62 protein-coding genes, 2 tRNA genes and 1 riboswitch (2 of these 65 running past the window's edge) are annotated in these 54,699 nt (G+C 74.7%); of the genes, 37 read left to right on the forward strand and 27 right to left on the reverse strand.

The features are described from left to right. The 3 genes in view from HH311_RS13680 to HH311_RS13690 are tightly spaced (at most 44 nt apart) and all read left to right on the forward strand, a layout consistent with a single transcriptional unit that may run on beyond the window. Positions 1–594, forward strand: the 3' portion of a protein-coding gene (locus HH311_RS13680) for a purine-nucleoside phosphorylase (RefSeq protein ID WP_169184199.1). 231 nt of this gene lie to the left of the window's left edge; the window shows 594 of its 825 coding nt (coding positions 232–825); its start codon lies off the left edge, out of view; the stop codon is at positions 592–594. Beyond that, on the forward strand, positions 591–1,055 hold the full coding sequence (locus tag HH311_RS13685; RefSeq protein ID WP_169184200.1) for an NAD(P)H-dependent oxidoreductase: 465 nt from the start codon (positions 591–593) through the stop codon (positions 1,053–1,055). The genes HH311_RS13680 and HH311_RS13685 overlap by 4 nt, the downstream gene beginning before the upstream one ends. Positions 1,056–1,099: 44 nt before the next feature. After that, entirely contained in the window at positions 1,100–2,032 is a 933-nt protein-coding gene (locus tag HH311_RS13690; RefSeq protein ID WP_169184201.1) for an NADP-dependent oxidoreductase, read from the forward strand. Here the strand turns inward: HH311_RS13690 and rsmI are convergent, their stop codons facing one another. Next, complete coding sequence (rsmI, locus tag HH311_RS13695; RefSeq protein WP_169184202.1) at positions 2,033–2,869, reverse strand: 16S rRNA (cytidine(1402)-2'-O)-methyltransferase; 837 nt, start codon at positions 2,867–2,869, stop codon at positions 2,033–2,035. A gap of 105 nt (positions 2,870–2,974) precedes the next feature. Between rsmI and HH311_RS13700 the strand changes: the two genes are divergently transcribed. Together HH311_RS13700 and HH311_RS13705 are read left to right on the forward strand one after the other, a co-directional pair. Continuing rightward, a complete protein-coding gene (locus HH311_RS13700) occupies positions 2,975–4,531 on the forward strand; it encodes a dolichyl-phosphate-mannose--protein mannosyltransferase (protein WP_396027442.1) in 1,557 nt (518 codons plus the stop codon). 95 nt (positions 4,532–4,626) lie between these two features. Next, the gene (locus HH311_RS13705) at positions 4,627–4,971 is read left to right on the forward strand and encodes a hypothetical protein (RefSeq protein ID WP_169184203.1); all 345 of its coding nucleotides are present in this window, start codon (positions 4,627–4,629) and stop codon (positions 4,969–4,971) included. Here HH311_RS13705 and HH311_RS13710 read toward each other — a convergent pair. Then, positions 4,958–6,082 carry a substrate-binding domain-containing protein gene (locus HH311_RS13710; RefSeq protein WP_169184204.1) on the reverse strand — a complete coding sequence of 375 codons (1,125 nt, stop codon included), beginning with the start codon at positions 6,080–6,082 and terminating at the stop codon, positions 4,958–4,960. The genes HH311_RS13705 and HH311_RS13710 overlap by 14 nt on opposite strands. A gap of 101 nt (positions 6,083–6,183) precedes the next feature. On the opposite strand from HH311_RS13710, the gene HH311_RS13715 reads away from it, so the two are divergent. The 11 genes from HH311_RS13715 to HH311_RS13765 all read left to right on the forward strand — a co-directional run bounded on the left by HH311_RS13715 (position 6,184) and on the right by HH311_RS13765 (position 15,356). After that, a complete protein-coding gene (locus tag HH311_RS13715) occupies positions 6,184–6,666 on the forward strand; it encodes a MarR family winged helix-turn-helix transcriptional regulator (protein ID WP_169184205.1) in 483 nt (160 codons plus the stop codon). A 127-nt stretch (positions 6,667–6,793) separates the two neighbouring features. Further along, positions 6,794–7,819 carry an aliphatic amidase gene (locus tag HH311_RS13720; RefSeq protein ID WP_169184206.1) on the forward strand — a complete coding sequence of 342 codons (1,026 nt, stop codon included), beginning with the start codon at positions 6,794–6,796 and terminating at the stop codon, positions 7,817–7,819. A gap of 118 nt (positions 7,820–7,937) precedes the next feature. Further along, positions 7,938–9,482: a tubulin-like doman-containing protein gene (locus tag HH311_RS13725; protein WP_169184207.1), complete on the forward strand. Its 1,545-nt coding sequence runs from the start codon at positions 7,938–7,940 to the stop codon at positions 9,480–9,482. An 11-nt stretch (positions 9,483–9,493) separates the two neighbouring features. Next, complete coding sequence (locus HH311_RS13730; protein WP_312030134.1) at positions 9,494–9,793, forward strand: hypothetical protein; 300 nt, start codon at positions 9,494–9,496, stop codon at positions 9,791–9,793. A 96-nt stretch (positions 9,794–9,889) separates the two neighbouring features. Then, positions 9,890–11,545: a tubulin-like doman-containing protein gene (locus HH311_RS13735; RefSeq protein ID WP_248292547.1), complete on the forward strand. Its 1,656-nt coding sequence runs from the start codon at positions 9,890–9,892 to the stop codon at positions 11,543–11,545. A 110-nt stretch (positions 11,546–11,655) separates the two neighbouring features. Beyond that, complete coding sequence (locus HH311_RS13740; protein ID WP_169184208.1) at positions 11,656–12,798, forward strand: HoxN/HupN/NixA family nickel/cobalt transporter; 1,143 nt, start codon at positions 11,656–11,658, stop codon at positions 12,796–12,798. Continuing rightward, positions 12,795–13,274: a peroxiredoxin gene (locus tag HH311_RS13745; RefSeq protein WP_169184209.1), complete on the forward strand. Its 480-nt coding sequence runs from the start codon at positions 12,795–12,797 to the stop codon at positions 13,272–13,274. The genes HH311_RS13740 and HH311_RS13745 overlap by 4 nt, the downstream gene beginning before the upstream one ends. A gap of 9 nt (positions 13,275–13,283) precedes the next feature. After that, the gene (locus tag HH311_RS13750; protein WP_169184210.1) at positions 13,284–13,760 is read left to right on the forward strand and encodes a hypothetical protein; all 477 of its coding nucleotides are present in this window, start codon (positions 13,284–13,286) and stop codon (positions 13,758–13,760) included. Between the two features lie 6 nt (positions 13,761–13,766). Beyond that, on the forward strand, positions 13,767–14,066 hold the full coding sequence (locus HH311_RS13755) for a hypothetical protein (RefSeq protein WP_169184211.1): 300 nt from the start codon (positions 13,767–13,769) through the stop codon (positions 14,064–14,066). Then, entirely contained in the window at positions 14,063–14,590 is a 528-nt protein-coding gene (locus HH311_RS13760) for a hypothetical protein (RefSeq protein ID WP_169184212.1), read from the forward strand. Before HH311_RS13755 ends, HH311_RS13760 begins: the two co-directional genes overlap by 4 nt. Positions 14,591–14,636: 46 nt before the next feature. Further along, complete coding sequence (locus HH311_RS13765; protein WP_169184213.1) at positions 14,637–15,356, forward strand: ZIP family metal transporter; 720 nt, start codon at positions 14,637–14,639, stop codon at positions 15,354–15,356. 70 nt (positions 15,357–15,426) lie between these two features. Here HH311_RS13765 and HH311_RS33305 read toward each other — a convergent pair whose 3' ends face one another. The 5 genes from HH311_RS33305 to glp all read right to left on the reverse strand — a co-directional run bounded on the left by HH311_RS33305 (position 15,427) and on the right by glp (position 19,796). Further along, positions 15,427–16,131 (reverse strand): VOC family protein, encoded by a 705-nt coding sequence (locus HH311_RS33305; RefSeq protein WP_169184214.1) that lies wholly within the window; start codon positions 16,129–16,131, stop codon positions 15,427–15,429. Positions 16,132–16,300: 169 nt separating this feature from the next. Further along, a tRNA-Ala gene (locus HH311_RS13775) sits at positions 16,301–16,373 on the reverse strand. A gap of 133 nt (positions 16,374–16,506) precedes the next feature. Then, on the reverse strand, positions 16,507–17,517 hold the full coding sequence (gene glpR, locus HH311_RS13780) for a gephyrin-like molybdotransferase receptor GlpR (RefSeq protein ID WP_169184215.1): 1,011 nt from the start codon (positions 17,515–17,517) through the stop codon (positions 16,507–16,509). Positions 17,518–17,837: 320 nt separating this feature from the next. Beyond that, positions 17,838–18,509 carry a GNAT family N-acetyltransferase gene (locus tag HH311_RS13785; RefSeq protein ID WP_169184216.1) on the reverse strand — a complete coding sequence of 224 codons (672 nt, stop codon included), beginning with the start codon at positions 18,507–18,509 and terminating at the stop codon, positions 17,838–17,840. Positions 18,510–18,563: 54 nt separating this feature from the next. Next, positions 18,564–19,796 carry a gephyrin-like molybdotransferase Glp gene (glp, locus tag HH311_RS13790; RefSeq protein WP_312030135.1) on the reverse strand — a complete coding sequence of 411 codons (1,233 nt, stop codon included), beginning with the start codon at positions 19,794–19,796 and terminating at the stop codon, positions 18,564–18,566. Positions 19,797–19,978: 182 nt separating this feature from the next. Here glp and HH311_RS13795 point away from each other — a divergent pair, with 182 nt between their 5' ends. The 3 genes from HH311_RS13795 (at position 19,979) to HH311_RS13805 (ending at position 22,586) form a co-directional block, all read left to right on the forward strand. Continuing rightward, complete coding sequence (locus HH311_RS13795; protein ID WP_169184218.1) at positions 19,979–21,358, forward strand: UTP--glucose-1-phosphate uridylyltransferase; 1,380 nt, start codon at positions 19,979–19,981, stop codon at positions 21,356–21,358. 98 nt (positions 21,359–21,456) lie between these two features. After that, a complete protein-coding gene (locus HH311_RS13800) occupies positions 21,457–22,110 on the forward strand; it encodes a 5-formyltetrahydrofolate cyclo-ligase (RefSeq protein ID WP_169184219.1) in 654 nt (217 codons plus the stop codon). Positions 22,111–22,196: 86 nt separating this feature from the next. After that, positions 22,197–22,586, forward strand: coding sequence for an FmdB family zinc ribbon protein (locus HH311_RS13805; RefSeq protein WP_169184220.1), 390 nt, complete (start codon positions 22,197–22,199; stop codon positions 22,584–22,586). 172 nt (positions 22,587–22,758) lie between these two features. On the opposite strand, the gene HH311_RS13810 is transcribed toward HH311_RS13805, so the two are convergent. Then, positions 22,759–23,673: a DMT family transporter gene (locus tag HH311_RS13810; RefSeq protein ID WP_169184221.1), complete on the reverse strand. Its 915-nt coding sequence runs from the start codon at positions 23,671–23,673 to the stop codon at positions 22,759–22,761. Positions 23,674–23,880: 207 nt separating this feature from the next. Between HH311_RS13810 and HH311_RS13815 the strand changes: the two genes are divergently transcribed. Then, entirely contained in the window at positions 23,881–24,510 is a 630-nt protein-coding gene (locus tag HH311_RS13815) for an SAF domain-containing protein (protein WP_169184222.1), read from the forward strand. A gap of 468 nt (positions 24,511–24,978) precedes the next feature. On the opposite strand, the gene HH311_RS13820 is transcribed toward HH311_RS13815, so the two are convergent. Then, complete coding sequence (locus tag HH311_RS13820; RefSeq protein ID WP_169184223.1) at positions 24,979–25,518, reverse strand: molybdenum cofactor biosynthesis protein B; 540 nt, start codon at positions 25,516–25,518, stop codon at positions 24,979–24,981. Positions 25,519–25,584: 66 nt separating this feature from the next. On the opposite strand from HH311_RS13820, the gene HH311_RS13825 reads away from it, so the two are divergent. Next, entirely contained in the window at positions 25,585–26,652 is a 1,068-nt protein-coding gene (locus HH311_RS13825) for an NAD-dependent epimerase/dehydratase family protein (protein ID WP_169184224.1), read from the forward strand. An 83-nt stretch (positions 26,653–26,735) separates the two neighbouring features. Here HH311_RS13825 and HH311_RS13830 read toward each other — a convergent pair whose 3' ends face one another. Beyond that, positions 26,736–28,187, reverse strand: coding sequence for a hypothetical protein (locus HH311_RS13830; RefSeq protein WP_312030136.1), 1,452 nt, complete (start codon positions 28,185–28,187; stop codon positions 26,736–26,738). Positions 28,188–28,357: 170 nt separating this feature from the next. On the opposite strand from HH311_RS13830, the gene HH311_RS13835 reads away from it, so the two are divergent. From HH311_RS13835 to HH311_RS13845, 3 genes are read left to right on the forward strand one after another with little or no spacing between them, the layout of a single operon-like run. Next, positions 28,358–29,041, forward strand: a complete 684-nt coding sequence (locus HH311_RS13835) for a glycosyltransferase family 2 protein (protein ID WP_312030142.1) — start codon at positions 28,358–28,360, stop codon at positions 29,039–29,041. Continuing rightward, positions 29,038–29,814, forward strand: a complete 777-nt coding sequence (locus HH311_RS13840; RefSeq protein WP_248292548.1) for a DUF2064 domain-containing protein — start codon at positions 29,038–29,040, stop codon at positions 29,812–29,814. The genes HH311_RS13835 and HH311_RS13840 overlap by 4 nt, the downstream gene beginning before the upstream one ends. Further along, positions 29,811–30,581 carry a class I SAM-dependent methyltransferase gene (locus tag HH311_RS13845; RefSeq protein ID WP_312030137.1) on the forward strand — a complete coding sequence of 257 codons (771 nt, stop codon included), beginning with the start codon at positions 29,811–29,813 and terminating at the stop codon, positions 30,579–30,581. The genes HH311_RS13840 and HH311_RS13845 overlap by 4 nt, the downstream gene beginning before the upstream one ends. A 54-nt stretch (positions 30,582–30,635) precedes the next feature. On the opposite strand, the gene HH311_RS13850 is transcribed toward HH311_RS13845, so the two are convergent. Next, positions 30,636–32,135, reverse strand: coding sequence for a S1C family serine protease (locus HH311_RS13850; protein ID WP_169184226.1), 1,500 nt, complete (start codon positions 32,133–32,135; stop codon positions 30,636–30,638). A 133-nt stretch (positions 32,136–32,268) separates the two neighbouring features. On the opposite strand from HH311_RS13850, the gene HH311_RS13855 reads away from it, so the two are divergent. Further along, a complete protein-coding gene (locus HH311_RS13855) occupies positions 32,269–33,741 on the forward strand; it encodes a HAMP domain-containing sensor histidine kinase (protein WP_169184227.1) in 1,473 nt (490 codons plus the stop codon). 328 nt (positions 33,742–34,069) lie between these two features. Further along, complete coding sequence (locus tag HH311_RS13860) at positions 34,070–34,897, forward strand: heparin lyase I family protein (protein ID WP_169184228.1); 828 nt, start codon at positions 34,070–34,072, stop codon at positions 34,895–34,897. On the opposite strand, the gene HH311_RS13865 is transcribed toward HH311_RS13860, so the two are convergent. From HH311_RS13865 to HH311_RS13885, 5 genes are all read right to left on the reverse strand, one after another. Then, complete coding sequence (locus HH311_RS13865; protein ID WP_169184229.1) at positions 34,894–36,213, reverse strand: HAMP domain-containing sensor histidine kinase; 1,320 nt, start codon at positions 36,211–36,213, stop codon at positions 34,894–34,896. The two genes, HH311_RS13860 and HH311_RS13865, sit on opposite strands and share 4 nt — an antisense overlap. Then, positions 36,210–36,878, reverse strand: a complete 669-nt coding sequence (locus tag HH311_RS13870; RefSeq protein WP_169184230.1) for a response regulator transcription factor — start codon at positions 36,876–36,878, stop codon at positions 36,210–36,212. Before HH311_RS13870 ends, HH311_RS13865 begins: the two co-directional genes overlap by 4 nt. Positions 36,879–36,886: 8 nt before the next feature. Then, complete coding sequence (locus tag HH311_RS13875; RefSeq protein ID WP_169184231.1) at positions 36,887–37,579, reverse strand: response regulator transcription factor; 693 nt, start codon at positions 37,577–37,579, stop codon at positions 36,887–36,889. Between the two features lie 108 nt (positions 37,580–37,687). Then, on the reverse strand, positions 37,688–38,254 hold the full coding sequence (locus HH311_RS13880) for a hypothetical protein (protein WP_169184232.1): 567 nt from the start codon (positions 38,252–38,254) through the stop codon (positions 37,688–37,690). A gap of 61 nt (positions 38,255–38,315) precedes the next feature. Then, positions 38,316–39,275, reverse strand: coding sequence for a YafY family protein (locus HH311_RS13885; RefSeq protein WP_169184233.1), 960 nt, complete (start codon positions 39,273–39,275; stop codon positions 38,316–38,318). A gap of 64 nt (positions 39,276–39,339) precedes the next feature. On the opposite strand from HH311_RS13885, the gene HH311_RS13890 reads away from it, so the two are divergent. Both HH311_RS13890 and HH311_RS13895 read left to right on the forward strand, forming a co-directional pair. Next, positions 39,340–40,320 (forward strand): DNA-3-methyladenine glycosylase 2 family protein, encoded by a 981-nt coding sequence (locus tag HH311_RS13890; protein ID WP_169184234.1) that lies wholly within the window; start codon positions 39,340–39,342, stop codon positions 40,318–40,320. Positions 40,321–40,352: 32 nt separating this feature from the next. Beyond that, positions 40,353–40,949 (forward strand): TIGR03086 family metal-binding protein, encoded by a 597-nt coding sequence (locus tag HH311_RS13895; RefSeq protein ID WP_169184235.1) that lies wholly within the window; start codon positions 40,353–40,355, stop codon positions 40,947–40,949. Here HH311_RS13895 and HH311_RS13900 read toward each other — a convergent pair. Continuing rightward, on the reverse strand, positions 40,933–42,003 hold the full coding sequence (locus HH311_RS13900) for a putative sulfate exporter family transporter (RefSeq protein ID WP_312030138.1): 1,071 nt from the start codon (positions 42,001–42,003) through the stop codon (positions 40,933–40,935). The two genes, HH311_RS13895 and HH311_RS13900, sit on opposite strands and share 17 nt — an antisense overlap. Positions 42,004–42,088: 85 nt before the next feature. Between HH311_RS13900 and HH311_RS13905 the strand changes: the two genes are divergently transcribed. Together HH311_RS13905 and HH311_RS13910 are read left to right on the forward strand one after the other, a co-directional pair. Further along, the gene (locus tag HH311_RS13905; protein ID WP_169184236.1) at positions 42,089–42,874 is read left to right on the forward strand and encodes a GntR family transcriptional regulator; all 786 of its coding nucleotides are present in this window, start codon (positions 42,089–42,091) and stop codon (positions 42,872–42,874) included. A gap of 26 nt (positions 42,875–42,900) precedes the next feature. After that, a complete protein-coding gene (locus HH311_RS13910) occupies positions 42,901–43,329 on the forward strand; it encodes a nuclear transport factor 2 family protein (protein ID WP_169184237.1) in 429 nt (142 codons plus the stop codon). A 34-nt stretch (positions 43,330–43,363) separates the two neighbouring features. Here HH311_RS13910 and HH311_RS13915 read toward each other — a convergent pair whose 3' ends face one another. From HH311_RS13915 to HH311_RS13925, 3 genes are all read right to left on the reverse strand, one after another. Then, positions 43,364–43,636 carry a hypothetical protein gene (locus HH311_RS13915; protein ID WP_169184238.1) on the reverse strand — a complete coding sequence of 91 codons (273 nt, stop codon included), beginning with the start codon at positions 43,634–43,636 and terminating at the stop codon, positions 43,364–43,366. Between the two features lie 86 nt (positions 43,637–43,722). Beyond that, a complete protein-coding gene (locus HH311_RS13920) occupies positions 43,723–43,956 on the reverse strand; it encodes a hypothetical protein (RefSeq protein WP_169184239.1) in 234 nt (77 codons plus the stop codon). Positions 43,957–44,079: 123 nt separating this feature from the next. Continuing rightward, on the reverse strand, positions 44,080–44,529 hold the full coding sequence (locus tag HH311_RS13925) for a hypothetical protein (RefSeq protein ID WP_169184240.1): 450 nt from the start codon (positions 44,527–44,529) through the stop codon (positions 44,080–44,082). A 138-nt stretch (positions 44,530–44,667) separates the two neighbouring features. Further along, positions 44,668–44,732: riboswitch (Fluoride riboswitch) on the forward strand. Positions 44,733–44,805: 73 nt separating this feature from the next. On the opposite strand from HH311_RS13925, the gene HH311_RS13930 reads away from it, so the two are divergent. Genes HH311_RS13930 through HH311_RS13940 form a run of 3 tightly spaced genes read left to right on the forward strand, consistent with a single transcriptional unit; the run spans position 44,806 to position 45,992 of the window. After that, complete coding sequence (locus tag HH311_RS13930; protein WP_169184241.1) at positions 44,806–45,150, forward strand: DUF3040 domain-containing protein; 345 nt, start codon at positions 44,806–44,808, stop codon at positions 45,148–45,150. After that, positions 45,147–45,758, forward strand: a complete 612-nt coding sequence (locus tag HH311_RS13935; RefSeq protein ID WP_169184242.1) for a hypothetical protein — start codon at positions 45,147–45,149, stop codon at positions 45,756–45,758. The genes HH311_RS13930 and HH311_RS13935 overlap by 4 nt, the downstream gene beginning before the upstream one ends. A gap of 54 nt (positions 45,759–45,812) precedes the next feature. Further along, entirely contained in the window at positions 45,813–45,992 is a 180-nt protein-coding gene (locus tag HH311_RS13940; RefSeq protein ID WP_169184243.1) for a hypothetical protein, read from the forward strand. On the opposite strand, the gene HH311_RS13945 is transcribed toward HH311_RS13940, so the two are convergent. Genes HH311_RS13945 through solA form a run of 4 tightly spaced genes read right to left on the reverse strand, consistent with a single transcriptional unit; the run spans position 45,967 to position 50,687 of the window. Beyond that, the gene (locus HH311_RS13945) at positions 45,967–47,070 is read right to left on the reverse strand and encodes a mandelate racemase/muconate lactonizing enzyme family protein (RefSeq protein WP_169184244.1); all 1,104 of its coding nucleotides are present in this window, start codon (positions 47,068–47,070) and stop codon (positions 45,967–45,969) included. The genes HH311_RS13940 and HH311_RS13945 overlap by 26 nt on opposite strands. Then, positions 47,071–48,003 carry a PDR/VanB family oxidoreductase gene (locus HH311_RS13950; RefSeq protein ID WP_312030139.1) on the reverse strand — a complete coding sequence of 311 codons (933 nt, stop codon included), beginning with the start codon at positions 48,001–48,003 and terminating at the stop codon, positions 47,071–47,073. It lies immediately after the preceding gene. A gap of 40 nt (positions 48,004–48,043) precedes the next feature. Further along, complete coding sequence (locus HH311_RS13955) at positions 48,044–49,510, reverse strand: aromatic ring-hydroxylating dioxygenase subunit alpha (RefSeq protein WP_248292549.1); 1,467 nt, start codon at positions 49,508–49,510, stop codon at positions 48,044–48,046. After that, positions 49,503–50,687 carry an N-methyl-L-tryptophan oxidase gene (solA, locus tag HH311_RS13960; protein WP_169184245.1) on the reverse strand — a complete coding sequence of 395 codons (1,185 nt, stop codon included), beginning with the start codon at positions 50,685–50,687 and terminating at the stop codon, positions 49,503–49,505. The genes HH311_RS13955 and solA overlap by 8 nt, the downstream gene beginning before the upstream one ends. A gap of 163 nt (positions 50,688–50,850) precedes the next feature. Here solA and HH311_RS13965 point away from each other — a divergent pair, with 163 nt between their 5' ends. Together HH311_RS13965 and HH311_RS13970 are read left to right on the forward strand one after the other, a co-directional pair. After that, positions 50,851–51,783 carry a LysR family transcriptional regulator gene (locus tag HH311_RS13965; protein WP_169184246.1) on the forward strand — a complete coding sequence of 311 codons (933 nt, stop codon included), beginning with the start codon at positions 50,851–50,853 and terminating at the stop codon, positions 51,781–51,783. Between the two features lie 117 nt (positions 51,784–51,900). Then, on the forward strand, positions 51,901–52,203 hold the full coding sequence (locus tag HH311_RS13970; RefSeq protein WP_312030143.1) for a tyrosine-type recombinase/integrase: 303 nt from the start codon (positions 51,901–51,903) through the stop codon (positions 52,201–52,203). A gap of 250 nt (positions 52,204–52,453) precedes the next feature. On the opposite strand, the gene HH311_RS13975 is transcribed toward HH311_RS13970, so the two are convergent. Beyond that, the gene (locus HH311_RS13975) at positions 52,454–52,744 is read right to left on the reverse strand and encodes a hypothetical protein (RefSeq protein WP_169184248.1); all 291 of its coding nucleotides are present in this window, start codon (positions 52,742–52,744) and stop codon (positions 52,454–52,456) included. A 126-nt stretch (positions 52,745–52,870) separates the two neighbouring features. Further along, positions 52,871–53,017, reverse strand: a complete 147-nt coding sequence (locus tag HH311_RS13980) for a hypothetical protein (protein WP_169184249.1) — start codon at positions 53,015–53,017, stop codon at positions 52,871–52,873. Positions 53,018–54,132: 1,115 nt separating this feature from the next. Between HH311_RS13980 and HH311_RS31000 the strand changes: the two genes are divergently transcribed. Further along, entirely contained in the window at positions 54,133–54,456 is a 324-nt protein-coding gene (locus tag HH311_RS31000; protein WP_312030144.1) for a tyrosine-type recombinase/integrase, read from the forward strand. Further along, positions 54,419–54,491, forward strand: a tRNA-Arg gene (locus HH311_RS13990). The genes HH311_RS31000 and HH311_RS13990 overlap by 38 nt, the downstream gene beginning before the upstream one ends. Before the next feature lie 153 nt (positions 54,492–54,644). Here HH311_RS13990 and HH311_RS13995 read toward each other — a convergent pair. After that, positions 54,645–54,699: the 3' portion of a universal stress protein gene (locus HH311_RS13995; protein WP_169184250.1), read on the reverse strand. It continues 305 nt past the right edge of the window; 55 of the gene's 360 nt are visible here — the last part of the coding sequence; its start codon lies beyond the right edge, outside the window; the stop codon is at positions 54,645–54,647.

Raw genomic sequence — 54,699 nt, forward strand, 5'->3', positions numbered from 1 at the left:
GTCATCGTCGACGGGCACCACGTCCTGGTGCTGCTGGGCCGGACCCACGTCTACGAGGGCCACGGCGAGGCGCAGGCCGTGCACGCGGTCCGGACGGCCTGCGCCGCGGGCGCGGGCACCGTCGTGCTCACCAACGCCGCCGGCGGCATCGACCCCTCCTACGCCGTCGGCCAGCCGGTGCTCATCAGCGACCACCTCAACCTCACCGGCCGCTCGCCGCTGGTCGGGCCGGCCTTCGTCGACCTCACCGACGCCTACGACCCCGCCCTGCGCGCCGCCGCGCGCGACCTCGACCCCTCCCTCGCCGAGGGCGTGTACGCGGGCCTGCCCGGTCCGCACTTCGAGACGCCCGCCGAGATCCGCATGCTGCGCACCCTGGGCGCCGACCTCGTCGGGATGTCGACGGTGCTGGAGACGATCGCGGCCCGCGCCGCCGGCGCCCGCGTCGCGGGGATCGCGCTGGTCAGCAACCCCGCCGCGGGCACCACCGACGAGCGCATCGACCACCTCGCGGTCCTCGAGGCGGTGCACGCCGCGGCGGCCCGCACCGGGGAGCTGCTGCGCGAGCTCGTGGCGGTGGCGGTCGCCGCGTGAGCCGGCTGCTCGTCGTCCACCACACCCCCTCGCCGTCGTGCCAGGCGCTGCTCGAGGCGGTCCTGGAGGGCGCGGGCACCGACGAGCTGCCCGGGCCGGTGGAGGTGACCACCCGCCCGGCGCTGAGCGCCGGACCCGCGGACGTGCTCGCCGCCGACGCGGTGGTGCTCGGCACCCCGGCGAACATCGGGACGATGTCCGGGGCGCTCAAGCACTTCTTCGACCAGATCTACTACCCGTGCCTGCAGGACACCCGCGCCCTCGCCTTCGGGCTGTACGTCCACGGCGGCGACGACGTGGCGGGAGCGGTCCGCGACGTCCTGCGGATCACCGGCGCGCTCGGCTGGGAGCAGGCGGCCGCCGTCGTCGAGGCCACCGGGTCGGTGGACGCCGCCGACCGGGAGGCGGCGTGGGAGCTCGGGGCGACGCTCGCCCTCCACGTGATCGAGGCCGATCCGTAGCCCGGCGGCGAAATCCCCGGGTGCGGGCCGGTGTTGGCGCCCACATGACATCGCGAGCCGTGCAGTACGCCCGCTACGGCGGGCCGGAGGTGCTGGAGATCGTGGAGCGCGAGGACCCGCAGCCGGGCCCGGGCCAGGTCCGCCTGGCCGTGCGCGCCGCGTCGGTCAACCCGATCGACTGGAAGCTGCGCTCCGGGGCCATGGCCTCCACCGACGCGCCGGGGAAGCCCGTGATCGGCGGGGTCGACGTCGCGGGCACCGTCGAGGCCGTCGGCGAGGGGGTGACGGCGTTCGCGGAGGGCGACGAGGTGCTCGGCCGCGCGAGCGGCGGCGCCTACGCCGAGAAGGCGCTCGCGGACGTCGACGGGCTGACCGCCAAGCCGGCCGGGGTGGCCTGGGAGGTCGCCGGCTCGCTGCCGGTCGTCGTCACCACCGCCTACCGCGGGCTGGCCCTGCTCGGGCTCGGCGCGGACGACGACACCGCCGGCAAGGTCCTCGTGGTCACCGGGGCCTCGGGCGGCGTCGGGGTCGTCGCCACCCAGCTCGCCGTGGCCCGCGGGGTGACCGTGATCGGGTCCGCGAGCGAGCGCCACCAGGACGACGTCAAGGCGCTCGGCGCCACGCCGGTCGTCTACGGCGAGGGCTTCGCCGACCGTGTGCGGGCCGTCACCGACCACGTCGACGCCGCGCTCGACACCGCGGGCAAGGGCGACCTCGGCGACCTCGTCGCGCTGACCGGGTCGGCCGACCGCGTGCTCACCATCGCCGACTACGCCGGCGCCCAGGAGCACGGTGTCCGGTTCAGCTCGGGCGGGGACGGCGAGGTCGAGGGCGCGCTCGCCGACTTCGTCGAGCACCTGGCCGCGGGCGACCACCGCGCGCCCGAGGTCGTCGTCTACCCGCTGGAGCAGGCCGCGCAGGCCCAGGAGGACAACCGCACGGGCGCGGTCAGCGGGAAGCTCGTCCTCACGCCGTAGTCACTGCTTCGCGCGCAGGGCCGCCTCGTAGAGGGCCTTCGTCGAGACCCCGCGCTCGGTCGCGACCCGGCGGGCGGCGTCCTTGAGACGCTGCCCGCCGGCGACCAGGGCGAGCACCTCGTCGGCGAGCTCGTCGGGCTCCGGGGCGACGACGACCGCGCCGCCGAGCACGACGGTCACCTCCCCCAGCACGTCGCGCTCCCCCGCCCACGCCGCGAGCTCGGCGAGCGTGCCCCGCACGACCTCCTCGTGGGTCTTGGTGAGCTCCCGGCACACCGCCGCCGGACGGTCGGCGCCCAGGACCTCGACGGCCACCGCCAGCAGCGACGCGAGCCGGCGGGGCGACTCGAAGAACACCGTGGTCCGCTGCTCGGTCGCGAGCGCGGCGAGCCACGAGCGCCGCTTGCCGTCGGGCCGCGGCGCGAACCCCTCGAAGCAGAATCGGTCGGTCGGCAGCCCCGACACGGCCAGCGCCGTGAGCACCGCCGAGGGGCCGGGCAGGCAGCGCACCGTGAGGTCCTCGGCGGCGCAGGCCGCGACGAGCCGGTAGCCGGGGTCGGACACCGCGGGCATCCCGGCGTCGGTGACCACCAGCACCGTCGCACCGCCGCGCACGTCGTCGACGAGCCGCGGGATCCGCACCCGCTCGACGTCCTCGTAGAAGCTCACGACGGTGCCCGCCACGGTCACCCCGAGGGCGGCCGCCAGGCGGCCGAGACGGCGGGTGTCCTCGGCGGCGACGACGTCGGCCGTGGCGAGCGCGGTGCGCAGGCGGACCGAGGCGTCGTCGGGGTCGCCGAGCGGGGTCGCCGCCAGGAGCAGCACACCGTCGGACACGGTGGAGAACCCTAGGGCGGCGTCGGCGATCGAGCGCGTCCGGACCTACGATCGGCGCCCGTGACCGCCACCTCGAACCTGGCTGGCAGCACCCTCGAGCGACCCGTGGCGCCCGCCGCGGACCCGCGCGGGGTGCTGGCGCCGGGCCCGCGGGGCGTGGAGAGCCTGCTCGGCCGCCCGATGCCGACCGACCGGCTGCGCAGCTGGGTCGTCACCGTGGTCCTCACGCTGATCGCCGGGGTCGTGCGGCTCTGGGACCTCGGCTGGCCCACCGACAACGGCACGCCGGTCTTCGACGAGAAGCACTACGTCCCGCAGACCTGGCAGGCCCTGCGCAACGGCGGGTACGAGGACAACCCGGGCTACGAGCTCGTGGTGCACCCGCCGCTGTCCAAGCAGCTCATGGCGCTCGGCCAGTGGGTGTTCGGGTACGACCCGGTCGGCTGGCGGGTGGTGTCGGCCCTCGCCGGCACGCTGTGCGTGCTGCTGGTCATCCGCATCGGGCGCCGGCTCACCCGCTCGACGCTGCTCGGTGCGCTCGCCGGCGTCATCCTCACCTGTGACGGGCTCTCGCAGGTCTCCAGCCGCGTCGGGATGATCGACATCTACCCGACGCTGTTCGTGCTCGCCGCCTTCGCCGCGATCCTGGTCGACCGGGACGACGTGCGGGGCCGGATGGCGGTCGTCGTCGCCGAGGGCCGGGTGCTGGACTCGCCGTTCGGGCCGCGTCTCGGGGTGCGCTGGTGGCGGTTCGTCGCCGGGGTCTGCATCGGGCTGTCGCTGGCCAGCAAGTGGTCGGGGCTCTACTACATCCTGTTCTTCGGCGCGCTGGTGCTCGGGTTCGACATCGCCGCGCGGCGGGCCGCGGGGGTGGCACGGCCGTGGGTCGGGGCCCTCGTGCGCGACGTCCTGCCGCTGGTGTGGGCGGCCCTCGTCGTCCCGATCCTGGTCTACCTGGCCAGCTGGCTGCCCTGGATCGCCTCCGAGACCGGCACCGACCGGCACGTCGCCGACGCCAAGGCCGACTCCGTCGCGCTCGTCGCGCTGCTGCCCGACTGGCTCCCGGACTGGCTGCGCGGCATGGCGTACTTCTCGTCGAAGGTGCTGGAGTTCCACGCCACGCTGTTCACCCCGCGGGGCAACCCGCACCCCTGGGAGTCCAAGCCCTGGACGTGGCCGATGGGGCTGCGCCCGATGCTCTACTACTACGAGTCCGGCGCGGGCGCGACCGGCTGCGGGTCGAACGACTGCGTGGGCGCGGTCATGGCGATCGGGACCCCGGCGCTGTGGTGGACCGCGTTCCCGGTGCTCGGCTGGGGCGTGTGGCGCTGGATCACCCGCCGCGACTGGCGCTACGCCGCCGTCCTCGTCGGCTACGGCGCGGGCATCCTGCCGTGGTTCACCGACATCGACCGGCAGATGTACTTCTTCTACATGACGCCGGTGATCCCGTTCCTGGTGCTCGCCGTCGTGCTCGTGCTCGGGGAGATCCTCGGGCGGCGCACCGCGGGCCCGGAACGGCGCTCGACGGGGCGGATGGTGGTCGCGCTCTACGTCGGGCTCGTGGTGGCGAACTTCGCGTGGCTGTGGCCGATCCTCGTCGGCGCCTCGATCACCGCCGCCCGGTGGAACGCCGAGCTCTGGCTGCCGTCCTGGCGGTAGCACGACCACGCCGAAACGCCGGCGACACGAGGATGTTCGCCGCCGTCACCCGGGGGACCTTGTCGCTGCCGGTCCCCCGCTGTCAGCGTGGGGGCATGAGCCGGCCCGGCGCCCTGGACTGGGAACGGGTGCGCGCCCGGTACGCCGACCGGCCGTCCCTCGCCTCGCTGGCCGGGTCCTCCCGGGTGCAGGTGCTGGAGGTCGACGACGAGCGCATCTGCCTGGGCCAGCGGCTCTGGCGCGACTGCGTGTCGCGCGACGACCTCGACGCGGCGCTGGTGCTGCTCCGGGAGGGCCGGCTCGCGGGCGGGCCGATGGCCGTCGCCGAGGGGCTGCGGGCGTACTACGCCTCCGGACCGCGGGTCGAGACCGGGTGCACCCGGGGACCGAACCTCGTCGCCGTGGTGCTCGCGGACCTCGGCTACCTCACGCCTCCCTGATCCCGGTCGACACCCGGGCGACGACCTCGAAGTGCACGTCGTGGGCACGGGCGATGTAGACGTCCTGCACGACGTGGGCCCCGCGCAGCACGGATTCCCCGCGCGCGCCCCCGAAGCGCACCTGCTCGCTCGCGGCGAGCACGTCCTCGCGGCGGATCGAGCCGGCGTCGCGGACCAGCTGGGCGTAGAGGTTCATCCCCTCGTAGCAGGACTCCCCGAGGCTCGAGGGCGCGGGCGCCGCCATCCCGAACCGGCTCGCGAAGCGGCCCGCGAACTCCAGCGCGTCGACCGTCGCCAGGTCCTCGAAGTAGCCGGCGGCCGAGTACAGCGACCGCGTCGCGGCCTCGCCGGACGCGAGCAGCATCGTCTCGTCCATGAGCGTGGACAGCCGGGTCTGGTGGAAGTCGAGCCCGGCTCCGGCGAACGCCCGGTTGAAGTGCACCGCGTCCTCACCGACCAGCAGCAGCAGGACGCCGTCGGCGTTGCTGCGCGCGAGGGTGCGCAGCACGGGGGTGAAGTCCCGGGTCCCGAGCGGGACGAAGACCTCGTCGACGATCGGGGTGCCCTGGGCGCGGGCCCACTGCGCCGCGGCGGCCGCCGACGCGCGCGGCCAGACGTAGTCGTCCCCGACGACGGCCCACCGGCGGACGCCGAGCTCGGTGCGCATCCACTCCAGCGCCGGCCCGAGCTGGTTCGCCGGGGTCTCGCCGGTCAGGAGCACCCCCGGGGTGCGCTCGCCGCCCTCGTAGAGGGCCGTGTAGACGTAGGGGACCTGGGCGGCGACGCGCGGGGCGAGGCGCCGACGGACCGCCGAGATGTGCCAGCCCACCACCGCGTCGACCTCCGCGGTGCGCACCATCCGCTGGACGTCGCGGGCGACCGCACCCGGGTCGGCACCACCGTCGACGTGGTGGAGCTCGACGGGCCGCCCGAGCAGCCCGCCCGCGAGGTTGATCTCGGAGACCGCGAGGTCCGAGCACATCCGGCACGAGAGCCCGAACATCCCCGCCGGCCCCTGCCACGGCGTGACCAGGGCGACCCGGACCGCCTCCTCCCGCGCCCCCGTCCCCTCGGGGGGCGCGAGCACGGCTCGGGCGTTCGGCACCGGCATCACCTCCGGGGCCTCGCCCCTCTGTCGCGAGTATGGCCACACCGGCGGGCGCGTGGGGAGCTTGTACTGTTTCGAGCAGGCAAACGTCGGGGAGGGCGGTCATGGACGGGCCACGCCGTGCTCCGGACGTCCGCGTGGTCGACCTGCTCGACCTGGCGGACCGCACCGTCGGGTCCTGCCTCGCGCGCGCCTCCGCCACCTCGGGCATCACCCGCGAGCAGTGGCGCACCCTGATGCTGCTCGACCAGGGCGTCGGCGACGAGGCGCGGGACGCGCCCGGGCACGCCATGGGCGAGATCGCGGTCCGGGCCGCGGTCCCGGCGCCGACGGCCACCCGGCTGGTCGACAGGCTGGTCGCCGAGGGGCTCGCCTACCGCCGCAGCGATGACTGGGACCGGCGCCGCGTGCACGTCCACATCTCCTCGGAGGGCCACGCCCTCGTGGCCCGGATCGCCGCCGAGCTCGACGCGGCCTTCGGGGCCGAGCTCGCCGACCTCGACCCCGCCGACCGGACGCGGCTCCTCGGGCTGCTCGCTCGCCTCGACGGGGCCTCGGCCGACCGGGCGGAGCCGTCGCGCCGCTGAGCGTCGTGTGACATCGCGCGCAATCGTGTTTCGCGTCCATTACTTCTGATCCGGAAATATTGCGCCGCCGCCGGAGGCTCGTACGGTCGGTCCACGACAGCACGGAGCACGAGGGACGGTGGGACCGATGCGGCACGGTGACATCAGCAGCAGCCACGACGGCGTGGGCGTCGCGGTCGTCAACTACACGATGCCGCGGCTCCACGACCAGGCCGGCATCCGGGAGAACTGCGAGAAGATCGCCGAGATGGTGGTCGGCATCAAGCAGGGGTTCCCCGGCATGGACCTCATCGTCTTCCCCGAGTACTCGACCCACGGGATCATGTACGACCGCGAGGAGATGTTCGCGAACGCCTCCCAGATCCCGGGGTTCGAGACCGAGATCTTCGGCGAGGCCTGCCGGCGGGCCGGGGTGTGGGGCGTGTTCTCCCTGACCGGCGAGCGCCACGAGGACCACCCCGACAAGAACCCCTACAACACGCTCGTCCTGATCGACGACCAGGGCGAGATCGTGAACAAGTACCGCAAGATCCTGCCGTGGGTCCCGATCGAGGGCTGGTACCCGGGCGAGCACACCACCGTCGTCGAGGGCCCCAAGGGCCTGAAGATCGCGCTGATCATCTGCGACGACGGTAACTACCCGGAGATCTGGCGCGACTGCTCGATGAAGGGCGCCGAGCTCGTCGTGCGGCCGCAGGGCTACATGTACCCGGCCAAGGAACAGCAGATCATGATGGCGAAGTCGATGGCGTGGGCGAACAACGTCTACGTCGCGGTCGCCAACGCGACCGGTTTCGACGGCGTCTACTCCTACTTCGGGCACTCCTCGGTCGTCGGCTTCGACGGCCGGACCCTCGGCGAGTGCGGCACCGAGGAGATGGGCGTCCAGTACGCCGAGCTCTCGCTGTCGCTGATCCGCGACGCCCGGAAGAACTGGCAGTCCCAGAACCACCTCTTCAAGCTGCTCCACCGCGGCTACACCGGCGTGGTGCAGTCCGGCGACGGTGACAAGGGCGTCGCCGAGTGCCCCTTCGACTTCTACAAGACCTGGGTCACCGACCCGGCACTCGCCCAGAAGCAGGTCGAGGAGATGACCCGCGAGTTCGTCGGCACCCCCGAGGCGCCGATCGAGGGCATCCCGAACGGGGCCTGACCACGCGCCGTGGGCACGGCGGACCGGGCGAGCGCTCCCCCGGTCCGCGGGTGGCGCGCGTCCCCGGCCGCCCCCGACACGCATCCGACGATCCGGACGATCCGCAGGAGGAACGGCCATGGCCGCCGAGCACGACCACGACCACAGCCACGACCACGGCGACGCCACGATGGCGCGCATCGAGGCGCTGCGCACCGAGGGCGTCCACCGGGCCGGGGACCACGAGGGCCCCTTCTCGCTGCACGTGCTCGGGCTCGGGAAGACCGGCGCGGACCTGATCACCTCGATCCTGACCCACCAGCCCGAGGGCTTCCTCTCGGAGCCGGGCACCCGGTTCTCCGCGCTCGCGGTCGACATCGGCGACGAGGACCTGGCCCAGGTCCGCGAGGCGGCCGGGGCGGTGCCCGCCGAGAAGTCCTTCGTGAAGACGGTGGCGATGCCCGTGCCCAGCCACGCGGATCTGTCGTACGCGCTCAACCGCTACCGCGAGTTCCTCAAGATGGAGTACCCGCGCTACTACTGGAACCCGAACTACGAGCCGTGGCTCCCGGCCGACGTCGCCATCGCGCCCTCGGACGGCCACCAGTCGCGGGCCGTCGCCAAGGCGATCTACGGCGCCGAGTACTACCAGGGCGGCGAGATCACCACCGCGCTCGACGCCTTCGCCGAGTCCGTGATGGCCAGCGAGGCCACCCCGCTGGTGGTGGTGGCGTTCAGCATGGCCGGCGGCGTCGGCAGCGGCATCGTCGTCGAGATCGCCCGGCACCTGTCGTCGATCAAGCTCGGGCGGCGCCCCTGGGTGGTCGGGCTCGGGATCCTGCCCAACGGCGCCGACCCGGCCGAGTACTCGGACGGCTCGTTCTTCCCGGTGGTCAACGAGCTCGACTGCATGATCGACACCGAGAAGAACAAGGGGGTCATGGCGGTCTGGGGGGACCTGTACAAGAACCCGTTCACCGGCGGCTTCTTCCTGGTCGACCAGAACGACGTCCAGGCGATGACCGGCGACCTCGCGGCCACCCACGAGTACGTGGACACCGGGGTCGGGTCCTTCCTCGCCCGCGACGCGAGCGTGCACCTCTACGAGACGCTCAAGGCGCTGAACTGGCTGGCCGTCCCCGCGGACGCGTGGCACCCGGCGATCCGGGGCGAGCAGGGCGAGCGCTGGATCAACGTGCTCTCGGTGCGCCGGCTCGCCGACATCGGCTCGCTGGGCTCCTCCGGCCTGGTCAAGGGCTTCACGACGGAGTACGTCGAGGCCCGCGCCTTCGCCGGGGACCTCGACGACGCCACGGCGGCCTCGATCGCGGAGGCGGTGTCGGCGGTGGCGACCGCCGAGGTCGACCCGGTGGTGCTGGCGCTGCCCGGTTCCGACGACCTCGTCAGCGTGGTGCTCCCGCGGGCGAGCAAGCTCGACCTCGCCGCGTTCGTCCCGGCCCGCGACTACTACGACACCCTCGAGTGGGACGACAAGCTGCTCATCCACTCCTGGCTGCTCGACCTCGGCGTCATGCTCTGCGAACCGTCGATCCGCTTCGACGGCATGGGCGGCGAGTGCATCTGGGGCTGCGCCTGCTGGGTGGTCGTCCCGCACGCCGCCATCCGGGGCGAGATCAGCTCACCGATCCAGGTCGAGGCCGCCGACGCCCTCACCGCGAGCTGAGGAGGACCGCGGTGGCCATCGCCTGGTCCGAGATCGTGGACCGATACAAGGACGGCGCGCAGCTGCCGTCGATGCCGGGCGCGCGCACGCTGCAGGTCACCGGGGCCGACGACGAGTACATCTACGTCACGCACCGGCTGTGGTCGGACAAGCTGACCCGGTCCTACCTCGAGAAGGCCATGGCGCTGCTCGACGAGGGCCGCATGACCCGCGACTACGCGTCGGTCATCGACCACTACCGCACCTTCATCGCCGACGAGCGCCCGACGACGGCCGCCACCGTCCTCAAGGACCTCGGCTACGTCGACTGAGGGCGATCCCGCCCCCGAGGCACCGATCCGCACGCCCCGGCGCCCCGCGCCACCCGGGGGCGCGATGCCGCGCGCCCGCAACAGGAAGGTTCCACCATGGGAATGTCGCTCTACCACTCCGCGACCGGCAGCCAGTCCCCCCACTGCATCCACGCGCTCGGCATCGGCAAGACCGGCGCCTACATGGTCGAGGCGCTGCTGCGCACGGGCGAGATCGAGGACATGCTCGACGACCCGCGCGCCCGCTTCACCGGGCTGGCCGTGGACATCGGCGAGCAGGACATGCACGAGCTCAAGGAGTACGCCGGGGGGTTCACCCAGCGGCTCGAGGAACGGGAGATCCCGACCGACCGCCACCAGGTGCGCACGGTGGCCCTGGAGACGCCCAGCTCCGAGGAGCTGCGGACCAGCCTCAACCGCTGGCGCGAGTACCTGAAGATGGAGTACCCGCGCTACTACTGGAACCCGAACTACGAGCCGTGGCTGCCGGCGGACATGGAGATGCCGAAGCCGGGCGAGAGCTGCCCGCGGGCGATCGCCAAGGCGATCTACGGGCACTACTACTACGGCGGGGACAAGACCCTGGAGAAGGAGCTCGACCTCTTCGTCGAGTCGATCAACAAGACCAAGCTGCCCTCGATGGTGCTCGTCTTCTTCTCCCTGGCCGGCGGGACCGGGTCGGGGATGGTCGTCGACATGGTCCGGCACCTGTCGAACGTCAAGCTCGGCCGCCGAATCCCGGTCATCGGCATCGGGGTCCTCCCGTTCTCCGGCGACGAGGAGCACGCCGGCGGCACGGCCGCGCTCTACCCCGTGATCAACGAGATCGACTGCATGCTCGACGACGAGAAGAACCAGGGCGTCATGGCGGTCTGGGGCGACCTGTACAAGAACCCCTTCACCGGCGGCTTCCTCGCGCTGCCCCAGGAGCACTCCTGGCAGCGGCTGTCGCAGTACACCAAGACCGGGGTCCCGACGATCCGCGACGGCCTCCGCAAGGGCGTCACCCGCAAGTTCGTCGACGACTCCTTCACCCGCTTCGTGGTGCAGGACTACGGCCGCCTGCTGTTCAAGATGCTGCGACCGGCCGGCTTCACCGGCGCCCCGCACGAGCGCAACATCTCCGGCGACCGCGCCTGGACGATCTACGACGTCGCGAAGTACACCCACCCCGGCGTCGAGGTGCTGCCCGGCGAGCCGCGGGGGAAGTGGCGCGAGGTGGTCGGCAAGTGGATCGGTTACATCCCGAAGTGGTCGGGCCTCAAGGAGGGCTTCAAGACCGACTACATCGAGGTCAACACCGTCGGCCCGCGCGAGATGTGGAACGACACGCTCCAGAAGAAGCTCGAGTCGGTGCTCGGGGAGTACCTGCTCGACGGCGACGACGGCACGCTCGTCACCACCAACGGCGAGTTCTTCGACGAGCTGACCTGCTACTCGAACATCGTCATCCCCGGTGTGGCCAAGACGGACCTGACCGCGTTCTACGCGGCCCGGGACGCCTACGACCAGATCGAGGACTGGGACACGAAGCTGATGATGCATTCCTGGCTGCTCGACCTCGGGGTGATCCTCTCCGAGCAGTCGATCCGCTTCGACGGCATGGCCGGCGAGTGCATCTGGGGCTGCGCGTGCTGGGTGGTCGTGCCGCACGCCGCCATCCGCGGCGACGCCCCCGGCTCGGCCGACATCACCGAGGTGCAGGGGGCGCACATCGCGCCCATGGTCCAGACGGTGGTCCCGACCCCGTGACTGGTCATCTCATGGTGTGCTGAGATGTCGACGCAACGGTGCCCCGAGGTCGACGACCCCGGGGCACCGTGCGCCGTGGACGCGCCCGCCCCCGCCCGTGAGAGGACGCGATGACCGCAATCGCCGCAGTACCCGGGACACGCTGGACCCGCAGCCAGCGCGTGCAGCTCTCGGTGATCGTCGCCGTGGTGTGCCTGCTGCACGTGGCCGGGTGGACGCTCTACCTCGCGCTGACCTCCGGGCCGTTGGGGGCGGGTGCGTTCGCCGGGGCCGGCGTGCTCGCCTACGTCCTGGGTGTCCGGCACGCCTTCGACGCCGACCACATCGCCGCGATCGACGACACCACCCGCCTGATGGTCCAGCGCGGGCGTCGCCCGGTCGGGGTCGGGTTCTTCTTCGCGATGGGCCACTCCTCGGTCGTGGTGATCCTCGGACTGGTCGTCGCGCTGGCCGCGGGGCTCGCGAGCTCGAGCGGCATCGACACCTTCCGCGAGGTCGGCGGAGCGGTGTCCACCGTGGTCGCCATGGTGTTCCTGGGCCTCGTCGCGATCCTCAACGCGATGGTGCTCGTCGGGATCGTCGGGTCCTGGCGGGCGCTGCGCCGCGGCCGGCTCGACGAGGCCGAGCTCGAGCGCCAGCTGCTCAACCGGGGGCTGGTCAACCGCATCCTCGGCGGGCGCGCCCGCGCCCTCATCCGGCACTCGTGGCACATGTACCCGCTCGGACTGCTGTTCGGGCTCGGCCTGGAGACCGCCTCCGAGGTCACCCTGCTGACCCTGTCGGCGTCGACGGCCTCCACCGCCGGCGGGACCGGCGGCGGAGCGGCGCTGCTGGCCGCGCTCACGCTGCCGCTGCTGTTCGCCGCGGGGATGAGCGCGTTCGACACCGCCGACGGGCTGCTGATGTCGATCGCCTACTCCTGGTCGAACCGCAGCCCCGCGCGGCGGCTGTTCTACAACATCGCGACGACCGCGGCGACGGTCACGGTGGCCGGGTTCATCGCCGCGGTCTACCTCGCCGGGGTCCTCGCCGACGACCTCGGGCTGAGCGCCCTCGCCGGCTTCGCCGGGCTCGCCGACGACTTCGAGCTGCTCGGCTACCTGATCGTCGGCTTCTTCGTGCTCGTCTGGGGTGGCGCCGCCCTGCTCTGGCGCCTCGGCGGCTTCGAACGACGTCACGAGGGCGCGGCCCTCGTGACCGCCGTGGGAGCGCCGGAGCAGGTTCCGACCACCACCGAGGAGACACCGCCGTGATCGCCGTGGGAGCACAGGTGCCGGACGTGGCGCTCAAGGCCGTCACGCCGTCGGGCACCGAGGACGTGCGGACCGGTCAGCTGCTGAGCACCGGGAAGGTCGTGCTGTTCGGGGTGCCGGGAGCCTTCACCCCGGTCTGCAGCGACTTCCACCTCCCGGGGTTCGTCCTGCGGACCGACGACATCAAGGCCAAGGGCGTCGACACCATCGCGTGCGTCTCGGTGAACGACGCCTTCGTCATGGCGGCCTGGGCGAGGACCGAGGACGCCGACGGCCTGGTGATGCTCGCCGACGACGCCGCCCGCTTCACCGCCGCGATGGGGCTCGACACCGACGCGTCGAGCTTCGGCCTCGGGACCCGCTCGCGGCGCTATGCCGCGATCATCTCCGACGGCGTGATCACCTCGCTCGAGGTGGAGCGGGAGTTCGTCGACCACGAGGTGTCCACCGCCGAGCACGTGCTCGCCGCGCTCTAGGGGCGCCCGGTGGACGCCGCGCTCCTCCCGGAGTACGCCCGGTGGCTCGACCGGCTGACCGCGACGTACGAGGCGATCGCCTACACCTGCCGGGTCCGCCTCGGTGACCGCGCGACCGCGGACGCCGTCGCCGTGCGGGTGGCGGCCGGGCTCGTCGCCCGTCCCGCGGTGTTCCGCCACTGGGGGCTCCCCTACTCGGGCCGCATCGCGCGGCTCGCCGAGGACGCCATCGCGGACGCGCGGGCAGGCCGTCTCGACCGGGGCGGGAGCTGGCCCGCCCTCCACCGGGCCCTGGCCGAGGTCCCGGTCGACATCCAGACCACGTTCGTCCTGACCTGCGTCGACGGCCTCCCCGACGAGGAGGTGGCGGCGCACTGCGGCTGTGACCCGGCGACGGCGGGGCGGCGGCGGACCGACGCGGTGGAGCACGTCCGCGCCGTCGCCGGCGAGCACGGCGCGGCGGGCACCCACCACGAGGAGAGGTGACGACCCGTGCCCCTGGACTGGGCGGGCCTGCAGCGCGAGTTCGGCGCCGGCGGCGAGATCCCGACGGTCGCCGGCGGCAAGACCCTGCGCATCACCGCCGTGGACGACCGGTACGTCCACATCGCGCACTCGCTGTGGCGTGACCAGCTCGCCCGCGAGCACCTGGAGAAGGCGGTCGCGCTGATCGAGGCCGACGCGATGACGCGCCACGCCGGACTGTTCGCCGAGGAGTACCGCACGATGGTCGCCGACGTCCGCGCGACGTCCGTCGCCCACGTGCTCAAGCATCTCGGCGTCCTGGAATGAGCGCGGCCGGGACCACCTACGAGCTCCACGGTGTGGTCGCCGCCCCGGACGTCCTCGAGCCGCTGTGCGACAGGTACCCGCACGCGCGCCCCGCGCTGCTCGACGGCGCCGAGCTCGCGCTGCTGCCGCTCTGCGAGCAGCTGCTCCACGACATCGACCTCGCCGGGGTCCCCATGGGCCCCGAGTGGGCGTTCGACCGCCTGTCCTCCGGCCTGGCCGCGGTGCTCACCGCGGCCTCCCGCCGCGGCACCGTCGTCTACCTGGAGGCGGACTACGCCGGCGGCCTCGGGCGGCAGTCCGCGGTGGCGTGGCTGGACTGCCACCTCGTGTACGGCCCGGAGGTCCTGCTCCCCGACGAGCCGTTCCCCGTGCCGACCCGCGACGCCACCGGCGGCGCCCCCGTCGTCGCGGCCCTGCGCTACCTCGGCGTCCAGGCGGTCGGAGCCCGGGACGAGTTCGTCGTGCTGGGCCTCGGACGCCACCGCAGCACCCGGGAGTGGTGCACCGCGGGGCTCCGGAGGTGACGCGTCCGTCGGCGGCGCGGACCCGGACCCTCGCTAGCGTGGCCCGGTGCTCGCCCGCGCGGTCCTCTTCTCCCTGATCCCCGTCCTCGCCGCCGGCGTCTCGGGGGTCGTGGCGGCGCTGCGCCCACCCGGGCGGCGGGTGACCAGCGGCATCCAGCACTTCGCCGCCGGCGTCGTGTTCGCCGCGGCCGCGATCGAGCTGCTGCCCGGGGTGCTGCGCCAGCAGCCGTGGGTGGCGATCGTCGGGTTCGCGGCCGGGATCGTGGTGATGTTCGCCTTCCGGGCGGTCTCCTCGTCGCTCGAACGGCGCCGGACCGCCGCCGGCCCGGCGCTGCCGGTCGGGCTGGCCGTCGCCACCGGCGTCGACTTCGCCGTCGACGGCCTCGTGCTCGGGGCGGGGTTCGCCGAGGCGCCGACCACCGGGGTGCTGCTCACGGTGGCCCTGGCCGTCGAGTACCTCTTCGTCGGGCTCTCGCTGTCGGCCTCCATGAGCCGCGGGGCGTCCCGCCGGCTGACCGCGGCGGCGCCGACCGCGCTCTCGCTGCTCACCGTCGCCGGGACCGCCGTCGGGGCCCTGTTGCTCGCCAACGCCTCGCCGGCCCTGCTCGGCGGGGTCCTCGCCTTCGGGGCGGTCGCGTTCATGTACCTCGCCACCGAGGAGCTGCTCGTCGAGGCGCACGAGCAGGGCGAGACCGCCCTCGGGTCGGTGGGCTTCTTCGTCGGCTTCCTGATCTACCTGCTGCTCGACGAGCTCATCGGTCGGTGATCCCCGGGAGCGAGCGAGGGGCACCGTCGCTCGGGTAGACCGGCGGTGGGCGCCCACCGCCGGAACCGGCTCAGCCGCGCTCGAGCACCGCGAACCGCGCGCCCGACGGGTCGGCGAGGACGGCCCGGCGACCGAAGGCACCCGTCGTCGGGACCTCGAGGACCTCGCCGCCGGCGTTCCCGACGGCGGCCGCGGCGGCCTCCACGTCGGGCACGCCGAAGTGCACCAGCCAGTGCGGCAGCGCGTCGCCGGCGAACACGACCGCGCCCAGGGCCGGGCCGTCGCGGTGCAGCGTCGTGGTGCCGGGCTCGTCGGTCGGCTCGTGGGTGTGGCCCAGGACGGTGCCGTAGAACGTCCTGGTCTGGCCCGGCTCGGCCGACGCCGCCTCGACCCACGCCGGGCCGTCGCCGGGGTCGTCGGCCTCCCACAGCCCGACGACGGCCCCGCCCGCATCAAGGGCGACGACGACGAGGCCGCCGCGCCCGTCGTCGTCGGGACCGTCCAGCAGCATCCCGCCGGCCTCCTCGAGACGCTCCGCGGCGTCGGCGGCGTCGTCGACGGCGAAGTAGAGCGTCCAGCCGGGCGGGCTCCCGTCGGGGGCGCCGAGGCCGGCGACGCGGCGGCCGTGGGCGGACGCCACCGCGACGTGGTGGTCGGCCGCGTCGTCGTCGGTGAACGACCAGCCGAGCACCGCGGCGTAGAACGCGATCACGCCGGGGGTGTCCCCGACGATCGCGAGGTCCGCCCAGCAGGGCCTGCCGTCCGTCGTCCCCACCCGGCGAGTGTGACGGCTCCCCCCGTCGGGGCGCTCGTCGTCGGTGTGCGTTTCCTGACGCTGGATGTCTGCGATGCGACACCGCTGACGTCACCGGTCCGGCCCGATGACCCCGGACACACGACGACCCCCGCCGCGGGAGCTGGCGGGGGTCGTGGAGATCGTGGAGTGGAGCTGAGGGGAATCGAACCCCTGACCTACTCGATGCGAACGAGTCGCGCTACCAACTGCGCCACAGCCCCAACGCGGAGAACACTACCAACCGCACGCACCGAGCCCGCTGCCGGGTGGTCGCCCGCGGAACCCGTCGGGGGAGGCAGGTTCCGTGGACGGCCACCCGGCAGCGGGCCCGGGCGGCACACGTGGAGTGCGGGGTCAGGCGCCGGCGGCGATCCGCCGGTAGGCCGGGACGCGGGAGTCGGACAGGTCGTGGAAGGCCGGGTCCTCGTCGGTGTCGGCGACGAGCTCCATGCCCTCGGGCACCTCGGGGGCCGGGCTGCGCGGGGCGATCCAGCGCGGGGCGGGGACGTCGACGTCGTCGTCGGGGTCCTCGTCGTCGGAGGCGTCCGCGTCGTCGGCGGGGTGGTCGTACCCGTCGTCGTCGAGGTCGTCCGCCGAGCCCCAGCGGTCGACGTCGGCCAGCCGCGCCTCGTGCTCGACCTGGCGCTCGTGGCGGGCCTCGAGCGCCCGGCGCTCGCCGGTGAGCCGGGCCAGGCGGCGACGGCGGACCTCGTCCTCGATCCGCGTCTGGCGGCGCAGGAAGACGAGGTAGCCGACCAGCCCGATGTCGGTGACGACGTGCAGCCACCACAGCACGGGCGAGACGACCAGCGCCGCGAGCAGGGAGAGCACCGCGATCGCGATGAGCCCGAGCGCCACCCGCTGGCGGAAGGAGTAGCGGGCGTGCGCGGCGGCGGCCGCGGCGTCGGCGTCGAACCCGCCGCGGCCGGGGCGGTAGGCCCGCGGCCGGTACCCGGCGTCGTCGTATCCGTCGTACCCGGCGTCGTCGTACCCGTCGTCGTGGTGCGCGGTCGCGAGGCGGCCCTCGTCGTCGTGGTCGTCCATGCCCTCGTCCTCCCCGGCGTCGTCCCGGACCGGCCCGCGGGGGCGCCGGCGCTCGAGCACGCGGCCCTGCGGCGCGTCACCCGTCCTGCCCGTCGTGTCCCCGGTGTCGTCCGGGGCGGTGTCGGTGTCCGTCTCCGGCTCCGGCTCGGCGGTGGTCGCCGTGGCCGTCGTCGTGGTGGAGCGCTCCGGCCGGGCGAGCACGCGGGAGCTCAGGTGCGCCTCGGCGGGCCGCGGCACCATCTGGCGCCGGCGGGCGACCACCGGCACCAGGACGGCCAGCCACGCCACCACGAGCGCGGCGAACACCAGCGAGCTCGGCACGTCCGCCCTCCCCGACCCGGACCTGACCCGACACGGGGACCCGCTCCTCCGTGAGGAGCAAGCCCCTCGGTCCGGTGCCCGAAGGTCCGTGACCGACGCTCGCCACGCTAGTCACACGAGTCCCATGCGCCCCGCAGCCGACACGGCGTGTCGTGCGCGAACCGTGACCGTCACCCTCCAGTGAGGGAAACCCACGCACGCCGCCGGCGGCTGATACCACTCGATGGGCTGGCGGTCGAGAGTTCCACGCTGGGCCGTGTGGGTGGTCCAGGACGGGTTGAGGCCCGGGTGGAGCATCGAGGGTGCCGGAGGAGCGCGGCTCAGGCCCGCGCGACGCGCCCGGAACGCAGCAGGCGCCCGACGAGGCCGTCGGGCAGCACGTCCTCGGCGGTCACGGCGAGCACGATGTGGTCGCGCCAGTCGCCGTCGACCTCGAGGTAGCGCTTGAGCAGCCCCTCCTCGCGGAAGCCGAGCTTCTCGAGCACCCGCAGGCTCGCGGCGTTCTCGGGCCGGACGGTGGCCTCCACGCGGTGCAGGCCCACCCGGGAGAAGCAGTGGTCGACGGCGAGGGCCACGGCCGCCGTCGTCACCCCCTTCCCGGCGTGCTCGGCGGAGACCCAGTAGCCGACGTAGGCCGAGAGCAGCGGCTCGCGCACGATGTTGCCGACGACGACCTGGCCGCAGAACCGGCCGTCGATCGTCAGCGCGTAGGGCAGGGCGGTCCCGGCGCGGCCCATCGCCCGCAACGTCCCCCACCGGCCGGGCCACTCGACGAGGGCGTTGTGGTCGGACCAGCGCCCGGGCGGCATCGGCTCCCAGGGGGTGAGGTAGGCCTCGTCGCGCAGCCGCAGGCGCGACCACTCGCGGCCGTCACGGAAGCGCACCGGGCGCAGCGACACGACTCCGGCGGGGGTGCGCAGCGAGCGCAGGTGGTCCGGCCAGCCGGGGTGGCGGCCCGTGGGTCGCGTCCCTCCCCAGATCGGCACGGCCATCCCGCCGTTCTAGCAGAGGCCCCGGTGCCTCCGGCCGGCGAGCACGGAGCGCACCTACCGAGGAGCCAGGAACGCCACCTTCACCGGCTGGTCGAGGCCGGCCTCCGTGGTGTCCTCGTCGATGACGATCAGCGCGTTCGCCTCGGCGAGCGAGGAGAGCAGGTGCGAGCCGGCCGTGCCGAGCGGCTGGGCGAGGTAGTCGCCGGTGGTGCGGTCGCGCAGCAGCTGGCCCCGCACGTAGCTGCGCCGCCCGGGCCGCGACGCCACCGGCGAGAGCAGCCGCGCGGTCACCTCGCGGCGGTGCAGCTCCGGGCGGCCCAGCGCGAGCCGGACGAGCGGGCGCACCAGGACCTCGAAGACGATCAGCGCCGAGGTCGGGTTCGCGGGCAGCAGGAACGTCGGGATCTCGTCGTTGCCCAGGCGCGCGAACGACTGCACCGAGCCCGGGTGCATGGCCACCCGCGAGGTGTCCACCGGGCCGAGCTCGGCCAGCGCCGTCGCGACCGCCTCGCCGTGCTCGCCGCCGACCGCCCCGGCGACGAGCACCACCTCGGCCAGCCCGAGCCGCGCCTCCACGGCCTCGCGCACCAGCGCAGGGTCGCTCCCGACGATGCCGATGCGCGTCACCTCGGCGCCGGCGTCGCGCGCCGCGGCGGACAGCGCGTAGGAGTTGACGTCGACGATCTGCCCCGCGCCGGGGGTGCGGTCGACGTCGACGAGCTCGTCGCCCACCGCGATGACCGACACGCGCGGCTTCGGGTGCACCAGCACCTTCGTCCGGCCCACCGCCGCCAGCAGCCCGACCTGCGCGGGCCCGACGACGACGCCGCGGCGCACCGCCACGTCCCCGGGCGCCACGTCCTCCCCGGTGCGCCGCACGAACGCGGCGGACGGCACGGGGGTCTTGACGGTGACGCGGGCGCGGCTGGAGGGCACGGCGTCGTCGGTGTGGTCGTGCGGGGCGACGGCGTCGGCGAGCGTCGGCAGCGGGGCCCCGGTGGCCACGCGGACCGCCTGCTGGGGGCTGAGCCGGTGGGCCTGGCGGGATCCGGCGGCGACCTCGCCGACCACCGGCAGCTCCACCGGCTCGACGTCGGCCTCGCGCACGTCGACCGCGCGCACCGCGAACCCGTCGACGGCGGCCTGGTCGAACCCCGGCAGCGCCCGGTCGGCCACCACCTCCTCGGCGCACAGCAGCCCCTGCGCCTCGGAGATGGGCACGCGCACCGGCGCCGGCCGCACCGCGGCGTCGAGCACCCGCCGCAGCTGGGCTTCCACGGTCCTCACGGCTTCATCGTGCCCCGACACGCCGCGCGGACCAGGGAGCGACGCGCCCGCGTGTGCACCCCACCGGGGCACGGGCACCCGTCGTCGTCGGGCGGCTTCGCTAATCTCGCCCAGGTCCCGACGCCGAGCGGGTCCGGCCCGGGCCCCCGGCCCTCCCGCGAGCGAAGGCAGCGCCGAACACCATGGTCGACCAGGCACCCGAGAGCGCCGACCACCCCGCCGTCACCAAGCTGGAGAAGGCGGGCGCGCACCCGATGGAGCTCGCCGCGTTCCGGCGGCGGCTGGCCCAGCTGGCCGACCCGGGGGCGGGCACGCTGCCCGGCGACGAGCTGTCGCCGGTGGAGCCGCTCCCCCGCCTCGACGACCTCCCCGAGCCCGACGAGGCGACCACCCGGGACGTCCTGGACCGCCTCGCCGTCGTGAAGCTCAACGGCGGGCTGGGCACCAGCATGGGGCTCGACGGGCCGAAGTCGACGCTGGAGATCAAGCCGGGGCACAGCTTCCTCGACGTCATCGCGGTCCAGACCCTCGCGATGCGCCGGGCCACCGGGGCGCGGCTGCCGCTGCTGCTCATGGACTCGCCGACCACCCGCCCGCCGTCGCTTGAGCGGCTGCGCGCCCACCAGGGTCTCGACGACCAGCCGCTGCCGCTGGACTTCCTGCAGGGCATCGAGCCCAAGCTCGACGCGGAGACCCACGAGCCCGTGGAGTGGCCGGCCGACCCGCAGCTGGAGTGGTGCCCGCCCGGGCACGGCGACATCTACACCGCGCTCGCGGCCAGCGGCATCGCCGCCACGCTGCTCGAGGCCGGGGTGCGCTGGTGCTTCGTGTCCAACGCCGACAACCTCGGCGCCCGCCCCGACCCGCGGATCGCCGCCTGGCTGGCCGAGCACGAGGTGCCGTTCCTGCTCGAGGTGGTGCGCGGCACCGAGTCCGACCGCAAGGGCGGCCACCTCGCGATGCGCGACGGCAAGCTCGTGCTGCGGGAGTCCGCGCAGGTGCCCGAGGGCGACTCCTCGTTCGGCGACCTCGACCGCTGGCACTACTTCAACACCAACAACATCTGGTTCGACCTGCGGGCGATCACCGCGCTGCAGGAGGCCGACCCGGCGGCGCCGGAGCTGCCGCTGATCGTCAACCGCAAGACCGTCGACCCGACGGACAAGTCGTCGACGAAGGTCCTGCAGCTGGAGACGGCGATGGGCGCGGCGGTCTCGACGATCGACGGTGCGGCCGCGCTGGAGGTGCCGCGGACCCGGTTCGCGCCGGTGAAGACCACCGACGACCTGCTGGTGGCCCGCTCGGACCTCTGGGAGCTGCGCGACGACGGCGCGATGGTGCCCCACTTCGACGGCGTGCCCCCGGTGGTCTCGCTCGACAAGGCGCACTTCGGGATGCTGCGCGACTTCGAGGCCCGCTTCCCCGGCGGCGCGCCCTCGCTGGTGGACGCGCAGCGGCTGGAGGTGCGCGGCGACGTCACGTTCATCGGGCCGGTGACGGTGCGGGGGTCGGTGACGGTGGAGGGTCCGCGCGAGGTCGACGGCGGCACCCTGGAGGGGTGAGCCCCGGCCGCCCTGCCGACCGCCCCGGTCCGCGCGAGGGGAACCCTCGTGCGGGTAGAGCGACCGGATCCTCCCCTCGTGTGCGGGATGCTGGGCCGGTGACGGAGACGGAGCGCAGCGGAGCTCGACCGTCGGGCAAGGACGAGGTGCGGCGCGAGCTGCTCGCCCGGCGTCGGGAACGCCCCGACGACGCCCGCCGGCACGACGCGTCCGCGCTCGCCGCCGGCCTGCCGTGGGTGCTCGACGAGCTCGGCGCCGACCCGCGCCGGCCGGTGTGCCTGCACGTGCCCGTGCGACGCGAGCCGGGGGCGGCCCCCGACGGCGCGGTCCCGCTGCTCGACGCGGCCGTGGCGCTGGGACGGCGGGTGCTGCTGCCCGTGACGGTGGGCGACGCGCCGCTGGACTGGGCGCCCTTCGGTGGGCGCGAGGACCTCGTCCCGGGCCCGCACGGCCTGCTCGAGCCCGGCCGGCCGCGGCTCGGGCCGACGGCGATCGGGGAGGCGGCGGTCGTCGTCGTGCCCGCGTTGGCCGCGACGGCGGACGGGGTGCGGCTCGGGCGCGGCGGCGGGCACTACGACCGCAGCCTCCCGCTGCGCTCGCCCACGACGGTCGTCGTCGCCCTGGTCGGCGACGACGAGCTCCTCGCGGAGCTCCCGGCCGAGCCGCACGACGTGCGGGTGGACGCGGTGTGGCGCCCGCACGCGGGCCTGCTGCGGACCGCGGGGGCCGATGCGTCGCCAGGAACACCGTGACGCCCGCCCGTGTTGGCACTCGAGTGGGGGGAGTGCCAGTACACTCCCCCGTCGGAGAGTCCCCGCGGGTGACGACAGGAGCGAGCGTGCCCACCTACCCCTACGCCTGCACCGAGTGCGACCACCGCTTCGAGCAGGTCCAGGCGTTCACCGACCCGTCGCTGACCGAGTGCCCGGTGTGCGGCGGCCGGCTGCGCAAGGTGTTCTCGTCGGTCGGGATCGTCTTCAAGGGCAGCGGCTTCTACCGCAACGACAGCCGGTCCGGGTCCTCGAGCTCGCCGGCGGCGTCGTCCTCGGAGTCCTCGGGCTCGGGTGACTCGGGCTCGTCGTCCTCGGAGTCGAGCGCCAAGGAGTCCTCGTCGAACGGCTCGGCGAAGGAGTCGTCGTCGAACGGCTCCTCGTCGAGCGGGTCGTCCTCGAGCTCGTCGAGCAACGGGTCGTCCGGGTCGAGCACCACGGCGGCGAAGAGCGCCTGACGGAGTGGTCCGGGTCGGCGACCCCGAGTCGCCGACCCGGACCGTCACGGTGCCCGACCCGCTCCCCAGCGGTCGGTCGCTCCGTGCCTCGTACAACGAGAGACGTGCCCGTTCGTCGCGCGTTGCCCTGGAACAGGTTTGGTCTCGTGGATCACCCGTTCGGCGCAGCTCGTCAGCGCGTTCGGCGACGGTTGGCGCCCGCGTTCTGTCGCCCGACGGTGGACGTGTCCCGCGGATTCCCTTCCTGGGCCGCCAGCACCGGTGACCGTGCGAGCAGGAAGACGCCCACGGTGAGCAGCGCGGCCCCGACGATCCCGCCCCAGATCCAGGCTCCGCCGGCGACCTCCTCACCGAGGAGTCCGGTCCCCCAGAGGAACGCCAGCAGCGGGTTGCCGAGGGTCAGACCGGGCTGGGAGGCGAGGAGCCGGCCGGCCCGCAGCGCGCTCTGCAACGTCCAGAAGGCCACCGGGCCGACGACGATGAGCAGGTAGCTCTGCCAGGTCGTCAGGACCTCGCCGAGCCCGCCGACCGCGAGCGCGTCCGTCATGGCCTTGACGATCACCGCGACGAAGCCCGACCCGATCCCGGCCGCGATCCCGAAGAAGGCGGCCTTCCCCACGGCGCGCGACCCCCGCGCGATCGCGACGGTGACGCCGAGGACGACGAGGGTGACCAGCGTCCCGAGGATCCAGCGGACGTTCCCGGCGGCGAGCGCGTCCCCGTCGTGCGGGCGCAGGCACGCCAGCAGCACCACGAGGCCGACGCTCATCGTGCCGACCGCGCCCCACTCGTAGGGCCGCAGCGCTCCGCCGAGGATCCACCACCCGACGAGCAGCGTGAACGGCAGCTCCATCACCAGCACCGGCTGCACCAGGGAGACCGAGCCCAGGCGCAGCGCGCAGACCTGGCAGACGACCGCGAGCGCGAAGATCAGGGTCCCGAAGAGCCACGGCGGTCGGCGGACCATGTCGCGGAGCGAGCCCGCCGACCGGCCGCGCTGCCGGGCGCTGTCCTGGGCGGCCTTGCGTTGCAGGGTGAGCGCGAGGGCGTTGCCCAGGCACGCCAGGAGCACCAGCACCACGGCCATTCGGGTGCGCCTCTCCTCGCGGGCGGACGTTCTCCCGACTCCCGGCCGTCCACCGGTCGCCGGGTTCCCCTCAATTGTCCACAAGCGTTCGTCGGGGTCGTGTGGGGGTCTGTTCCGGTCCCTAGTGTCCGGTTCGTGGGGAGTGCGGGGCAGGGTCCGTCAGGTCGGCGTCCGGCTGTTCGTCGTCCTGCGGATCGTCGTCCTGCGGTGCGGCGCCCGCGGTGGGCGCGGCTGCCGCGGGGGTGGCGGCGTGCGGTGGCGCTGCGCCGGTTGGCGGCCGCGGTGCTCGTGGTCGTGGCGGTGGTGCTCGCGGTGGTCGGCGCCGCGGCGCCCGCGGTGAGCGGGGTGCCGGTCCTGCGCGCGCGGCACGACCTCGCGCCCGGCGCGGCGGTGGGCCCCGACGACGTCGAGGTCGTCGCCCGACCGCCCGACGCGGTGCCGGCCGGCGCGCTGCGGGCCGTCGACGACGTCGTCGGGCGGCACCTGGTCGGGCCGGTGCGCCCGGGCGAGGTGCTCACCGACGTCCGGCTCGTCGGGCCGGAGGCCGCGCGGGAGGCGGTCGGCATGGCCGACGCGGCCGGGGTGCCGCTGCGCCTGGCCGACCCGGCGGTGGCGGCGCTGGTGCGGGCGGGGGCGCTGGTGGACGTCGTCGGGGGCGCGGGGGTCGGCGGCGGTGGCGGGGTGGTCCTCGCCCGGGGCGCCCGGGTGCTGACGGTGCTGCCCGGCGAGGAGCGCTCGGCGTCACCCCCGCTCGTGCTCGTGGCGCTGCCGGGGCCGGAGGCGGCGCGGGTGGCGGCGGCGACGGTGGGTCAGGACGTGACGCTGACGCTGCGGTGAGGGCCCGCCCAGGCCGAGCGGGACCCCTTGATCACGGGTACACCAGACATCCGCCGGACGTGTCGGAGCTGCCCCACGTGCCCCTCGACGGGGACCGGGCCGGACCCCGTTGATCACGGGCACCCCAGACATCCCCGGGCCGCGCCGGAGCTGCGCAGCGTGCCCCTCGACGGGGACCAGCCCGTGGGCCGGGCCGGACCCCCTTGATCACCAGCACCCCAGGCATCCGCCGGCCGCGCCGGAGCTGCCCCACGTGCCCCTCGCCCAGGGCGCGTCATCCGTGGTGCGGCGGACGCTGCTCGTCGTACCAGCCCCGGTCCCGCTCGCCCTCGTCGCCGCGGGCACGGTCGGCATCGTCGCGCTCGTCGGCGCTCGCCCGCGGCCCCTCCCCGAACAACGCCTCGCGCGCCCGGCGGCGGGCCGCGGCGGCCCGGGCCTCGTCGTCGGCCGGCGGTTCGCCGGCCGACGTCAGTTCTCCTCCAGCCCGGAGAGCTCGGCGATCACGTGGGAGATGAGCGGGGTGAGGGTGGCCATGCCGTCGCGCACCGCGGCGCGGGAGGCGGCGAGGTTGACCACCATCGTCGAGCCGGACACGCCCACCAGGCCGCGGGAGAGCCCGGCGTCGACGGCGCCCGCCGCCAGGCCGGAGGCGCGGATGGCCTCGGCGATGCCGGGGATGGGGCGGTCGAGCACGCCGGCGGTGGCGTCCGCGGTGACGGCGCGCGGGGAGACGCCGGTGCCGCCGACGGTGACGACGAGGTCGACCCCGCCGATCACCGCGGTGTTGAGCGCGTTGCGGATGGCGACCGACTCGCCGGGCACCACGATCGTGCCGTCGACGACGAGCCCCGCTTCGCCGAGGAGCTCGGTGACCAGCGGGCCGATGGTGTCGGCGACCTCGCCGGTCGAGACGCGGTCGTCGACGATGACGATCAGCGCCCGGCCGAGCAGGCCGTCGTCACCACCGAGCGCGTCGTCCTGCATCGCCGTGGCCCGCGGGTGCTCCATGCCTGCAGACCCTAGCGAGCCCACCGGGGAGCCCGCCGCCGGATCACCCGCCGTTACGGTGGCGCGGTGCGCGTCCTGTTGACCGGCGGGGCCGGGTTCATCGGCTCCGCGATCGCCGACCAGCTCGCCGACCGCGGCCACACCCCCGTCCTCCTCGACGCCCTGCTCCCCCAGGCGCACGCCGAGGGCAAGGCGCCGGAGTGGACCGACCGCTACGAGCTGGTCCGCGGTGACGTCCGCGACGCGGACCTGCTCGACCGGCTGCTCCCCGACGTCGACGCCGTCTGCCACCAGGCCGCGATGGTCGGGCACGGCGTCGACCCGAACGACGCCCCGGCCTACGCCGAGAACAACGACGTGGCCACCGCCGTCCTGCTCGCCGCGATGTACCGGACGCGGCACACGCGGCTCGTCATGGCCAGCTCGATGGTCGTCTACGGCGAGGGCCGCTACTCATGCCCGGAGCACGGCGTCCAGCCGCCGCCGGCCCGCACCCAGGCCGACGTCGACGCGGGCCGCTACGACCTGCCGTGCCCGGTGTGCGGCCGCGACCTAGCCGGCGAGCTGGTGCCCGAGGACGCGCCCCTGGAGCCCCGGTCGACCTACGCGGCGACCAAGCTCGCCCAGGAGCACCTCGCCGTGGCGTGGGCCCGCGCGACGGGCGGCCGGGTGTTCGCGATGCGCTACCACAACGTCTACGGCCCGCGGATGCCGCAGAACACGCCGTACGCGGGCGTGGCGTCGATCTTCCGCTCGGCGCTGGAGCGCGGCGAGGCGCCCCGGGTGATGGAGGACGGGCGGCAGCGGCGGGACTTCGTGCACGTCAGCGACGTCGCCGGGATCAACGTCGCGGCCCTGGAGGCCTCGGCGGACACGACGCCGCCCGGGACCTGCACGCCGCTCAACGTCTGCTCGGGCGAGGTCCGCACGATCGCCGACCTCGCCGGCCAGCTCGCCGCCGCGATGGACGGGCCGGAGCCGGTGGTCGTCGGGGGCGCGCGGCCGGGCGACGTCCGGCACGTCACCGCCGACCCGGCCCGGGCGGCCGAGGTCCTCGGCTTCCGCGCGCGGGTCCCGTTCGCCGAGGGCATCACGCGGTTCGCGACCGACCCGCTGCGCGCCGCCGTCCGCTGAGACCGGGTCCCGACAATGCTTCGAGCACGCCGATAGGGGGTGCCGCGTCGGCACCCGTCGTCGGGACCCGTCGTCGGGACCCCTCACCACACCGTGGCGAGCAGGCTGTTGAGCGCGATCGCCAGCACCGCCTGCGCCAGCAGCCACCAGCGGGCCGAGCGCGGCGGGAGCAGGGCGCAGGCGAGGACCGCCCACGTCCCGAACGGCAGCCAGATCCGCTCCACCTCGGCCTTGGACAGGCCCGAGACGTCGGCGACGGCGACCGCGACCAGCACGGCGCCGACCAGCAGCGTCACCGCGAGGGGCACCCGGCGCGGCCACCACGCGAGCCGTCGCAGCCCGGCCACCACCGCCGGACCGAGCGTGAGCGCGAACGCCGCGAGGTTCGCCCACACCCAGTACGAGTAGGGCCGCAGCACGCCGTACTCGCCGAACTGGTAGTAGCGCACCTGGACCTGCTCGTACCCGTCGAGCCACCAGAAGCCGCCCGCCGCGAACAGCACGACGACGGCGGCGGCGCCGACCGCGCCCGCGGCCAGCGGCGCCCAGCGCCGCACCAGCACCGCCACCGCGATCGGCACGAGGCCGCCGGTCACGAGGCCGTAGGACAGGAAGAGCGCCGCGCCGAGCACCACGCCGCCGAGCAGGCACAGGGCCGCGCCCGCGACACCGCGGCGGACCGCACCGAGCGCGAGGAACGCGACGCCCCACGCGAAGACCGCCGCGAACATCCCGTCCGCCGACACCCCGACCCACACCGCGCCGGGGAAGAGCACCCCGAACGGCAGGTAGCGCCGCGCGAGGTCGCGGCCCGCCGCCCGCGTCTCCGGGGCGAGCGGCAGCTCCACCGGACCCCACCGCAGCCCGCCGAGCGACCCGACGGTCACCGCCACGGCCACCGAGGCCGACGCGCCCAGCAGCAGCGTCGCGAGCCCGGCCGGCTCCCCGCCGGGGCCGAACACGTCGCCGACCCAGACGTAGAAGAGCGTCGCCAGCGGCGGGTGTCCGGACGAGTGGGTGGCGAGGGTGTCGGGCGTCGTGCCGGCGATGCGGTCGGCGAAGGTCGCCAGGAACGCCCCGAGGCCCGGGTAGCGCCGCACCTCGGTCAGGTACTCGGTCGGCGTCGTCAGGCGGTCGCCGATCCCGACCTGGTAGGTGTCGATCAGCGCGAGCCCGAACGTCCAGGCCGCGGACGCGACGTAGGCGAGGACGAGCAGCGCCCCCCAGCGCAGGCGCGCGGCCACGGCCGGCCCGGCGAGGACGACGAGCAGGGCCACGACGACGGCCGTCGTCCCGCCGGGCGAGAAGTGCGGCAGCCACGCCGCCAGCAGCGGGGGCCAGCCGACGAGGATCGGCACCCCGCGGTGGACCGCGGCCCAGCCGTACAGGGCCGCGCCCGCGACGAGGGCCGCGACGAGCACGACGGCGACCAGGTCACCGCGCAGCCGCGGGAACCGGCGCCCGTCCCGGGCACCGGGGGTGACGGCACCGCCGTCGTCGTCGCGGGAGCGCAGCGCCCCGAGCACGGTCGACACGGCCACGGAGAGTACGAAGCGGACGTAGCGGCGTCGTGAGGCGGGCCCACCCGGTCGTGGGAGGTCCGCCACTCGGACGACGTGATCGGCCCCTCACGAGGGCATGATCCGGCGCCCCGGTTGCGCGCGACCGACGCCGACCGCATAGCGTGACCACGGTGAGCGACCGCGTGGATGTCGTGCTCCCGTGTCTCGACGAGGTCGACGCGCTCCCGATCGTTCTCGACGCGCTTCCCGACGGGTTCGACGCAGTGGTGGCCGACAACGGCTCCACCGACGGCACCCCGGAGCTCGCCGCGGCGCGGGGGGCGCTGGTGGTCCACGAGGCCCGCAAGGGCTACGGCGCCGCGGTGCACGCGGGACTGGAGGCCACGCGGACCGAGGTCGTCGCGGTGATCGACGCCGACGGGTCGCTCGACCCGGCGGCGCTGCCCGCGATGGTGACGCTGCTGCGCGACACCGGGGTCGACCTCGTCGTCGGGCGGCGGGTGCCGGCGGCGCGCGGGGTGTGGCCGTGGCACGCGCGCCTCTCGAACCTGGTGCTCTCCGGGCTCATGCGGATCCGCGGGGTCGGGGTCCGCGACATCGCGCCGGTGCGCGTGGCCCGCCGCGAGGCGCTGCTCGAGCTCGGGATCACCGACCGGGCCTTCGGGTATCCGCTCGAGCTGCTCATCCGCGCCGGCGCCGCCGGCTGGCGCATCCGCGAGGTCGACGTGGCCTACCGGCCGCGGGCAGGGGGGCGGTCGAAGGTGTCCGGCTCGGTGCGCGGCACGTTCCGCGCGGTCCGCGACATGACCCGGGCGCTGGCCCGGACCCCCCACACCGGTCCGGCCCCGGAGGCGCCGAACCGATGAGCACCCCCGGCACGAACGCGCGGATCATGCAGGTCGACCAGGCAGGTCCGCGGAGCCCCGGGGACGACGAGGCGTCGGGCGACGTCCGCCGCGTCGTCGTGGTGCTCGCGAAGGCGCCCGTCCCCGGCCGGGCCAAGACGCGGCTGACCCCGCCCGCGACCCCCGAGGGCGCGGCCGGTGTGGCGGCCGCCGCCCTGCTCGACACGCTCGACGCGGCCGCGGCGACGCCCGGCGCGCGGGTGGTCGTCGCGTTCGAGGGCTCGACGGCGGACGCGGTCCGGGGCGACGAGATCGCCGCGGCCCTCGCGCCGCACGTCGTCGTCCCCCAGCGCGGCGCCTCGCTCGGCGAGCGCATCGCCGCCGCCCACGCCGACGTGGCCGCGCGGTTCCCCGCCGCGGTGACGGTGCAGGTCGGGATGGACACCCCACAGCTCGACGCCGGCCTGCTCGACGCGGCGCTGGCCCACGTCGAGAACGGCTCCGGTGCGGCCCTCGGGCTCGCCGTCGACGGCGGCTGGTGGGCGGTCGCGCTGGCGCGGCCCCGCACGGCCGACGTCGTCCGCGACGTCCCGACCTCGACCGACGAGACCGGCCGCCTCACCCTCGCCGCGCTCCGGGCGGCGCTCGGTCACGATGCCGTGGCCGACCTGCCCGTCCTCTCCGACGTGGACACCGCCGACGACGCCGTCCGCGTGTCGGAGCTCGTTCCCCACGGTCGCTTCGCCCGCGCGGTCGGCGACCTCCTCCCGGTCCCCGGAGGTGTCAGCCCGTGACGTCCCTGTCGCCGATGACCCAGCCGTTCGCCGTCGTCGACGCGGCCCGCGAGCGCGGGGGCTCCGCGTCGGCCCTCGTCGCGCTCGAACGCGAGGCGGCGGCGCGCGAGGGCGTCCGGGGCGGGCCCACCGTCTTCGACGCCGCGCTGGCCGGGCGCAGCGACCGCCTGGTGCGGGCGGACGGGGTGGTGCTGCCGCTGGCCGTGCAGCGCTGGCAGGACGACGCCGACGACGACGACGCCTGGCTGCTGGAGCGCTGCCACGGCGCCACCCTCGACCTGGGCTGCGGGCCGGGACGGCTCGTCGTCGCGCTCGCCGACCGCGGCGTGCCCGTGCTCGGCGTCGACGTGTCCCCGCAGGCGATCGAGCGATGTCTCCAGCGCGGCGCGGCCGTGCTGCACCAGGACGCCTTCGAGCGGCTCCCCGGCGAGGGACGCTGGGAGCACGTCGTGCTGGCCGACGGGAACATCGGGATCGGCGGCGACCCGGCCGCGCTGCTGCGCCGCTGCCGCGACCTGCTCGCCCGGGACGGCACCGTGCTGCTCGAGCTCACCCCCGGCGCCGGGCTGTGGCAGGGCGCCGCGCGGCTCGTCGGCGGTTCCGCGGCCGACGAGCTCGCCGGCACCTGGTTCCCCTGGGCGGTGCTGGGCCCCGACGCGCTCGACGAGGTCGCAGCCGCCGCCGGGCTGGTGGTCACCGAGCGCTCGGCGCCCGAGGAGGTCGCGGCGACGGGGCGGGCGTTCGCCAGGTGCGCTTCGCGCACGTGAGCACTAAAGGTCGGTATAGCGACATTTAGTGCTCACGAGGCCGGAGGCCACCTCCTATCGGCCCCCGATCACCCGGCTCCCCAGCGTCACCGGCACGGGACGCGGGCCCTGACCGGCACTGACCACGGTCAGCGTCACCACCTGGTTCGGCGGGCTCGACTGGATCGCGGCGACGAGCGCGTTGGCGTCCTCGATGACGCGGTTGTCGACCTTCGTCACGAGGTCGCCCGGCGCGATGCCCGCCGCCGCGGCGGGCGAGCCGGGGGTGACGGCGGCGACGGTCGCCCCGCGGGGCCCGCCGCTGGCGAGCTGCACCCCGATGATCGCCTGCGTCGCGCGACCGGTCTGCACCAGCTCGGTCGCGATCCGGCGGGCCTGGTTGATCGGGATCGCGAACCCCAGCCCGATCGAGCCGCCCTCCTGCCCGGCGGAGCCGCCGCCGGAGGGCACGCTCGCGATCGCGGTGTTGACGCCGATCACGTGACCGGCCGAGTCGGCGAGCGGGCCGCCGGAGTTGCCCGGGTTGATCGCCGCGTCGGTCTGGATGGCGTCGAGCGTGCTGTCCTGGCCCGAGCTCGACCCGCCGGCCGCGACCGGGCGCTGCAGCGCCGACACGATCCCCGTGGTCACCGTCCCCGACAGCCCGAGCGGTGACCCGACGGCGACGACGGCCTGCCCCTGGCGCAGCTGGTCCGAGTCGCCGAGGGTGGCGGGCTGCAGGCCGGTGACGCCGGTCGCGCGGACGACGGCGATGTCGGCGGCCGGGGCCGTGCCGACCACCGAGACCGGGGCGGCCCGGCCGTCGGAGAAGACCGCCTGCAGCGCCCCGCCGCGCCCGGCCGCGAGCACGTGGTTGTTGGTCATGATGAGGCCGTCCGGCGAGATGATCACCCCGGATCCCTCGCCGGCCGCCCCGAGGATCTGCACCGTGCTCGGCAGGACCGCGGACGCGACCGCCTCGACCGAGCCCGCCGGGGCCGGGGGCAGCGGGTCCCCCGCCGAGTCGGTGGACGCGAGCGAGGTCCCCGCCGCGGACCCGCCCGCCGCGAGCGAGCCCGCGATCGCCCCACCCACCAGGCCGGCGACCAGCGCGACGAGCGCCACGAGGATCAGCCCGGTCCTCCCGACGGCGGCCGTCCCGTCCCGGCCGCGCTCCCGCAGCCGGGCGACGAGCCCGGGGCGCGCCCCGGACCCGTCGTCGGGGTCGGCGTGGCCCTCGGCGCCGGGGTCCTGCGGTGCCCCGTACCACCCGTGGTCGGGGTCGGCGGGGAACCCGCCGGACGGCGTCGCCGGCGCGTGACCGGCCCGGTCCCCCGGGGAGGACGGGGAGGACGGGGAGGACGGCGAGGACGGGGCCGACGCGCCGAAGGGCGCGCCCGACCACGAGCGTGGCGCCTCCGCGGGGCCGCCGTCGGCCCAGCGCACGCCCTGCTGGCGGTAGCCGGTGCCGAGGCCGGGCGGCCCGGTCTCGCCGGAACGCTCGGTCGTCGTCGGCGGCTCCTCGCCCTCCGGCGGGCCGTCCCGCCGGGCCGGACGGGGGTCGCTCTCGCTCATGCGTGCAGCCTCCCGCATGTGCGCCGTCCCGCGCCCGGTGGGAACCCCGTCGTCGCAGCGCGCACCCCCGTCCGGCTCAGCGGCCCCGGGAACCGACCCGCGGACCACCCCACATCCGGGAGGATCGGGGGCGATGAGCACGACCACGCGACCGACGGGGACCTCCGGACCCGCGCCGGACCCGGGCGAGGGGACCGCCGCGCCGTCGGGCTGGCACGTGCTGCTCGAGATCCCGCTGCGGCGCCGCGTCGCGATCCTGGTGTCGGTCGGGGCCGGCCTGCTCGTGGCCCTGATCTCGGTGGCCGTGTTCCTCACCGCCTACCGCGCGCTGTACGACCAGCTCGACCAGAGCCTCGTCGAGCGCGCGACCGCCGCGTCCTCCAGCGACCTCGCCGACCCCAGCCTGATCTACCGCGTCGTCTCCTCCGACGCGCTCGCCGCGGGCGACTTCCGCGTCGCCATCGTCTACGCCGACGGGCGGGCGCTGTTCATCCAGGGTGAGCAGCCCCCGGTCGGCGACCCCGAGATCGACGTCGCCCGCGGGACCCCGGAGGCGCCGCGCACCGGGTTCGTCGGCGGGACCGCGTACCGCGTGGTCGCCGTCCAGGCCGGGACCGGCCGCGCGCTCGTGCTCGCCCAGGAGCTCGACCCCACCCGCCGGACGCTCTCCCGGCTGGCGATCGTGCTCGTCGTCGTGGGCGGCCTCGGCGTCGTGCTCGCCGCGGTGGTCGGCGTCGCGATCGCGCGCGCCGGGCTGCGGCCGGTGGAGCGGTTGATCTCGGCGACCGAGCGGGTCGCGCGCACCGGCGACCTGCAGCCCATCACCGTCACCGGCGGCGACGAGATCGCCCGGCTCACCCGCAGCTTCAACGCCATGCTCGCGGCGCTGGCGTCCTCGATCGACCGCCAGCGCCGGCTGGTCGCCGACGCCGGGCACGAGCTGCGGACCCCGCTCACCTCGCTGCGGACGAACCTGGAGCTGCTGGTCGCGGCCGAGGAAGGCGCGGCGTCCGGCCGCCCCGACGCGCCGCGGCTGTCCGACGAGGACCGCGCCGAGCTGACCGCCGACCTGCGCGCCCAGATCGACGAGCTTGCGACGCTGGTCGGCGACGTCGTCGAGCTCGCCCGCGACGACCCGCCCGAGGTCGCCGCCGAGCACCTCGACCTGTCCGAGGTGGTCGAGCGGGCCCTGGACCGGGCGCGCCCGCGGGCCCCCGGAATCCACGTCGAGGCGGACCTGACGCCGTGCGAGGTGGTCGGGGACGCCAGCGCCCTCGAGCGGGCGGTGCTCAACCTGCTCGACAACGCGACCAAGTGGAGCCCGCCGGGCGGCACGGTGCGGGTGGTGCTGCGCGAGGGCGTGGCACCGGAGCGCCCGGGGACCGCGGTGCTCGAGGTCGCCGACAGCGGGCCGGGCATCGCGCCGGAGGAGCGGGCCCTGGTGTTCGACCGGTTCTTCCGCTCCGCCGACGCCCGCACCATGCCCGGCTCCGGGCTGGGGCTCTCGATCGTCGCCCAGACCGCCGCCCGCCACCACGGCGGCGTCTCGGCCCACGAGGCGCCGGGCGGCGGGGCGCTGCTGCGGTTCTGGATCCCCCGCGCCTGAGCACCGGACCTGGGTGGCGCGCACCAGCCGGGACGCGGTGTCGCGGGCCACGGTGTGTGGTCGAGGTGTCCGGGAATCCCGCTGTACGACGGATGAGAGGCTTCACCCGTCCGTGGTGCCGACCACCACGACGATCACACCTCACACCGACGCACCCCGCCGCGAGGGACCATCGTTGAGCCGGACGAGGGCACGCCACCGTGCACGGAGGTACGACGATGAGCTGGGGGCGCCCGTGACGACAGCCGTCCGCGACCGTCCCCCGTCACCCGGCGGTGGATCTCCCGGTGGGCCCGGGCCGTCGCGCCTGCGGATGATCCTCGCCGCCGTGCTCGCCGGGGCCGTGATCGTGCTGCCGCTGGTGCTGCTCGGCGGGAAGGGCTCGTCGCCGTCGGACCCGCCGCCGCTCGCGACCGCCTCCGCCACCGCCGCCGGCGGCAGCGCCGCCCCGACCACCACGGCCACCGTCGACCCCCTCGCCGCCGCGAAGGCGCTCGCCGCCAAGCCCGCGACGGGGCCCGGGGTCTTCGACACCTCGGTGGGCGACTTCGCGAGCCACTTCGTCGGCAACGGCGACTCCGGGCAGGTCGACGGCGGCGCCGTCCCGCAGATCACGAACGGCGGCAAGGCCCTGACGTTCGCCATACCCGGCGGCGGCGAGCGCTCCGAGTCGGTGCCCCGGCTGCCGGAGTACCACGAGGGCGACGACGTCTGGGTCCACGACGTCAGCACGCTGCACGACCTGCCGGTCGGCACCAGCACCTGGCAGCTCGTGCTGCAGTGGCACCAGAACGGCGACAACGGGTCGCCGCCGATCGCGATCCAGGCCGGCGGCGGGCGGCTGCGACTCGCCAACGTGGGCACCGACTTCCAGGACCTCGGGGCGGTCGGCCCGGACGACACCATCGACCTCGTCCTGCACATCCACTTCTCGCGGAGCTCGGGCGCGGCGGAGATCGACGTCTGGCGCGACGGGGTGCCGAAGGTGACGAACTACCACCCGCCGCGGGGCACGCTCCTCGACACCGGCGACTACATGAAGATCGGCCTCTACCGTGACCCGTCGATCACCCAGGACTCGTCGATGACCACGACCCGCCTCGTGGTCGGCCCCACCGACGCCTCCATCAACGCCACGGGGATCACGCCGCGCTAGCCGTCCGCCGGCAGCGTCAGCACGAACTCCGCCCCGGGCCCGCTGTCGTCGGGCGCCCGGCACACCAGGTCGCCCCCGTGCGCCCGCGCCGCCTCCCGCGCGATCGCGAGCCCCAGCCCGGCGCCCCCGCCCCGACCCCCCGACCCGCCCCGGGCCTCGTCGAGCCGCACCATCCGGTCGAACACCCGCTCGCGCTCCTCCTGCGGCACGCCGGGCCCGTGGTCGCGCACCGCCACCCGCGCCGCCCCGCCGTCGCGACCCACCGACACCGTCACCGCCCCACCCCCGTGACGCCGGGCGTTGGTCACCAGGTTGGTCAGTGCCTGCCCGAGCAGCTCGGGATCGACGGACACCGGCACGGGGGCGCCTCCCTCGAGCTCCGCCGGGTCGTCGGGGTGCAGCACCGCGTCGCGGTCGGTCTCCACGCGGGCCAGCTCCACCAGGTCGACCCGGGAGCGCTCCGGGCGCAGGCCCGCGTCGTACCGGGCCAGGGTGAGCAGGTCGTCGACGAGGCGCCCGGCCCGGCGGGCGTCGCGCACGAGCAGCGTCGCGAGCCGTTCCCGGGCCTCGGGGTCGAGGCCCGGCGCCGTCCCCGCCTCCGCCGTCGCCGCGATCCCGGCCAGCGGCGTGCGCAGCTCGTGCGCCGCGTCCGCGACGAACCGCCGGGTGCTCGCCTCCGACGCCCGCGCGTGGGCCTCGGCGCCCTCGAGCGCGTCGAGCATCTCGTCGAACGCGGCGGCCGCCCGCCCCAGCTCGGTGTCCCGGCGCTCCGGCGCCAGCCGCTCCCCCCGGCGGCCGCCCGCGATCGAGCGCGCGAGCGTCGTCATCGCGTCGAGCGGCGCGAGCGCCAGCCGCGTCGTCAGCAGCAGCGCCCCGGCCGCCGCGACGATCGCGATCCCCCCGACGATCAGCAGCACCCGCCGCAACCGCCGCTCCGCCGCCCCCTCGAGCCCGGGGTCGGCGGTCAACGACACCGTGTCCCCCGACGCGAGCCGCCGGCTGACGGTCCGGCGCGACGACGGCGGGTCCCCGGCGCGGTTCGCCGCCAGCACCGCCCCGTCCGGCCCCCGGACGACGACCACGATCCCGCCCCCGATCTCGACCCGCCGCACGATCTGGTCCGGGGAGAGCCCCTGGTCGGCGAGCTGCACGGCCTGCAACGCCCGCCCGTTCAGCGTCGTCAGCGCCTCGGACCGGGACTGGGCCGCGAACAGCAGGTCCGACACCACGGCCACCACGACCACGACGACCGCCACCACGACCACCGAGGTGACCGTCACCCGCCGTCGCAGGGACGCCCCGCCCCAGCGGGTCACGTCCGGGACGCCCGCGCGACGTACCCCTGCCCGCGCACGGTGTGGATGACCCGCGGCTCGCCGAGCTTGCGGCGCAGCGCCGAGACGTGGACCTCGACGACGTTGAGGTCGTAGGACTCCCAGCCCCACACCGCGCCGAGCAGCTGCGACTTCGACCGCACCCGGCCGCGGTGCGCGACGAGGTCGTGCAGCAGCCGCAGCTCCGTCGCCGTCACCGGGACCTCGCGGCCGCCGCGGGTGACGCGCCCGGCGTCGGGGTCGACGACGACGTCGTCCACCTCCACCGCGTCGCCCACCCCGCCGGAGCGCCGCAGCAGCGCCTCGACCCGGGCGAGGAGCTCGGCGAGCGCGAACGGCTTGACCAGGTAGTCGTCGGCGCCGGCGCGCAGCCCGCGGACGCGGTCGGCGACCCCGCTGCGCGCGGTCAGCAGGATGACCCCGGCGCTCGTCGCGTGGACCGCGGGCAGCAGCGCGTAGCCGTCGCGGCCGGGGAGCATGAGGTCGAGGACGACCACGTCGGGTGCGAAGGCGGCGAGGTCGTCCTCCAGCCGCGCGCCGTCCGGCCGGGCGAGCACCTCGTGCCCGACCCCGGTCAGCGCCGTCGTCACCGACGCGAGGATGGGTTCGGAGTCCTCGACGACGAGGACCCGCGCCGCCCGGTCCACCGCCGGCGTCAGGCGTCGGCGCGCAGGACGTACCCGACCCCGCGGACCGTGTGGATCAGCCGCGACTCGCCCTCGGCCTCGGTCTTGCGACGCAGGTAGCCGATGTACACCTCGAGGGCGTTGCCCGTCGTCGGGAAGTCGTAGCCCCAGACCTCCTCGAGGATGCGGCTGCGGGTGAGCACCCGGCGGGGGTTGGCGATCAGCAGCTCGAGCAGCGAGAACTCGGTGCGGGTGAGCTGGATCGGGCGGTCGCCGCGCCGGACCTCGCGGGTGACGGGGTCCAGCGACAGGTCCGCGAACGTGAGCGGCTCGGGGTGGTCGTCGCGGTCGCGGTCCTCGGGCGAGGTCCGCCGCAGCAGCGCCCGCAACCGCGCGAGGAGCTCCTCGAGGGCGAAGGGCTTGGCGAGGTAGTCGTCGGCGCCCGCGTCCAGCCCGGCGACCCGGTCGGAGACCGCCTCGCGGGCGGTGAGGACGAGGACGGGCAGGTCGTCGCCCGCGCTGCGCAGCCGCCGGCAGACCTCGAGGCCGTCGAGGCGGGGCATCATCACGTCGAGGACGAGGGCGTCGGGCCGCTCCTTCTCGATGGTGTCCAGCGCCTGCTGGCCGTCCGTCGCGAGCTCGACCTGGTACCCGTTGAACGCCAGGGACCGGCGCAGCGAGTCGCGCACGGCCCGGTCGTCGTCGACGACGAGGATCCGCATGGGCACAGTCTGGACGCGCGTCCTGAGAGGTACCTGAGGTGGCCTTCGGCCTTGTGAGCACTAACTGTCGCTATACCGACAGTTAGTGCTCACGAGCGCGAAGCGCACCTAGAACTCGACCCGCATCAGGCCCACGACCTCGGTGCGCCACTCGGCGTAGGCGCGCCCGATGCCCTCCTCGTCGTCGGTCGGCGTCCGCGACTCCCCCGGGTCCCCGGTGACCTTCGCGGCGATCTGCTCGCCGGTCCACGAGCGGTCGGCGACGCGGACGGTCAGCCGCTCGGGCGCCCGCTCGGCGCGCAGGGCGTGGGCGAGCACCCGCAGCATCGCCGCGCGCGCGTCGGCGTCGTCCGGGGCGTCGACGTCGACGTTGGTCTGCCCGCCGACGAGCATGACGTTCGCGTTCGGCGCGAGCGTCGGCAGCACCGTCGCGGCCGCCCGGAAGCGCGACAGCATGCCCTGGGTGAGGAACTGCTCGACCTTCGCGACGACGCTGCCCTCGCCCGGCGTCATCGCGACCGGCAGCTGCACGTAGGCGTCGAAGGTCTTCCCGTCGACGGCCTCGCCGAGCCGGTCGGGGTTGTCGACGACGACGACCTCCGCCCCCGTCGCCTTCACCGCCGACGAGACCTCGTCGAGCCGCTCGCCACCACCGGTCACCAACACGGTCGTCATGCCGCCGAACCCTAGTTCGCCGGGTCGGGACTCGGCAGCGGCGAACGGGGAGAAGATCGGTTCAGCGGTACAGCGCGACCACCTCGGCCGCCCGTGACGCCATCAGCGCCCGCACCTCCGGCGGCCCGAGGACCTCCGCGACGGCGCCGAACCCCAGCAGGACCCCGACGGCGGCCCCCGCCGCGCGGAAGGGCAGGTGCACGACGTCGGGTCGGTCCGGGTCCGGCGACGGCGGCCCCACCAGCTGCGCCGCCACCACCCGCTCGACCATCGCCCGCCGCCCCGCCCCGACGCGCACCGCCACCGTCACCGCCTCCGGCGCGTCCTCCAGCCGGTCCCGCAGCTCGACCCACACGGCCTCGAGGTCGCGGTCGTCGGGACGCCGCGCGGGCGTCCCGGTCCACGCGACCTCCTCGACGCGGCTCACCCGGAACATCCGCGGGGTCCCGCGGGCGGCGGCGACGAGGTACCACGTGCCGGCCTTGCTGACCAGGCCGTACGGGTCGACGGTCCGCCACCCGGCCGTGCCGCCCGACCCGGGCCGGTACCGGATCCGCACGCGCTCGTCGGCCGTCACGGCGCGCTCGAGCGCGGCGAGCGCCGGATCGTCCCCCGCCGGCTGCCCGGCGCGGTGCCAGCCGTGCTGCTCGACGACGACGGTGCGCCGCGCGGCGGCGATCCCCGGCCGCCGGGCCTCGGGCACCGCCGCGAGCAGCTTGCGCACCGCCGAGGCCACCGCCCGGCCCAGCGAGCCGCCCTGCTCCCCGTCGGTCAGCGCGAGCAGGGCCCGCATCTCGGCATCGGTGAGGCCACTGACGTCCGTCCGGAACCCCGGCATGAGCACCACCCCGCCGTGGCGCCCCCGCTCGGCGTAGACCGGGACCCCCGCCGACGACAGCGCCTCGACGTCGCGGGCGACGGTGCGGGTGGAGACCTCGAGGCGGGCGGCGAGGTCGGGCGCCGAGAGCCGGCCGTGGGTCTGCAGGAGCAGCAGGGTGGCCAGCAGGCGGTCGGAGCGCACGGGTCCGAGATTCTCACGGAATCACGACAACACGTGTCGGGATTCGGGGCGCATCGTGCTCGGCATGACCCTCACCGCCGTTGCCAGCAAAGCGTCGTTGCTTGCATCCAGTGGCAGAAAAGCCGCTCCGTCGGCCCCCACCCGGACCTCGACGCCCGCCCCGACGTCGACCCACCACGTCCTGCACCCCGCCGGCCCGTTCTCCCTCGACCTCGCCCGCACCGCCGTCATGGCCTGGGCCCCGGTCTCGCGGTTCGCCCGCGACGCCGCCCGCCCGCTGGTGCTCGCCGCGATCGCCGACGACGACCTGCGCCCCGTCGCCTTCGCCCTCACCCAGGGCGCCGTCGACGGCCCCGTCGCCCTCGAGGTCCTCGGCACCGGCGACCCCGACGCCGCGCGCGCCCAGGCCGCCCGCCTCGTCTCCCTCGACCACGACGCCACCGGTCTGGCGGACGTCGCCACCCGCGACCCCGCCGTCGGCGCCCTCCTCGCCCGCCGCCACGGCCGCCGTCCCACCCTCTTCCCCAGCCCCTACGAGGCCGCCGCCTGGGCCGTGATCTCGCCGCGCATCGGGAAGGCGCGGGCCGCCACGCTCACCCGACGACTCGCCACCGACCACGGCACGACGCTGCATCTCGCCGGCGAGTCCGTCGCGACCTTCCCGACGCCGCAGCGCCTCCTCACCCTCGACGAGGTCCCCGGCCTGCCCGCCGAGAAGGTCCGCCGCCTCCACGGCGTCGCCCGCGCCGCCCTCGACGGCGACCTCGACATCCACCGCCTGCAGGCCCTCGGTCCCGACGGTGCCCGCGCGGCGCTGCGTCGGATCCGTGGCATCGGGGAGTTCTGGTCGTCGGGCATCTGGCTGCGGGCGTGCGGGGTCGTCGACGAGTGGCCCGACGAGCCCCGCGCCACCGCGCTGCTCGCCCGCCTCCACGGCCGCGAGCCCACCGACTACGACGACCCCGCCACCCTCGCCGCCGCCACCGCGCCGCTCGCGCCCTACCGCACGTGGGTCGCCTTCGCGCTGCGCATGGGCGACGCGTGACCACCACCCGACCCACCGACCAGGAGCACCCCGTGGACGACCCCCGCCCCACCCTGATCCGCGCCGCCGACCAGGTCGTCGGCCTCGTCGGGACCGACACGCCCCTCGACGCACCCACGCCCTGCGACGGCTGGACCATCGACGACCTGCTCGCCCACCTCGTGACCGTCCTCCGGCGGGTCGCCCACGTCGGGCGCGGCGGGCACCCGTTCGACCTGCCCCACCAGCTCCCCCAGGACGGCGTGCCGGCCTACGTCGCCGCCCTGGCCGCCGGGCGGGACGAGGTCGCCGCGGTCTGGGCGCCCGACGGCGGCCCGGCCGTGCTCGAGCGCGAGGTGAGCGTCCCCTGGGGCGTCGTCGCGGGGCGGGCCGCCGGCTGGGGCTACGTCCGTGAGCTGGCCGCGCACGCCTGGGACCTCGCCGTCGCGCTCGGGGTCGCGGACACCCTCGACCCGGAGCTCGCCGCGGCCGTCGTCGACCCCGTCCGCGCCGACCTCCCGGCCGAGCCACGCGGCGGCCCCATCCCGTTCGGGCCCGTCGTCGACGTCCCCGACGACGCCGGGCCCTACGCGCGGCTCGTCGGCTGGCTCGGCCGAGACCCGGCCCGGCGGCTCACAGCACCCCGCTGAGCGCCTGCATCCCGAGGCTCGACGCGCCGACCAGCGCCCACAGGCAGGCCCCGAGCAGGAGCGGCCGGACGCCGGTGCACCGCAGGTCGGCGATCCGCAGCGAGAGCCCGATACCCGACAGCGCCGTCGTGATGAGGAAGGTCCCGACGACGGTGAGGGCGGGGTGCCAGGACGTGGGCACCACCCCGACCGTCGTCAGCGCCGACGCCACCACGAACCCGACCAGGAAGAGGGGCACCAGGCGCCGCCACGGCAGGCGCTGCGGGGCCGGGTCGGCCCCGGAACCGGCACCGCCTCGCCGTCGGGACACCCGGAACGACACCGCCACGACCACCGGGATGATCATCAGGCTCCGGGTGAGCTTGACGACCACCGAGTACGGGCCGCCGTCGCCGCCGTAGGCGTAGCCCGCGGCGACCACCGAGGACGTGTCGTTGATCGCCGTTCCGGCCCAGAGCCCGAAGGCGTGCGGGGAGAGCCCGAGCAGGTGCCCGAGGGGCGGGTAGGCGAGCACCGCGACGACGTTGAAGACGAAGATCGTGCCGATGGCGTAGGCGACGGTCGACTCCCGCGCCCGCAGCACCGACTGGGTCGCGGCGATCGCCGAGGCGCCGCAGATCGCGGTGCCGACCCCCACCAGCAGCGTCGTGTCCCGCTCGATCCCCAGGAGCCGCCCGACGAGCCACGCCCCGCCGAGCGCGACCGCGAGCGTCCCCAGCATCACCGGCAGCGACGACGACCCGACCGCCGCCACCTGGTGCAGCGACAGCGTCCCCCCGAGCACGACGATCGAGGTCTGCAGCACCGGCTTCGCGGCGACCGCGAGGCCCGGGCGCCACCGCTCCCCCGGGTGCAGCACGGCCCCCACCAGGACACCGAGCACGATCCCGAACACCGGGCCGCCGACCACGGGCACCTCGGTGCCGGCGGCCGTCGCCACCCCGGCGACGACGACGGCGAGCGCCAGTCCCGGCACGCGGCCGCGGACGCCGTCGGCGAGGCGCGTGACGGATCCGGCGGAGTGTCCCGGCCGGACGAGTGCGGGCGCGACCACGACGTCTCCTCACCGTAAATGTCCGTACCTTTATGTCCGGACATTAGGGAAGGGAGGATGTACGGTCAAGTGGGGAGGGAGGGCCATGGGTCCCAGAGCGCTCGAACGGGCGGGGGGTCGTCCGCTGTGGTCGCAGCTGCAGGACGATCTGCTGCGGCGCATCCGCGCGCACGAGTTCGACTCGTCCTTCCCCGGCGAGCTCGCGCTCACCGAGGAGTACGCGGTGAGCCGGCACACCGTCCGGCAGGCGCTCGGCCAGCTGCGCGCGGACGGCATCGTCGTCGCCGAGCGCGGCCGGCCGCCACGCCTGGTCCGCGGCGGGCCGCCCCGGGCGATCGACCAGCCGGTCGACGAGGTCTACAGCCTGTTCGCCTCCGTGGAGGAGTCCGGGCGCACGCAGACGAGCACGGTGCGCCGGCTCGACCGGGTGGCCGACGGCGTCGTCGCGACGCGGCTCGGGCTCGAGGAGTCCACGCCGCTGCTGCTCCTCGAGCGGCTGCGCCTCGCCGACGACGAGCCCCTGGCGTGGGACCGGGTGTGGTTGCCCTGGGAGCTCGCCGAGCCGCTGGTCGGGATCGACCTCACCCGCACCGGCCTCTACGCCGAGCTGGCGGCCCGCGCCGGCGTCCACGTCGACGGCGGGCGCGAGCGCATCCACGCGGACGTGGCCGACTCCGGCGCCGCGCGCCTGCTCGGCGTCACGCCGGGGGCACCGATCTTCGAGATCGACCGGCTCGGGTCCTCGGGCGACCGCGCCGTCGAGTGGCGGCACACGACGGTACGGGCGGACCGCTTCTGCCTGTCCGCGACGTTCGGCAGCCGGGGATCGTCGACTCCGTGGGCGCTCGAGCAGGCCCGCCCGGCACACTGAGGCGCCGCCGCCGCTTGGAGGACCCGATGGACGACGCCGTGCTCGCCCCCGCCGCCGCCGACTCGCTCGCCCGCTGGCACGCGATGGTCGCGGCCGAGGACTTCTCGAGGCTCGCGGAGATCGTCCACCCCGACGCGGTGTTCCACTCCCCCGTCGCCCACATCCCGTACCACTCGCGCGACGCCGTCGTCCTCGCCGTCTCCACCGCGCTCGAGGTGTTCTCCGGCTTCACCTACCACCGCACGTTCGTCGCGGCCGGCGGCCACGAGGTGGTGCTGGAGTTCCGCGCGCGGGCGGGCAACCGGGACGTCCACGGCATCGACATGATCACGTTCGACGACGACGGCCTGATCGTCACCTTCGAGGTCATGGTGCGGCCCGCGTCGGGCCTGCAGGCGCTCGCGCGGGAGATGGCCGAGCGGGTCGGGACGCAGCTGTCGGGCTACGCCCAGTAGGGACAGCCCAGGAGAGACGGCTCGGTGGACCGGCTCAGTAGACCGGCTCGATGTCGTCGAGCCAGGACTTGACGGTGCTCGCGGTGAGCCCCCGCACCGGCGCGAGGAGCTCCTTGAGCTGACCGGTCAGACCGACGACCGACGCGTGGTCGAGCCCACCCCCGCTGCCGCCGCGCGCGCTGAGCTTCGTCGCGAGGTCGACGACCTGGGTACGGCGGTGGGGATCGAGGTCGAGCGCCTCGATGTTGGCGAGCACCGAGCGCGCGGCCACGCGGGCCTGTTCGCCTGCTCGGTCCTCCTCCATCACGGCGCCGACGCTACCGGAGCCGGTGTGGTCCAGTCGTTCGGAAACGATGTGATCGTGCACGTCCGACCGGGGGCGTGACGGTGACCTCAGCCGGTGCGGAGCCCGCGGTGCGCGGCGATGGCCCTGGCGAGCCGGTCGGCGGTGGCGCGCACCGCGCCACCGTCCTCGCCGGCCACGCCCTCGACGGTCCGCCCCAGCAGCCCGGCCACCCGCGCGAGCTCGGCGAGGACCTCGGCGGGCTCCTGTCCGGTCGACTCTGCGTCACGGGCCCGGGAGACGACCGCGCGGAGCGCGTCGGCCGCCTCGCGGGCGCTCGACACCTCGCACTTCTCTCCCGTCACAGGAGTGGGCTACCCGCGTGTCACCTCGACACGCGCCGACCTGCCGGAACATGCCCGACGTCACCACCACGGGCGGATCGTGCGGTGGCGTCGCCCGACGTCCTAGCTGTCCGGCCGCCCGGCGTCGTCGCCCTCGACGTCGGCCCCCCGCGTCGTCGTCGCGCACTCGCGGTCGATCTCGTCCTGTTCGCGCGTGGCCTGCCGCTGGGACCGGTGGAGGGCGCCGCGATTGCGCTCGAGACGATCCTCCGCCCGGCGCACCGCCTGGGCGGCCCGGTCCAGCGCTGCATGCGAGCGCTCGAGGTGCTCGACGGTGGTCACGCCCGCCAACCGGGCGAGGTGGTCCAGGGAGGCCTCGCGCTCGTCGGCGCGCTGCTCCCGCTCGTCGGCCAGGCGCTCCCGCCGGTTGGCCTCGGCCTGCCGGCGGTCGGCCTCGATCTCGCGCTCGTCCGCGGCGGCGTCCCGGGCGTCGGCGCGCGCGTCCCGGTCATCCGCGGCCGTGTCCTGGGCGTGACCGGCACCCGGCGTGACGATTTCCGAACTCTCGACCATGACGGCCACCACGGTAGTAGGGACAGCCACCCTCGTCTGCGGCTCGCACCAGTGTGCTCCTCCGGCAGGCCGGATGGGGCGTTCGTGCGGGCCCGGGGACGGAACGGGCCTTCCCGACGGGCCCTCCGCGGTCTACCGTCGACACCAGGTGATGGAGCTCACCTCCAACCGCGGGCACCTCCGCTGATGGCTCCTGATCGGCTCGCCGATTGGGAGACAGCTGTGCCGCCACCTGATCCCGCCTCCCGTGACCACCCCGCTCCCGGGGGTGGCGAGATGGCGCTGAGTGCCCACGAGGCCCGCCGACTCGACGAGATCGCCGCCCGGCTCAGCGCCGACGAGCCCCGGCTGGCGCGCCGGCTCGCGCGCCACGGGTGGTGGGGACACCACCTCGGCGGGCTCGGGTTCGGGGTGCTGCTGCTGTGCGGGTCGGGCGCCGGGGTCGCGGTCCTGGGCGTGGGCCTGCACTGCGCGGTGGCCTGGGTGATCGCGGTCGGGGCGGCCGCCGTCGTCGTCCTGCCGACCGCCGTCCCCCTGCTGCTCATCGCCGTCGTCCGGCGTCGTCGCGCTCCTCGTCCGCGGGGCGACGCGCACCGTCGAGGGAAAGGTCGAGTGTCGTGATCACATCCGAACGCAGCGGACCCCGGGGCGTCGTCCCGCCTGCGGGGCTCCCCGAGCTGGCCCGGGGGCGGCACCGCCGCCCCGAGGACGGCAGCTGTCTCATGGAGTACGTGTCGGTGCTGGCCGGGTGCGCCTTCTCCGACCGTCCGCGGTGCACCCACCCCGGGCTGGCGTGGCTCGCCCGCCGCGTCAACGACACCGTCGGCGACGCCGCGCGCCCCCGTCTGGGCCTCCTGGCGCCGGAGCTGATCGGGACACGGGTGCGGCGTCGGGGCGTGCGCGCGATCGTCGACGCCGAGCTCGCGTGGGTCGGGACGCGGGCGGCGCCGCACGACCGGTGGCTCCGGGCGTTCCGCGACATCGCGGAGTACCGGCGCGAGGCGGCGACGTGGCCGGGTCCCCCGGGGGGCACGCGCTGGCAGCAGCCGCTCTGGACGGTCGACCGGAACCACGCCTTCGCCGTCGTGGTGGGAGCGCTGGACCGCCTCGGCGCCGCGGAGCGGGACGCGGCGCTGATCGCCGTGCTGGGGGTGAGCGTCCACCGGGTCCGCCGACACCTCCGCCTGGACGCCAAGCCCGTCGGGCCCGGGAGAAGGCGTGCGTGCTGAGCGCCGGATCGGGTACGGGGAGGAGCAGTACCCCGGGCCGGAAGAGGCATCGACATGACGATCACCGAGCTGCTCACCCTGAGCGAGATCGCCGGGGGTCTGCGCCACGACGACCCCGAGCTCGCCCGCGCCCTGACGGGACGGGCTCCGGGTCGGCGGGCCGCGCGGTGGGTGGACCGGCTGCGACGGCGCAGGCTCACCACCGTCGTCATCCGTAGGTCGCGACCGGGGTGAGGAGCGTCCGATCGGGTGCCGCTCCCAGGCCCGGCTCCTGCGGGACCTCGAGGTACCCGTCCTCGACGACGACCGGTCGGCCCGGGTCGTAGTGGCCCTCGATGTAGTCCTGGGCGATCCAGACGCCCTCGAGCAGGCGCGGTTCGACGGTGGCGGCGAGGTGGATGCACGCCGCGGCCACGACCGCACCGCCCCAGGCGTCGTCGCAGGTGTGCGGCAGCGAGCGCAGGGCGCACAGGTCGCGCGCCTGGGCCGCCCGCGTCGGGCCACCCAGCCGGGTCACCTTGAACGAGAACGCGTCGGCCAGCCCCTCCGAGATCGCGCGCAGCACGGCGTCGACGTCCTCGGTGGTCTCGTCCAACGCCACCGGGTGCGTGAGCCGTCCGCGCAACAGCGCCATCTCCCCGAGGGTGTTGCACGGCTGTTCGAGGACGAAGGGGACGTCGGCGGTGAGCCGGTCGAACTGCACGGCGTGGGCCACGGTCATCGCCCGGTTCGCGTCCACGGCGAGCCGCGCCCGGTGCCCGACCGCCTCCCACACCCGGTGCACGGTCTCGACGTCCCGCGCCAGATCACGCCCGCCGATCTTCACCTGCACCCGGGTGTACCCCTCCGCGACCTTCGCCGCCGCGCTCCGGGCGCCGTCCTCCGGGCTCCCGACGGTCACCGAGTAGTAGGCAGGCACGCGGTCGACCAGCGCGCCGCCGAGCAGCGTCGAGACCGGGACGCCGAGCTCCTGGCCGAGGAGGTCGAGCAGCGCGGTGTCGAGGGCGGCCTTGGCGTAGCCGTGCCCCGCCAGCAGCTCGTCCATCCGCCGGGCGAGCCCGCGAGGCGAGGCGATCTCCGCGCCGATCAGGCCGGGGCCGATCTGCTCGAGCGCGGCGCGGGCCCCGAGGGCGTGGTGGGGCTGGTAGACCGGCCCCAGCGGACAGGTCTCGCCCCACCCGTGCCGCCCGTCGTCGGTGACGACCTCGACCAGTGTGCTGTCGAGTTCGTGCACCGTGGTGTGGGACATGCGGTAGGGCTCGCCGACCACCGGGAGCGATGCCCGGTGGACGTGGATGCGTTCGATCTTCATCTAGAGGTCCAGCCGCAGCGTCGTGCAGCCGCGCTCGGCGCGGGACACACAGATCAACAAGCAGCTGTTCTCCGCCTGCTCGTCGCTCTCGAGCACGGAGTCGCGGTGCTCGGCCCGCCCGGCGAGGATCGGGGTCTCGCAGCTGCCGCAGGTGCCCTCGCGGCAGGAGAAGTCGACGGGGAGGTCGAGCTCCTCGGCGATCTCGAGGATCGAGGCCCCGGCGGGGACGGTCGCGGTGAGCCCGGAGGCGGCGAACTCGACCTCGAACGCCTCGTCGGGACCCTCGCCCTCGATCACCTTCGGCGTGAACCGCTCGAGGTGCAGGGCGTCTCGGTCCGGGACGGCCGCCTCTACCGCGGCCAGCATGGGCTCGGGCCCACAGGCGTAGATCAGGGTGTCCGGGTCGAGGTCGCCGAGGACGTCCGCGAGCGGAAGCAGGCCCTGCTCGTCCTGCGGGACGACGGTGACGCGGTCGCCGTACACGGCGAGCTCGTCGAGGAACGCCATCGAGGACCGGGTGCGCCCGCCGTAGAGCAGCGACCAGTCCCCGCCGTGGGCCCGGGCGCCGGCGATCATCGCGAGGATCGGGGTGATCCCGATACCGCCGGCGACGAACAGGTACCGCTCGGCGGGGACCAGCTCGAAGTGGTTGCGGGGCGTGGAGACCTGCACGAGGTCGCCGACGTCGAGCTTGGTGCACACGAACTCCGACCCGCCCCGGCCGGCGGGCTCGCGCAGGACGCCGAGCCGCCATGCGGTGCGGTCTGCCGGGTCGGAGGACAGCGAGTACTGCCGCACGATCCCCTCGTCGAGCGCGAGGTCGACGTGGGCCCCCGCCGTCCAGGCGGGGAGGTCGTGGCCGTCGGGGTGGGCCAGGGCGAGCGAGACGACGCCGTCGGCCTCGTCGCGGCGGTCGCGGACGATCAGTTCCACGGGAACCTCCTCCGGTCGGACGGGTGCACGTGCGGCGGCGTCATCGCATCTGCCCGTCGCCGCCGCAGGGGTGCGGGCTGGTGGTGGCGGGGTCCTCGACAGGGGGATGTCGACGGCGGCGGTCACGGGTCCGGAACATCCGCGTCATGGTGTCCTCGTCGCCCGCGGGGACCCGGTGGATGCCGACCATCTTGTCGATGACCATGTTCTGGAACCGGTGCAGCGGCTCCTCGAACCGGAAGCACATCCGGCCGCCGCGGTAGGCCGGGTTCTCCAGCCCGTCCTGTACCCGCTCGACGATCTCGAGGTCCTGCCGGTTCACCAGGTCCCAGAACTTCGCGAGCTGCTCGATCCCGGCCTCGGCGTCGGGATCGTCGGCGGCTTCGGGGTGGGTGAGCAGGACGGCGGTCTCGACGGTGCGGTCGGCGGCGACGGGCCGGTTGAACAGCACGAACGCGTGGTTGGGCAGGACGACCAGCGCCGTCGAGGGGAACAGCCAGACGAAGCGGCCACTGTCGGCGTCCTGCTCGCGCAGTGTGCTGAGCGGGGAGAGGCCGTCCCAGCCGCCGGCCTCGGTGTTGCGCGAGACCGGGGTGGTGCACATCCCGGTGTAGAGCCCGGGTCCCTGCCAGCGGTAGTGGTCGGAGAACTTCGAGACCTGGTTCAGCTCCGGGTGGACCCAGGGCAGGTGGTAGTACTCCATGAAGTTCTCGCCGACGAGCTTGTAGTTCGCTGCGACGTCGTAGGTGAGCCGGCGCTGCGCGGCCCACTCGTCGAGCCGGTAGTCCGCGAAGCGCTGAGGCAGGTCGCCCAGCGCCGTCGTCAGGGGTTGGGGGTCGACCGAGAGATTGACGAAGAGGAAGAAGCCCCAGCTGTCGACGGCCACGGGCAGCAGGCTGTAGTCCGCCTTGTCGAAGCCCTTGGCCATCTGGTCGAAGATCGTCTCCTCGCCTGCCGGTACATCGGAGCCCTCGAACAGCGGGGTGCCGAGGCACGCGCCGTCCGTGTCGTAGGTCCAGTTGTGGTAGGGGCAGCGAATTCGATTGCGGTGGCCGACCTCGCGGGCATCGCCCTTGAGCAGCTTCGTCGCGCGGTGCCGGCAGACGTTGTGGAAACCGCGCAGTTCACCGTGCCGGTTCCGCGTGATCAGGATCGAGCGTCCCGCCACCTCGACGACGACGCACCGTCCCGGCTCGTCGACGTCGCCCACCAGCCCGACCGCGACCCAGCTGGACGTGAACACCCTGTCCTGCTCGAGGGCGAAGAACTCCGGCGAGCAGTAGGCGTCCGGGATCAGGGTCGACGCGAGGTCGACCGGGAGCCGGGTGTGCCGGTAGGTGTCCTCCTCGGTGAACCCGGCCGGGGCGATCGGCCGCGCCGGGAGCGCGGCGTACGGGTCGGCGGACGGGTCGACGGTCTCGGTCATCGCGGGGACTCCCTCCTGCGGCGAGAACGGGGGGCGGGTCGGGACGGCGGCCCGCTCGGTGACGAACCAGGGCTCAGACATGGAAGCTGCGCGGGAACGACGGGTCGGTCAGCGCCGGCCGGTCGAGCGCGAAGGCCTCGATCGGGTGGGCCGGGGCGCGGTCGAGGGCGAGGTCGGCGAGCAGCGAACCGATCAGGGCCGCGAACTTGTAGGCATGCCCGGCGCCGTTGGCGACGACGATCTGCGGGTGCTCGGGCAGCCGGTCGAGGATGAAGTTCTGGTCCGGCGGCACCGTGTAGAGGCAGGTCTTCGAGTACAGCTCGGGGCCGCCGAAGCGCGGCAGGTGATCGTCGAGGAACGCGGCGTACCGGTTCCGGCGCACGTCGTCGGGGACGAAGCTGCGGGTGTCGGCGGTGGTCTCCTCGCCGCCCATGTGCTGGCCGAGCTTCGTCGCGACCTCACCGTAGACGGGGAAGCCGTAGAAGTTGTGCGCCCCGTGCCACATGAACACCGGGAACCGCGACGGCGCGAACTCCGCGAGGTACGGAGTCGAGTAGTAGGTCACCTGCTCGCGCAGCACCGTCAACGGCAGCTGCAACCCGGTACCGGCGAGCACCTGGTTGGTCCAGGCGTCCGCCGCGACGACGACGCGGTCGGCGCGGTAGGTGCACTCGTCGGTGACGACCACGACGCCCTCGCCGTCGGGCCGGATCGCCCGCACCGGGGTGTTCGCCCGGACCTCGGCGCCGTGCGCCCGGGCCAGGGCGAGGTGAACCGCGTTCGCCCGGGCGGCGTCGACGATGCCCGACTCCGGCTGGTAGAGCGCCTGCTCGCCACCACCGACCCGGAACTGGGGCCACCGCGCGACGAGCTCGTCGGCGTCGAGGACCTCATAGCCGTAGCCGAACCGGTCGAACATCGCGGTGTAGCCCTCGATGTTGCGGCTGCCCGTCTCGGCGCCCTGCCGCGCGACGCGGTCCTCGATGACGAGGCCGCCGGTGCGGGTCACGATCTGCTGCAGCGACTCGCCCTCCACCTCGTCCCACGCCTTGTAGGCGGCCGAGGCGAGGGCGGCGTACTGGGGCTGGTGCTGGGCGAGCCGGATGATCCGGGAATGGTCCTGTGAGGCGCCCCGGTCATGACCGAGCTCGAACTGTTCGAGGCCCAGGACGCCGGACCTGAGTTCGGTGGCGAGGCGGTACAGCGCGGCGGAACCGAGGCCGCCGCAGCCCACGACGATGGCGCGATACGTGTCCACGACGGACTCCTGCTTCATCTCCGAGGAGGGACGACTCGGATCGTGTGACGGCACGAACCACCGGGCCGCGGCGCCGAGGGCCCGGGGTGCTGCGTTCAGTGTGAAGAGATCGACTGCTGGCGTCCATCGAAGACTCGTTCACGTCACCTTGTACGGTTCATACATGATCGACCGTCGGCTGAAGGTCCTCCAGGCGATCGCCCGCCACGGCACGGTCACGGCTGCCGCGGAGGTGTGCCGGCTGACCCCGTCGGCGGTCTCGCACCAGATGCAGGCGCTGGCGCGCGAGCTCGACGTCGTCCTGCTGGAACCGACCGGTCGCACGGTGCGGCTGACGGCGGGCGCACACACGCTGCTCGAGCACGCGGCGGCGCTCACCGCGCAGTGGGAGCGCGCGCAGGCCGACCTCGCCGCGCACCAGGACCGCTCCGAGCTCACCGGGACGCTGCGCGTCGGCGGCTTCTCCACGGCGGCCGCCGTCGTCGCCCCGCGCGCCCTGACCCTGCTACGCGAACGGCATCCCAGCCTGCGCGTCCAGCTCCGCGAGATCGAGCCCGCCCGAGCCTTCGACCTGCTCGCCGCGGGCGACACCGACATCGCCGTCGTGGTGGCCACGCCGAGCATTCCCCCGCGCACCGACCCTGACTTCGAGCAGCACCCGCTCTACCACGAGCCGCTCGACGTCCTCGTCGGTCCGCACCACCCCATGGCCGACCGGAGCGCGGTCTCCCTCGACGAGCTCGCGCGGGACCAGTGGGTGATGGGCTCGCCGGGTCGGGCCTATCACCAGCTCGTCACGCTGGCCTGCACGGGCGCCGGCTTCGATCCCGCCGTCGAGCACCACGCGGACACCTGGGACACCGGGGCGGCCCTCGTCGCCCGCGGCTTCGGGGTCGCCCTCATCCCACGCCTGGTCGACCTGCCCGGCTCGGCCGAGACCCGCCGTATCCCCATCGCGGGCGCGTCCGTCCCCACGCGCCACGTCATCACCGCCGTGCGCGGCGGCGCGGCGGAGCAGCCGGCGATCGCGGCAGGCCTCGCCGCGCTGCGCGAGGTCCGTCGGTACGAGCTGCCGGAGCTGACCGAGATCGCGTGACTCTGTACGTCTCGTACACGGTCACGTGAAAGAGACGGCGATGGACACGGGTCACCACGCCACCCACCGGCCGCGCTCGGACACCTCACTGAGTCCAGCCGGTCCCGCACGGTGGGCGTGGTCCCGGCGCCGGGTGCAGGTCGCGACACCTCCGACCCCGCCGTCCGCAAGATCGGCCCGGCCAGGTTCCACCCGCACGAGCTCCGGCACACCGCGGCCTCCCTCGCGATCGCCTCGGGCGCCGACGTCAAGGTCGTCGGGCTGGTGCTGGGGCACAGGACCGCGACGATGACCCTCGGCCTCTGCGGGCACCTCTTCCCTGACAGAGCTCGACGAGCTCGCCGACCGCTTCGACGACGCCGTGTGTGCACCAGATGTGAACCAGGGGCCACCGACGACGCCGGGGAGGCCGACCAGTGACGGTGAACATGCAGCTAGGCTGCGTACGGGCCCCCGTAGCTCAGGGGATAGAGCACCGCTCTCGTAATTCGCACAGGCGTTCGATCGGCCTGGTCCGATCGGTTTGCGCCCTGCTCCGCGGTGCCATCTCGTACCTGCACGGCCCGGGCTCGCCCCCCTGGACCCGGGCCGTGCGTGGACCGAATGTGTACCGGGAGCTTGACGAGTCCTGCCGCTCCCTTCACTGCGACGGCGGTGGGTCGTCGGGCTCCTACGGTGGCGGGTTCTCCAGAGCCGCCCGGAGCTTGGCGGCGGTTTCCGCGTCGGGCGCAACCGACTCGACACCGGAGCCCGCGCGCAGGTTGCCCTCGATCTCGATCTGCTCGCGGCGTTCGTCAGTGCCCGGGTCGACCTCGCTCGGCTCCGCGCGGGACCGACGCCGCAGCTGCTCGATCTCCACCTTGATCTGCGCGCTGTGTCCTCGGGCAGCGCGGGCATGTGCGACCGCGTCCTGCGCGTGTTCGAGTGCGCCGTGGATGTCCCACAGGTTCTTGCGGGCCACTGGGGCCTCCGTCGTCCCGCTCGGGGATTGCCCAAGCTACGAGTCGGCACAACAGGTGCACCGAAGGATCGGTGATGCCCGGGCGACCGCAGGCCGCAAACTCCCGGCGAGTCCCGCGCCGCAGCGCTACTCGTCGCGCTCGATCTGCTCCGGTAGATCACCCGTGTCGGGCCGCATCGGCTGCCACGAAAGCTTGATCACAAGGGCGCGCAATGCGCGTTCAGAGGCCAGGTCCGCCTCGAACGGGGCCATCGCGTCATCGCGGTCGTCCATCGGCGCGCTCCAACTGGGTCAGTCAGAACCTGGGTGCGCTCGCTCTGTGAACGTGACCCGAGATCGTACGGACCCCGAGCAGTCTGCAAAAGCCTCACAGCGTCACCCCCGGCGAGGCGCCCACTCCTACATCGGCACCTCCGGGTCGCGCGTCAGGGCACATAGCGACCCTGGGCCGGTCAAGCTGCCGAGGTTCGGGCAGGCGTCGACGACCGCCACCCACGTGCAGGAGGACCGCGAGGCGGCGGCGTGCGCCCCGGGTGGAGTCCGTCCCGGCTCCACCGCGTCTACGGGCTCTTCGGCCGTCGGAGGCTCGCCAGCAAGGGAGGAAGCAGACGATCTTGAACGGCCCTCAGCGTCGCTGAGCTCGTCCACCCCGCGCCACCGGTCAAGATGGTGTGCGGCCCTTGCTGGTGAGGGACGGCCGTGCAAGCTCGCGCGCCGATGCCTCGCTGAGCACCGCCGGAGGCGGTCCCTTCGTCCTTCTCCTTGGCCGCGTGGCCCTGAGCTGCCCTGAGCAGCGTCACGGCCTCGCGCAGGATCAGAGGTCCGTGAGCTGGTGCCCGTGGCCCTGCCCGTAGGGGCAGGGCCCCGCCGGCGCGCCAGCGCCGGCGCCTCCACGTCACTGCGGAGGGCGTCGTGAGCGCGCCCGGGGTCAGCCCGGCCACCCCGGCTCTTGGTAGTGGGCGAACAGTCTTTCCCAGCCCTCCGGCACGGACTCAGAGGCAGGCAGAGCTACGCGCGAGAGCTAGCCGGTGGAAGCGTCGGGCCCAGCTGCAGCCCTTGCCCAGCATCGGTCGGGTGCGTCGCTGCGGCTCCATGCGCGACCCGGAGGCCGGGGTGGCCCTGGTCGTGAGTAACACCCCGGATGGTCGGCGGGCCGGGTTCGAGGGACTGGTGACCTGCGGATCGGTGTGGGCGTGCCCGGAGTGCGCCGCGAAGGTCGCCGCCAAGCGCGCCGAGGAACTGGCCGCGGTGCTCGACGCGGTCCACGCGGCCGAGGGTTCGCCGTTCATGCTGACCATGCCGGCGCGACGACGACCTGCTCTTCCCCGCCCCGGAGGGCGGCGTTGCTGCGGGTGCGCAACTTCCGCCGCGACACCTTCGACCCCGCCGTGCGCAAGATCGGGCCCGCTGGGTTCCACCCGCACGAGCTCCGGCACACTGCCGCATCCCTCGCGATCGCCTCCGGCGCCGACGTCAAAGTCGTCCGGCTGATGCTGGGGCACAAGACCGCGACGATGACCCTCGACCTCTACGGCCACCTCTCCCTCACAGACTCGCCGAGCTGGCCGACCGCTTCGACGACGCGGTGTGTGGACCGGATGTGGACCCGGACCCCACCCCCGACGGCGGGGACGCCGACCAGTGACCACGAACATGCAGCTAAGCTGCGTACGGGCCCCCGTAGCTCAGGGGATAGAGCACCGCTCTCCTAAAGCGGGTGCCGCAGGTTCGAATCCTGCCGGGGGCGCCCATACCTGCTCGGCCCCGCCTCGTTATCGGCATCACCGGGGCGCTGCGCCGCCTCCACGTCCGTCATGCGCGTCGGGCGCTCGCGACCCCGGGACAACGCCGAGGCCCCGGGGTCCTGGGCGGACTCCGGGGCCATCGGGACGCGGCGGGCTCAGGCCGGCGGCTTGACCGCCAGGACCGGGATCGGGCTCTCCAGCAGCAGGCGC

The sequence above is a fragment of the Actinomycetospora sp. TBRC 11914 genome (genome assembly GCF_012933465.1).
Classification (GTDB): Bacteria; Actinomycetota; Actinomycetes; order Mycobacteriales; family Pseudonocardiaceae; genus Actinomycetospora.

Excerpts from the sequence above, each read along its gene's own strand:
- HH311_RS13690 (WP_169184201.1), top strand. The coding sequence starts at position 1,100 with ATGACATCGCGAGCCGTGCAGTACGCCCGCTACGGCGGGCCGGAGGTG.
- HH311_RS13705 (WP_169184203.1), top strand. The coding sequence starts at position 4,627 with ATGAGCCGGCCCGGCGCCCTGGACTGGGAACGGGTGCGCGCCCGGTAC.
- HH311_RS13710 (WP_169184204.1), bottom strand. The coding sequence starts at position 6,082 with ATGCCGGTGCCGAACGCCCGAGCCGTGCTCGCGCCCCCCGAGGGGACG.
- HH311_RS13715 (WP_169184205.1), top strand. The coding sequence starts at position 6,184 with ATGGACGGGCCACGCCGTGCTCCGGACGTCCGCGTGGTCGACCTGCTC.
- HH311_RS13720 (WP_169184206.1), top strand. The coding sequence starts at position 6,794 with ATGCGGCACGGTGACATCAGCAGCAGCCACGACGGCGTGGGCGTCGCG.
- HH311_RS13725 (WP_169184207.1), top strand. The coding sequence starts at position 7,938 with ATGGCCGCCGAGCACGACCACGACCACAGCCACGACCACGGCGACGCC.
- HH311_RS13735 (WP_248292547.1), top strand. The coding sequence starts at position 9,890 with ATGGGAATGTCGCTCTACCACTCCGCGACCGGCAGCCAGTCCCCCCAC.
- HH311_RS13740 (WP_169184208.1), top strand. The coding sequence starts at position 11,656 with ATGACCGCAATCGCCGCAGTACCCGGGACACGCTGGACCCGCAGCCAG.
- HH311_RS13760 (WP_169184212.1), top strand. The coding sequence starts at position 14,063 with ATGAGCGCGGCCGGGACCACCTACGAGCTCCACGGTGTGGTCGCCGCC.
- HH311_RS13785 (WP_169184216.1), bottom strand. The coding sequence starts at position 18,509 with ATGGCCGTGCCGATCTGGGGAGGGACGCGACCCACGGGCCGCCACCCC.
- HH311_RS13795 (WP_169184218.1), top strand. The coding sequence starts at position 19,979 with ATGGTCGACCAGGCACCCGAGAGCGCCGACCACCCCGCCGTCACCAAG.
- HH311_RS13810 (WP_169184221.1), bottom strand. The coding sequence starts at position 23,673 with ATGGCCGTGGTGCTGGTGCTCCTGGCGTGCCTGGGCAACGCCCTCGCG.
- HH311_RS13820 (WP_169184223.1), bottom strand. The coding sequence starts at position 25,518 with ATGGAGCACCCGCGGGCCACGGCGATGCAGGACGACGCGCTCGGTGGT.
- HH311_RS13840 (WP_248292548.1), top strand. The coding sequence starts at position 29,038 with ATGAGCACCCCCGGCACGAACGCGCGGATCATGCAGGTCGACCAGGCA.
- HH311_RS13850 (WP_169184226.1), bottom strand. The coding sequence starts at position 32,135 with ATGAGCGAGAGCGACCCCCGTCCGGCCCGGCGGGACGGCCCGCCGGAG.
- HH311_RS13855 (WP_169184227.1), top strand. The coding sequence starts at position 32,269 with ATGAGCACGACCACGCGACCGACGGGGACCTCCGGACCCGCGCCGGAC.
- HH311_RS13875 (WP_169184231.1), bottom strand. The coding sequence starts at position 37,579 with ATGCGGATCCTCGTCGTCGACGACGACCGGGCCGTGCGCGACTCGCTG.
- HH311_RS13880 (WP_169184232.1), bottom strand. The coding sequence starts at position 38,254 with ATGACGACCGTGTTGGTGACCGGTGGTGGCGAGCGGCTCGACGAGGTC.
- HH311_RS13890 (WP_169184234.1), top strand. The coding sequence starts at position 39,340 with ATGACCCTCACCGCCGTTGCCAGCAAAGCGTCGTTGCTTGCATCCAGT.
- HH311_RS13905 (WP_169184236.1), top strand. The coding sequence starts at position 42,089 with ATGGGTCCCAGAGCGCTCGAACGGGCGGGGGGTCGTCCGCTGTGGTCG.
- HH311_RS13910 (WP_169184237.1), top strand. The coding sequence starts at position 42,901 with ATGGACGACGCCGTGCTCGCCCCCGCCGCCGCCGACTCGCTCGCCCGC.
- HH311_RS13925 (WP_169184240.1), bottom strand. The coding sequence starts at position 44,529 with ATGGTCGAGAGTTCGGAAATCGTCACGCCGGGTGCCGGTCACGCCCAG.
- HH311_RS13930 (WP_169184241.1), top strand. The coding sequence starts at position 44,806 with ATGGCGCTGAGTGCCCACGAGGCCCGCCGACTCGACGAGATCGCCGCC.
- HH311_RS13940 (WP_169184243.1), top strand. The coding sequence starts at position 45,813 with ATGACGATCACCGAGCTGCTCACCCTGAGCGAGATCGCCGGGGGTCTG.
- HH311_RS13945 (WP_169184244.1), bottom strand. The coding sequence starts at position 47,070 with ATGAAGATCGAACGCATCCACGTCCACCGGGCATCGCTCCCGGTGGTC.
- HH311_RS13955 (WP_248292549.1), bottom strand. The coding sequence starts at position 49,510 with ATGTCTGAGCCCTGGTTCGTCACCGAGCGGGCCGCCGTCCCGACCCGC.
- HH311_RS13965 (WP_169184246.1), top strand. The coding sequence starts at position 50,851 with ATGATCGACCGTCGGCTGAAGGTCCTCCAGGCGATCGCCCGCCACGGC.
- HH311_RS13980 (WP_169184249.1), bottom strand. The coding sequence starts at position 53,017 with ATGGACGACCGCGATGACGCGATGGCCCCGTTCGAGGCGGACCTGGCC.